At 63.9% G+C, this 57,671-nt stretch carries 49 protein-coding genes and 1 pseudogene (1 of these 50 running past the window's edge); 23 read left to right on the top strand and 27 right to left on the bottom strand.

Going from position 1 to position 57,671, the window contains the following annotated elements:
• The 3 genes from AB0P11_RS05240 to AB0P11_RS05230 form a co-directional block, all read left to right on the top strand.
• Window positions 1-1,880: the 3' portion of an ABC transporter ATP-binding protein gene (locus tag AB0P11_RS05240; RefSeq protein ID WP_187249765.1), read on the top strand. Its footprint begins 52 nt before the window's first position; the window shows 1,880 of its 1,932 coding nt (coding positions 53-1,932); its start codon lies beyond the left edge, outside the window; the stop codon is at window positions 1,878-1,880.
• A gap of 117 nt (window positions 1,881-1,997) precedes the next feature.
• Window positions 1,998-3,710, top strand: coding sequence for an ABC transporter family substrate-binding protein (locus tag AB0P11_RS05235; RefSeq protein WP_053096539.1), 1,713 nt, complete (start codon window positions 1,998-2,000; stop codon window positions 3,708-3,710).
• An 83-nt stretch (window positions 3,711-3,793) separates the two neighbouring features.
• A complete protein-coding gene (locus AB0P11_RS05230; RefSeq protein WP_072591399.1) occupies window positions 3,794-4,561 on the top strand; it encodes an alpha/beta hydrolase in 768 nt (255 codons plus the stop codon).
• Here the strand turns inward: AB0P11_RS05230 and AB0P11_RS05225 are convergent.
• On the bottom strand, window positions 4,512-5,777 hold the full coding sequence (locus AB0P11_RS05225) for an MFS transporter (RefSeq protein WP_363520348.1): 1,266 nt from the start codon (window positions 5,775-5,777) through the stop codon (window positions 4,512-4,514). The genes AB0P11_RS05230 and AB0P11_RS05225 overlap by 50 nt on opposite strands.
• 236 nt (window positions 5,778-6,013) lie before the next feature.
• Between AB0P11_RS05225 and rpsT the strand changes: the two genes are divergently transcribed.
• Window positions 6,014-6,274 (top strand): 30S ribosomal protein S20, encoded by a 261-nt coding sequence (gene rpsT, locus AB0P11_RS05220; protein WP_053096545.1) that lies wholly within the window; start codon window positions 6,014-6,016, stop codon window positions 6,272-6,274.
• Window positions 6,275-6,401: 127 nt separating this feature from the next.
• On the opposite strand, the gene holA is transcribed toward rpsT, so the two are convergent.
• Entirely contained in the window at window positions 6,402-7,439 is a 1,038-nt protein-coding gene (holA, locus tag AB0P11_RS05215) for a DNA polymerase III subunit delta (RefSeq protein WP_053096547.1), read from the bottom strand.
• A 40-nt stretch (window positions 7,440-7,479) separates the two neighbouring features.
• Window positions 7,480-9,771, bottom strand: a complete 2,292-nt coding sequence (locus tag AB0P11_RS05210; RefSeq protein WP_363520344.1) for a ComEC/Rec2 family competence protein — start codon at window positions 9,769-9,771, stop codon at window positions 7,480-7,482.
• A gap of 332 nt (window positions 9,772-10,103) precedes the next feature.
• On the opposite strand from AB0P11_RS05210, the gene AB0P11_RS05205 reads away from it, so the two are divergent.
• Both AB0P11_RS05205 and AB0P11_RS05200 read left to right on the top strand, forming a co-directional pair.
• Window positions 10,104-10,898: an SDR family oxidoreductase gene (locus AB0P11_RS05205; RefSeq protein ID WP_363520341.1), complete on the top strand. Its 795-nt coding sequence runs from the start codon at window positions 10,104-10,106 to the stop codon at window positions 10,896-10,898.
• A gap of 171 nt (window positions 10,899-11,069) precedes the next feature.
• Window positions 11,070-11,807, top strand: coding sequence for an NAD(P)H-binding protein (locus tag AB0P11_RS05200; RefSeq protein WP_363520337.1), 738 nt, complete (start codon window positions 11,070-11,072; stop codon window positions 11,805-11,807).
• 94 nt (window positions 11,808-11,901) lie between these two features.
• Here the strand turns inward: AB0P11_RS05200 and AB0P11_RS05195 are convergent, their stop codons facing one another.
• From AB0P11_RS05195 to AB0P11_RS05130, 14 genes are all read right to left on the bottom strand, one after another.
• The gene (locus AB0P11_RS05195; protein WP_285363239.1) at window positions 11,902-12,270 is read right to left on the bottom strand and encodes a DoxX family protein; all 369 of its coding nucleotides are present in this window, start codon (window positions 12,268-12,270) and stop codon (window positions 11,902-11,904) included.
• A 149-nt stretch (window positions 12,271-12,419) separates the two neighbouring features.
• Complete coding sequence (locus AB0P11_RS05190; RefSeq protein ID WP_363520334.1) at window positions 12,420-13,175, bottom strand: SDR family oxidoreductase; 756 nt, start codon at window positions 13,173-13,175, stop codon at window positions 12,420-12,422.
• Window positions 13,176-13,289: 114 nt separating this feature from the next.
• Complete coding sequence (locus tag AB0P11_RS05185) at window positions 13,290-14,567, bottom strand: FAD-dependent monooxygenase (protein WP_363520332.1); 1,278 nt, start codon at window positions 14,565-14,567, stop codon at window positions 13,290-13,292.
• Window positions 14,568-14,595: 28 nt separating this feature from the next.
• A complete protein-coding gene (locus tag AB0P11_RS05180) occupies window positions 14,596-15,288 on the bottom strand; it encodes a helix-turn-helix domain-containing protein (RefSeq protein WP_363520330.1) in 693 nt (230 codons plus the stop codon).
• A gap of 119 nt (window positions 15,289-15,407) precedes the next feature.
• The gene (locus AB0P11_RS05175) at window positions 15,408-15,971 is read right to left on the bottom strand and encodes a helix-turn-helix domain-containing protein (protein WP_285363242.1); all 564 of its coding nucleotides are present in this window, start codon (window positions 15,969-15,971) and stop codon (window positions 15,408-15,410) included.
• Between the two features lie 59 nt (window positions 15,972-16,030).
• Window positions 16,031-17,041, bottom strand: coding sequence for an NAD-dependent epimerase/dehydratase family protein (locus tag AB0P11_RS05170; protein WP_363520327.1), 1,011 nt, complete (start codon window positions 17,039-17,041; stop codon window positions 16,031-16,033).
• Between the two features lie 90 nt (window positions 17,042-17,131).
• On the bottom strand, window positions 17,132-17,866 hold the full coding sequence (locus AB0P11_RS05165; RefSeq protein ID WP_285363244.1) for an NAD(P)H-binding protein: 735 nt from the start codon (window positions 17,864-17,866) through the stop codon (window positions 17,132-17,134).
• A 70-nt stretch (window positions 17,867-17,936) separates the two neighbouring features.
• Window positions 17,937-18,863, bottom strand: coding sequence for an RNA polymerase sigma factor SigJ (gene sigJ, locus AB0P11_RS05160; RefSeq protein ID WP_320488602.1), 927 nt, complete (start codon window positions 18,861-18,863; stop codon window positions 17,937-17,939).
• A gap of 23 nt (window positions 18,864-18,886) precedes the next feature.
• Entirely contained in the window at window positions 18,887-20,209 is a 1,323-nt protein-coding gene (locus tag AB0P11_RS05155) for an FAD-dependent oxidoreductase (protein WP_363520323.1), read from the bottom strand.
• Between the two features lie 63 nt (window positions 20,210-20,272).
• Window positions 20,273-21,856 (bottom strand): SLC13 family permease, encoded by a 1,584-nt coding sequence (locus tag AB0P11_RS05150; RefSeq protein WP_363520320.1) that lies wholly within the window; start codon window positions 21,854-21,856, stop codon window positions 20,273-20,275.
• 67 nt (window positions 21,857-21,923) lie between these two features.
• Window positions 21,924-22,682 (bottom strand): SDR family oxidoreductase, encoded by a 759-nt coding sequence (locus AB0P11_RS05145; RefSeq protein WP_363520318.1) that lies wholly within the window; start codon window positions 22,680-22,682, stop codon window positions 21,924-21,926.
• Window positions 22,683-22,685: 3 nt separating this feature from the next.
• Window positions 22,686-23,123 carry a hypothetical protein gene (locus AB0P11_RS05140; RefSeq protein WP_285363249.1) on the bottom strand — a complete coding sequence of 146 codons (438 nt, stop codon included), beginning with the start codon at window positions 23,121-23,123 and terminating at the stop codon, window positions 22,686-22,688.
• A 3-nt stretch (window positions 23,124-23,126) separates the two neighbouring features.
• The gene (locus tag AB0P11_RS05135; protein WP_363520314.1) at window positions 23,127-23,864 is read right to left on the bottom strand and encodes an SDR family oxidoreductase; all 738 of its coding nucleotides are present in this window, start codon (window positions 23,862-23,864) and stop codon (window positions 23,127-23,129) included.
• The gene (locus AB0P11_RS05130) at window positions 23,861-24,829 is read right to left on the bottom strand and encodes an alpha/beta hydrolase (RefSeq protein WP_363520311.1); all 969 of its coding nucleotides are present in this window, start codon (window positions 24,827-24,829) and stop codon (window positions 23,861-23,863) included. Before AB0P11_RS05130 ends, AB0P11_RS05135 begins: the two co-directional genes overlap by 4 nt.
• 169 nt (window positions 24,830-24,998) lie before the next feature.
• Here AB0P11_RS05130 and AB0P11_RS05125 point away from each other — a divergent pair, with 169 nt between their 5' ends.
• The 6 genes from AB0P11_RS05125 to AB0P11_RS05100 all read left to right on the top strand — a co-directional run bounded on the left by AB0P11_RS05125 (window position 24,999) and on the right by AB0P11_RS05100 (window position 32,308).
• Entirely contained in the window at window positions 24,999-26,414 is a 1,416-nt protein-coding gene (locus AB0P11_RS05125) for an MFS transporter (RefSeq protein ID WP_363520308.1), read from the top strand.
• 108 nt (window positions 26,415-26,522) lie between these two features.
• The gene (locus tag AB0P11_RS05120; RefSeq protein ID WP_363520305.1) at window positions 26,523-27,482 is read left to right on the top strand and encodes an alpha/beta hydrolase; all 960 of its coding nucleotides are present in this window, start codon (window positions 26,523-26,525) and stop codon (window positions 27,480-27,482) included.
• Between the two features lie 3 nt (window positions 27,483-27,485).
• A complete protein-coding gene (locus tag AB0P11_RS05115) occupies window positions 27,486-28,202 on the top strand; it encodes an alpha/beta hydrolase (protein ID WP_320488615.1) in 717 nt (238 codons plus the stop codon).
• A 107-nt stretch (window positions 28,203-28,309) separates the two neighbouring features.
• Window positions 28,310-28,750: a MerR family transcriptional regulator gene (locus AB0P11_RS05110; protein WP_363520302.1), complete on the top strand. Its 441-nt coding sequence runs from the start codon at window positions 28,310-28,312 to the stop codon at window positions 28,748-28,750.
• The gene (locus tag AB0P11_RS05105; protein ID WP_363520299.1) at window positions 28,747-29,727 is read left to right on the top strand and encodes an aldo/keto reductase; all 981 of its coding nucleotides are present in this window, start codon (window positions 28,747-28,749) and stop codon (window positions 29,725-29,727) included. The genes AB0P11_RS05110 and AB0P11_RS05105 overlap by 4 nt, the downstream gene beginning before the upstream one ends.
• Before the next feature lie 10 nt (window positions 29,728-29,737).
• On the top strand, window positions 29,738-32,308 hold the full coding sequence (locus tag AB0P11_RS05100; RefSeq protein ID WP_363520296.1) for a helix-turn-helix transcriptional regulator: 2,571 nt from the start codon (window positions 29,738-29,740) through the stop codon (window positions 32,306-32,308).
• Here the strand turns inward: AB0P11_RS05100 and AB0P11_RS05095 are convergent.
• Window positions 32,255-35,098 (bottom strand): AAA family ATPase, encoded by a 2,844-nt coding sequence (locus AB0P11_RS05095; RefSeq protein WP_363520293.1) that lies wholly within the window; start codon window positions 35,096-35,098, stop codon window positions 32,255-32,257. The genes AB0P11_RS05100 and AB0P11_RS05095 overlap by 54 nt on opposite strands.
• A 93-nt stretch (window positions 35,099-35,191) precedes the next feature.
• On the opposite strand from AB0P11_RS05095, the pseudogene AB0P11_RS05090 reads away from it, so the two are divergent.
• Window positions 35,192-37,120 (top strand): annotated as a pseudogene (locus AB0P11_RS05090) (LuxR C-terminal-related transcriptional regulator); the annotation flags it as partial.
• A 53-nt stretch (window positions 37,121-37,173) separates the two neighbouring features.
• On the opposite strand, the gene AB0P11_RS05085 reads toward AB0P11_RS05090, so the two are convergent.
• The 6 genes from AB0P11_RS05085 to AB0P11_RS05060 form a co-directional block, all read right to left on the bottom strand.
• Window positions 37,174-38,148 carry a DUF5996 family protein gene (locus AB0P11_RS05085; RefSeq protein ID WP_363520291.1) on the bottom strand — a complete coding sequence of 325 codons (975 nt, stop codon included), beginning with the start codon at window positions 38,146-38,148 and terminating at the stop codon, window positions 37,174-37,176.
• Window positions 38,149-38,182: 34 nt separating this feature from the next.
• Window positions 38,183-38,704: a universal stress protein gene (locus AB0P11_RS05080; protein WP_363520288.1), complete on the bottom strand. Its 522-nt coding sequence runs from the start codon at window positions 38,702-38,704 to the stop codon at window positions 38,183-38,185.
• A 25-nt stretch (window positions 38,705-38,729) separates the two neighbouring features.
• A complete protein-coding gene (locus tag AB0P11_RS05075; protein ID WP_363520285.1) occupies window positions 38,730-39,536 on the bottom strand; it encodes an SDR family oxidoreductase in 807 nt (268 codons plus the stop codon).
• Window positions 39,537-39,622: 86 nt separating this feature from the next.
• Complete coding sequence (locus tag AB0P11_RS05070; protein WP_363520282.1) at window positions 39,623-39,973, bottom strand: UBP-type zinc finger domain-containing protein; 351 nt, start codon at window positions 39,971-39,973, stop codon at window positions 39,623-39,625.
• A 153-nt stretch (window positions 39,974-40,126) separates the two neighbouring features.
• Complete coding sequence (locus AB0P11_RS05065) at window positions 40,127-42,133, bottom strand: carbohydrate-binding protein (RefSeq protein ID WP_363520279.1); 2,007 nt, start codon at window positions 42,131-42,133, stop codon at window positions 40,127-40,129.
• A gap of 841 nt (window positions 42,134-42,974) precedes the next feature.
• The gene (locus tag AB0P11_RS05060; RefSeq protein ID WP_363520276.1) at window positions 42,975-43,295 is read right to left on the bottom strand and encodes an L-rhamnose mutarotase; all 321 of its coding nucleotides are present in this window, start codon (window positions 43,293-43,295) and stop codon (window positions 42,975-42,977) included.
• Between the two features lie 63 nt (window positions 43,296-43,358).
• On the opposite strand from AB0P11_RS05060, the gene AB0P11_RS05055 reads away from it, so the two are divergent.
• The 7 genes from AB0P11_RS05055 to AB0P11_RS05025 all read left to right on the top strand — a co-directional run bounded on the left by AB0P11_RS05055 (window position 43,359) and on the right by AB0P11_RS05025 (window position 50,773).
• Window positions 43,359-44,006 (top strand): GntR family transcriptional regulator, encoded by a 648-nt coding sequence (locus AB0P11_RS05055; RefSeq protein WP_363520273.1) that lies wholly within the window; start codon window positions 43,359-43,361, stop codon window positions 44,004-44,006.
• Window positions 44,007-44,144: 138 nt separating this feature from the next.
• Window positions 44,145-45,332 carry an extracellular solute-binding protein gene (locus AB0P11_RS05050; RefSeq protein ID WP_363520270.1) on the top strand — a complete coding sequence of 396 codons (1,188 nt, stop codon included), beginning with the start codon at window positions 44,145-44,147 and terminating at the stop codon, window positions 45,330-45,332.
• Window positions 45,283-46,269: a sugar ABC transporter permease gene (locus tag AB0P11_RS05045; RefSeq protein ID WP_363520267.1), complete on the top strand. Its 987-nt coding sequence runs from the start codon at window positions 45,283-45,285 to the stop codon at window positions 46,267-46,269. Before AB0P11_RS05050 ends, AB0P11_RS05045 begins: the two co-directional genes overlap by 50 nt.
• Complete coding sequence (locus AB0P11_RS05040; RefSeq protein WP_363520264.1) at window positions 46,266-47,096, top strand: carbohydrate ABC transporter permease; 831 nt, start codon at window positions 46,266-46,268, stop codon at window positions 47,094-47,096. The genes AB0P11_RS05045 and AB0P11_RS05040 overlap by 4 nt, the downstream gene beginning before the upstream one ends.
• Window positions 47,093-49,015: a hypothetical protein gene (locus tag AB0P11_RS05035; protein WP_363520261.1), complete on the top strand. Its 1,923-nt coding sequence runs from the start codon at window positions 47,093-47,095 to the stop codon at window positions 49,013-49,015. The genes AB0P11_RS05040 and AB0P11_RS05035 overlap by 4 nt, the downstream gene beginning before the upstream one ends.
• Window positions 49,015-49,797 carry a ribonuclease activity regulator RraA gene (locus tag AB0P11_RS05030; protein WP_363520258.1) on the top strand — a complete coding sequence of 261 codons (783 nt, stop codon included), beginning with the start codon at window positions 49,015-49,017 and terminating at the stop codon, window positions 49,795-49,797. Before AB0P11_RS05035 ends, AB0P11_RS05030 begins: the two co-directional genes overlap by 1 nt.
• Before the next feature lie 40 nt (window positions 49,798-49,837).
• A complete protein-coding gene (locus tag AB0P11_RS05025) occupies window positions 49,838-50,773 on the top strand; it encodes an aldo/keto reductase (RefSeq protein ID WP_363520255.1) in 936 nt (311 codons plus the stop codon).
• Window positions 50,774-50,806: 33 nt separating this feature from the next.
• On the opposite strand, the gene AB0P11_RS05020 is transcribed toward AB0P11_RS05025, so the two are convergent.
• A complete protein-coding gene (locus AB0P11_RS05020) occupies window positions 50,807-53,524 on the bottom strand; it encodes an HAD-IC family P-type ATPase (protein ID WP_363520252.1) in 2,718 nt (905 codons plus the stop codon).
• Window positions 53,525-53,655: 131 nt separating this feature from the next.
• Window positions 53,656-54,054, bottom strand: coding sequence for a nuclear transport factor 2 family protein (locus AB0P11_RS05015; protein WP_320488644.1), 399 nt, complete (start codon window positions 54,052-54,054; stop codon window positions 53,656-53,658).
• A gap of 276 nt (window positions 54,055-54,330) precedes the next feature.
• Here AB0P11_RS05015 and AB0P11_RS05010 point away from each other — a divergent pair, with 276 nt between their 5' ends.
• From AB0P11_RS05010 to AB0P11_RS05000, 3 genes are all read left to right on the top strand, one after another.
• A complete protein-coding gene (locus tag AB0P11_RS05010) occupies window positions 54,331-54,903 on the top strand; it encodes an NAD(P)-binding domain-containing protein (protein WP_363520248.1) in 573 nt (190 codons plus the stop codon).
• Between the two features lie 80 nt (window positions 54,904-54,983).
• Window positions 54,984-55,463, top strand: coding sequence for a GNAT family N-acetyltransferase (locus tag AB0P11_RS05005; RefSeq protein ID WP_363520245.1), 480 nt, complete (start codon window positions 54,984-54,986; stop codon window positions 55,461-55,463).
• Complete coding sequence (locus tag AB0P11_RS05000; RefSeq protein ID WP_363520242.1) at window positions 55,460-56,464, top strand: glyceraldehyde 3-phosphate dehydrogenase NAD-binding domain-containing protein; 1,005 nt, start codon at window positions 55,460-55,462, stop codon at window positions 56,462-56,464. The genes AB0P11_RS05005 and AB0P11_RS05000 overlap by 4 nt, the downstream gene beginning before the upstream one ends.
• Before the next feature lie 401 nt (window positions 56,465-56,865).
• Here the strand turns inward: AB0P11_RS05000 and AB0P11_RS04995 are convergent, their stop codons facing one another.
• Complete coding sequence (locus tag AB0P11_RS04995; protein ID WP_363520239.1) at window positions 56,866-57,552, bottom strand: retron system putative HNH endonuclease; 687 nt, start codon at window positions 57,550-57,552, stop codon at window positions 56,866-56,868.
• Between the last annotated feature and the right edge of the window lie 119 nt (window positions 57,553-57,671).

Below are 57,671 nucleotides of genomic sequence, written 5' to 3'. Positions count from 1 at the left end.
CCGGTCGAGTCGATGCCGTGCGCGGCGTCTCGTTCGACCTCGAAGAGGGTCGCACCCTCGGCATCGTCGGCGAATCCGGTTCGGGCAAGTCCGTCACCTCGCTCGCGATCATGGGCCTGCTCGACGACAACGCCAAGGTCACCGGGTCGATCATCTATGACGGCCAGGAACTGCTCGGCAAGTCCGACAAGCAGCTCTCGGTGATCCGCGGCAACGGGATGGCCATGGTCTTCCAGGACCCGCTGACCTCGCTCACGCCCGTGTTCACGATCGGCGACCAGCTGATCGAGGCTCTCACGGTGCATCGTCGGCTGTCGAAGAAGGACGCCTGGGATCGCTCCGTCGAGCTGCTGAAGCTCGTCGGGATCCCCGAGGCGGAGCGCCGCATGAAGGCCTTCCCGCACGAGTTCTCCGGCGGCATGCGTCAGCGTGTCGTGATCGCGATCGCGATGGCCAACAATCCCAAGCTCATCATCGCGGACGAGCCGACGACCGCGCTGGACGTCACCATCCAGGCGCAGATCCTCGAGCTCATGGAGAAGGCGCAGCAGGAGACCGGCGCCGCGATGATCATCATCACGCACGACATGGGGGTGGTCGCCAAGACCGCCGACGACGTGCTGGTGATGTATGCCGGCAAGCCCGTCGAGCAGGCCCCGGTGCGCGAGCTGTTCTACCGCACCCGGATGCCGTACTCGATCGGCCTTCTGGGTGCCATCCCGCGGGTGGACAAGACCGAGAAGGTGCCGCTGATCCCGATCAAGGGCAACCCCCCACTCCTGATCAATCTGCCGGATGCGTGCCCGTTCGCGGCGCGATGCCCCATCGCGATCGACGCGTGCCTGCAGCGCGAGCCCGATCTGCTCCCCATCTCCACCGAGGGTCACTCCGACCACTCCGTCGCCTGCATCCGCGCGAACGACATCGACGACGACGGACGCATCGGCGGGCTCCCCGTCTTCCCCGTCCCGGAGATCCCCGAGAGCGGGCTGGCGAAGGTGCCCCGCGAGGATCGTCCCATCACCCTCGAGGCGGTCAACCTCAACAAGACCTTCCCCCTCATGAAGGGTGCGCTCTTCAAGCGCAAGGTCGGCGAGGTGCATGCCGTCAAGGGGATCAGCTTCGACATCCGCCAGGGCGAGACCCTCGCGATCGTCGGCGAGTCGGGCAGCGGGAAGACGACGACGCTCCTCCAGATCATGGATCTCGTCGCCCAGGAGGACGGCGACATCCGCATCGGCGGCACGAGCGTCGCTGACATCAAGAACCGAGCGGAGGAGCGAAAGCTCCGTCGTGATCTTCAGATCGTCTTCCAGGACCCGATGGGGGCGCTCGACCCTCGCATGACGGTCTGGGACATCATCGCCGAGCCGATGCTCGCGATCGGCATGAGCAAGGACGACGTGTTCGATCGCGTCGAGGAGCTCATGGGTCTCGTGGGTCTCGACCCGGCGCACAGCGACCGCTTCCCCCAGGCGTTCTCGGGTGGTCAGCGTCAGCGCATCGGCATCGCACGAGCGCTGTCGACCAACCCGAAGATCGTGGTGCTCGACGAGCCCGTCTCGGCTCTCGACGTCTCGATCCAGGCCGGCGTGATCAACCTGCTCGACGAGCTGAAGGCCAAGCTCGGGCTGTCCTACCTGTTCGTGGCGCACGACCTCGCCGTCGTACGCCACATCGCCGACCGGGTCGCGGTGATGTACAAGGGCTCGTTCGTCGAGCACGGAGACGTCGATCAGGTGTTCGACGATCCGCAGCACCCCTACACGAAGGCGCTGCTCTCGGCGATCCCGATCCCCGACCCCGACATCGAGCGCACGCGCGAGCGGATCATCCTTCCCGTCGAGGGTTTCGACGCAGAGGCCATCGCCGTCAGCTGACCTGTGTACCGATGTGCACAGTCCGATAACGGTTCCGTGTCACTGGGGTTTCGCCCGAGAGTTGCGGGGTTAGTCTGCCCCTATCCCAAGTAAGGCCGACAGGCACTAAGGAGTACCATGAAACGGCATCAGAAGCTGATGGGCATCGCTGCTCTCGGCGCCGCCTTCGCCCTCGTCATGAGCGGGTGCGCACCGGCAGGCAACGGCGGCGGCAACAGCGGTGAAGGCGAAGCTCAGACGGTCGAGGGCGCGGACTACAACCCGCAGCCCCGCGAGAACCTCGCAGAGGGCGGCGAACTCCGCATCCCCGTCTCGAACATCGCCGAGCAGCTGAACTACTTCCACAGCGACGGTGACGCCCGCGTCACCCAGATTGGAACGTGGTTCCGCCCCCAGATCCTGCTGATGGATCCTGACGGCACCGTCAAGAAGAACGACGCATACCTCGACGACTACTCCTTCGGTGTCGAAGACGGCAAGACCGTCCTGCACTTCAAGGTCAACGAGAAGGCTGTCTGGAACGACGGCACGCCCATCGACGTCACCGCGTTCAAGGCCACCTGGGAAGCCCAGAGCGGCGAGAACGAGGAGTACCAGCCCAACGCGACCGACGGCTGGAAAGAGATCGAGTCCGTCGAGGCCGGCGAGAACGACCGCGACGTCATCGTGACCTTCAAGGGCGAGTTCGCCTGGCCCGAGATGGTCTACTCGCAGCTGCTGCACCCGGCCGTCAACACGCCTGAGCTGTTCAACACGGCGTTCCTCGGCGACTGGCACCCGGAATGGGCCGCAGGCCCCTACACGGTCGACAACTTCGACAAGACCGGCGGCGTCGTCACGCTCGTCCCGAATGAGAAGTGGTGGGGCAACGCCCCGCTGCTCGACAAGGTCTCCTTCATCCAGATGGAGCCGACCGCGGCGGTCAACGCACTGCGCAACGGCGAGGTCGACATGGCCGAGACCGGCAGCGCCGAGCTGCTCGCACAGGTCGAGGGTCTCGAAGGCGTCAAGACCTACAAGGGTCAGGCGACCGCGAACGCGATCTTCACGCTGAACTCGACCAACCCGGTGCTGTCCGACCTCGAGGTCCGCAAGGCCGTGTTCGAGGCGATCAGCATCGAGCAGGTCAAGGACATCGTCTTCAACGGTCTGAACTACACCGAGGAGCCCGCAGGGTCCCTGACCCTCTTCTCGTTCCAGCCTGACTATGTCAACGCGCTGGAGGAGGCCGGCCGCAAGGACGGCGACACCGAGGGTGCCAACAAGCTCCTCGATGAGGCCGGCTGGGTCGCCGGTGCCGACGGCATCCGCGAGAAGGACGGCCAGCGCCTGTCGCTCGTCTTCCCCGTGCACTCCGACACCGAGACCGCTCGCGCACGTTCGCTCGCCGTTCAGGCGCAGCTGAAGGAGGTCGGCGTCGAGGTGACGATCGACACCCGCCCGTCCGCTGACTTCGCCGAGGACTACACCACGCAGAACGGTGACATCTTCTTCCTCAACTTCACGTCGTCCGACCCGTTCGGTGCCGCCTGGTTCTGCCAGCTGTACTGCTCGGACAGCGGCCTGAACCTGTCGGGCACCGGCACCGAGGAGATCGACACGATGATCCACGAGGAGCTCGAGACGATCTCCGACCCGGTCGAGCAGACCAAGAAGGCCATGGAGATGGAGTCCGAGATCTTCGCGAAGACCTGGGGCATCATCCCGGTCCTCAACGGCCCGGAGATCTGGACCGTCAAGGAAGGCCTCGCCAACCTCACGCCCGAGCCCTACGTGGGTCTCGACCTCTTCGGCATCACGCCGGTGGAGAACGTGGGATACGAGAAGTAATCCATTCGGAGCCTGACTCGTCAGAGCTTCGCAGCGGGGTCGGTGGTCCATCCACCGGCCCCGCTTTTCTCTATGCTGAACGCGTGAGCGTCCAGATCGTCTTCGTGCACGGCATCCGTACGTCCGCGACGATGTGGCGGTCGCAACTCGCCTTCCTCGAGGAGCAGGGCATCGGGGCCGTCGCTGTCGACCTTCCCGGGCATGGCACCCGGATGGAGGAGGACTTCACCCTGCACGAGGCGCTCCACACCATCGACGTCGCGGTGCGCGACGCAGCGACGCGAGGTCCCGTGCTGCTCGTCGGGCACTCGATGGGCGGCCTGCTGACACTCGCCTACGTCGGCGGAGCGGAGGCACCGAGGGTCGCGGGGCTCGTCGCCGCGTCGTGCACGTCGCTCCCCCGAGGCGCCGGTCTCGCGGCGTATCGCGCGATCGCGCGGGCCGTCGATCGGCTGCCCGATCGCGGGATGTGGATCACGAAGCGCATCCTCGAAGCGACGATCCCCGAAGAGACGCGCTCCGATTTCGCCGCCGGCGGCTATGCGCTGGACACCCAGGACACGGCACTGCGAAATCTCGCCACGCTCGATCTCGCGACAGCGGTCGCCCGCATCCGCGTGCCGCTGTGGTTCGTGAACGGACAGTGGGATCAGCTGCGAGTCAACGAGGCCCTCTTCCGACGGCTCGCGCCTCACGCAGAGCTCATCGTCGTGCCGCGCACCACGCACCTCGTCACGGCGATGCGTCCGCAGATCTTCAACGCCGTCCTGCGGTTGGCCGTCGCGACCATCGAATCCGAGGCTACGGGTGAGGCCGCGGCTCCCGCGCCGGCTGCCTCGCCAGAGCCGTGAGCGCACCGCCCACGAGCGACAGCACGGCGGCTGCTGCGAACACCAGCCAGAATCCCCCGACGAGCGCGACGAGCCCCGCCCCGAGCACCGGGCCGATCAGCTGGCCGAGTGCCGCCGTGACGTAGACGATGCCGAGGTCACGGGCGTGGTCCCTCTCGCCGGGCAGCAGGTCGGCGGCGAAGGCGAGCCCGACGGTCGAGAACGCGCCGTAGCCGAGCCCCATGAGCGCGGCGGCGACCATCGTCGCCTCGAAGGTCGGCACGACGGCGATCACGACGCCGGAGGTCGCCTGCACCAGGGTCGCCAGGATCGTGAGGGAACGCCGGTTGCCCGTGCGATCGGAGAACACACCGGTGAACACCGATGCGAGCACCACGAACAGCGTGTAGACCACGATCAGGAGCAGCAGGTTGTCCTGCGCCACCGTCGTCTCCTGGTGCAGACCATGGAGCAGGAAGAAGAGGAACAGTGCGGTGCCGAGCGCGTTGCCGATGTTGGTCACGAGCCGGCCCGACAGCATCCAGGCGAAATCCCGATCGCGCAGCGATGCCAGCAGATGACGATCACGCGTCACCGGAGTCGCGTCGACGGCCGCGGGCGGATCGGGCAGAAGCAGCGCTGCACCGATTCCCACCGTCGCGATGATCCCGGCGAGCAGCAGGTACCCCTCACGGATGCCGAGCCCGAGGAGCACCACGAGCCCGACGCCGAGCACGATGCCCACCGCCTGACTGGAGCCCACGGCGGCGGATGCGGCGCCACGCTGCGTCGGAGGAAGCTGGTCCGCTATCAGTGCGGTGAAGGCGGCCGACGACACCGCGACGCCGATCGACACCCCGACCCAGGCTCCTCCCACGGCCCAGGGCCCCTCACTGAAACCGGTCACCACGAGGAACAGCGCGGTGACGAGCACGCCACCGATCGCCCATGGTCGCCGACGCCGCCGTCCGACGGCCGCGCGATCCGACAGCGCCCCAGCCAACGGGCCCGCGACGATCCCTGCGAGACCGCCGATGCCGAGCACCAGCCCGGACGAGATGACGCCGGGTATCCAGTCCTTCTCAGACGTGTTCAACTGCAAGGGGAGGAGCAACTGGACCGGAGTGAGCTGCACCGTCCAGATCGCCAGCCAGGCGAGCGTGAAGACGGTCATCCATGGCGGTCCGACTCTCCGCAGAGCGGACACCGGCGATCCGGATGGGAGGGCGGGGCTCATGTCGCTCCTTGACGTCGGGGTCGCGACGCGAGTGTCGGGATACTGATGATTGTGCACCCACACGCACCGACACCGCATCAGTGACGAGGACACCTCGCTCGTTTAGGGTGAACCGCCCGGATGCTGGTAGAGTTGGTTCTTGGCTTGCGTGTGGGTTCTTCCCTCACGACCGCCGAGTGGAAGCCCTCTTCTTCTGCCGGCATTTCCTAACAACTCCGTACAGAAAGCGTCCACACGTGGCAAACATCAAGTCGCAGATCAAGCGCAACAAGACCAACGACAAGGCTCACGAGCGCAACAAGGCCGTGAAGAGCGAGCTGAAGACGCACATCCGCGCGACCCGCGCCGCTGTCGTCTCCGGTGACAAGGCTGCAGCCGAGGCTGCTCTGAAGGCTGCCTCCCGCAAGCTCGACAAGGCCGTCAGCAAGGGTGTCATCCACCAGAACCAGGCTGCGAACCGCAAGTCCTCCATCGCCAAGCAGGTCTCCGCTCTCTGAGCCGATTCCACGCCTGACGGTGTGACAAGAGCCCGTCCCGTTCGCGGGGCGGGCTCTTTCGCGTGCTCGGAACCGTGTGTGCCAGCGATCTCGACGGACGAGGCAGCTGCCGCGCGTCAGACCGCGCTCACTCGCCGAACGGCTGGCGGGTGGCGATGACGGTGAGCATCCGCTCGAGAGCGAAGATCGGGTCGCGGGCGGCACCCTTGACTTCGGCATCGGCGCGCGCCGTCGCCTGGATGGCCATTCCCAGCGAACGCTCGTTCCATCCGGCGAGGTCGCGTCGCGCACGGTCGACCTGCCAGTCCTTCATTCCCAGTCGCTGCGCGAGCTGACGGCTCGGCTCGCGGTTTCCGGCGACGCGCGCCATGGTGCGCAGCTTCATCGCGAACGCCGCGACCATCGGCACGGGGTCGGCGCCGGAGGCGAGGGCATGGCGCAGGGCCACGAGAGCCTCGCCATAGCGTCCGGCGATCGCCGTGTCAGCGACGACGAAGGCAGAGACTTCGACCCGCCCGCCGTAGTACTTGGTGACGACTTCTTCGGTGACATCGCCCTCGACGTCGCCGATCAGCTGCTGGCATGCCGCCGCGAGTTCGGTGAGATCATCGGCGAAGGCCGAGACCAGAGCGCGCAACGCAGGCGGGGCGATCCGCTTCTTCGCCGCAGAGAACTCGCCGGCAGCGAAGTCGACGCGGTCGCCGTCGCGCTTGATCGCAGGGCACGGGATCTCGATGCCGTCGCCCGTCCCGGCGCGCACCGCATCGAGCAGCTTCTTGCCGCGGACGCTGGCCCCGGTGTGGCGCAGGATCACTGTCGCACCCTCCTGCGGGTGGTCGAGGTAGGACACAGCCTCCTGCAAGAAGGCATCCGAGCACTTCTCCACCCCCGACACGCGCACCAGCCGGGGTTCCCCGAACAACGACGGCGAGGTCAGCGCGAGGAGAGTCCCGGGCGCGTAGTCATCAGCGCGGACATCGGTCACCTCGAGCGCGGGGTCTTCGGTGCGGAGGTAGTCGCGGACTCCGGCGATCGCGCGCTCTGCGCAGACCTCCTCCGGGCCGAACACGAGCACCACCGGCGCCGGACGCGGATCGCGCCACGACACCTGCGGGACCTTGGCTGCCTTGGTCCCACCGCGGGAAGGAGTACGAGAAGCAGCCATGCCTCCAGACTACCGGGGGCCACAGACGTCGACCCCGTCGTCAGGGTGGCTGCTTCTCGGCCCACAGCTGAAGCTCCTCTCCCGCGAGGCCCACGAGGAGACGGCCCTGCTGGTCGGTCCGCAGCACTCGCGCACCGGCAGCTTCGAGCGATGCCAGAGTCTCCGCTCGCGGATGCCCGTAGTCGTTGTCAACGCCTGCGCTGAACAGCGCGACACTCGGGTGCAGGTCCTGATAGAGCGGGAAGTCCTGGTCGGCGCTGCCGTGATGGGCGACTTTGACCACCGCGTAGCCGCCTCGGAGATGCGCGGTGCGTTCCAGCATCCGCTGCGCCTCCCCCGACAGGTCGCCCAGGAAGAGCGAGCGGGGTACGCCGCCGCCACCTATCTCCAGAACCACGCTCTGGTCGTTGCCCGGCGGGAACGCCTCCGACCCACGCTGCGGCCACAGCACCTGCCAGGACGCCGCGCCCAGGTCACCCCGCATGCCCGCTGCCGCCTGACCGACCGTCGCACCGCCGTCGCCGAGGTGCTGCAGCATCCGCTCGTCACCGCTCTCCCCCGGTGGCCCGTGCAGCACCGCCTCGACTCTCCCCTGAACAGCCTCGACCCCGCCGACGTGATCCAGATCGAAGTGCGTGAGCACGAGCAGATCCACGCGTTCGACACCGAGTTCGCGCAGACACGAGGCGAGCAGCTCTGGTTCCGGCCCGGTATCGATCAGTGCGATCGCCCCCTCGGAGCGCACGACGAGTGCGTCTCCCTGGCCCACATCACAGGCGGCGACCGACCATTCGTCCGGAGTGGTCGCGGTCGCCAGCGGACCGTTGAGCACCACATGCGCACCGCCCAGGGCGAGCGCGACTGCCAGCACGGCCGCTGCGACACCCCTGACGACCGGCACCGCGCGGTACCCATCGGCGAGAATCACCCCGATCGCCGCGCTCACGACGCCGACCAGCACGGCGCTGGCGATGCCGGGCACCATGGCGATCTGAGCGAACGGCAGCCTGGCCGTGATGCTGGCCGTTTGCGCGATCCACGCGGCGGGCAACCATGCCGACGCCGCCAGAAGGTCGGCGAGAACGCCCACCGGAGCGGCGAGGCACGCGAGGAGGCCGATGACAGTGGCGATCGGCGCCGCGGGCGCAGCCAGCAGGTTCGCCACGAGCCCCACGAGAGACTGCTGCTCTGCGAAGAGGGCGATGACGGGGCCGCACACGAGCTGTGCGGACGTCGGCACGGCGATCGCGAGAGCGAGAGGTTGCGGCATGAATCGCGCGAGTCCGCGGGTGAGCGACGGCGAGAGCAGGATCAGTGCACCCGATGCGGAGACCGAGAGCGCGAATCCCGCAGTCGAGGCCAGCCACGGGTCGGCGATCAGGATGCCGCTCGCGCTGAGCGCCAGCATCCCCGCACCCGCGCTCGGCCGCCCGAGAAGCAGTGACAGCATCGCGACACCCGCCATGACCGCCGCCCTGACCACGCTGGGTTCCGGCGTCACGAGGACGACGAAGCCCGCGAGACCGAGAGCGGCCGCGACGACTCGAGTCCCCCGTCCGGCGCCGCACAGCGCAGCCAACCAGAACACCGCCCCGACGACGATGGCGCAGTTCGCCCCGGAGACCGCCGTCAGGTGGCTGAGACCGCTGGTGCGCATGTCATCGTTCAGCTCGGTCGACACCGCGCGGGTGTCGCCGACTGCGAGTCCGGGAAGCAGACCCGCTCCGGGCTCGGGAAGTCGCTGCGCCCGGTCGATGAAAGCGCTGCGCAATCCGGCCGCGACCGCGAAGACCCCGGATGCCGGCTCCTCGACCGACGCCTCGCTCGCGAACACGACGAGCGCTGCCCTCTCCCCCGGATCCGTCGCCGCCGCCTCGCCCTTCACCCGGACTGTGGCGCCGAGATCGAACCCGCCGGCCGGGTCGATGCCGATCCGCACCGGAGCCGATGCCGCCCGCACCGACCCCGGCGACCCGATGCCCGTGAGCTGCACCTCCATCCACAGGCGCCCATCCCGACCGACCGACGCCGAGGTGCTGACCTCCCCCGTCACCTCGACCACACGACCGTCCCACGACGCGGCGCCCTCGCGCGCCGGTGTCGCGACCATGACTGTGATCGACACCGCCGCCGCAGCTGCGAGCACGACGAGCCCCACGCCCGCCGCCGATGCTCGAACGGCACGGCGCCGCAGCATCGCACCCAGCACCACGCATGCCCCGACGACCCCGACGAGCACGCACCACCCCGCCGAGGGGGGTACGAACACGCCGAGCAGCGCGACCACCCATACCGCCCCGGCGATGGGGAGAAGACGCAGATCGCGCCTCACCCGCGTGCCCTGTCACGACTGCCTGTCAGCATCTTCTCGCTCAGATCCTTGGTCTCGGCTGGCTCGGACATCGAAACACCATACGAGTGCGCCATCAGTACGCTTTGCCGCCGTCCCAACGACCGTGGAGAACGCCGGAAAGCTGCTCCATGTGCAGACCGGTCGAGGTGCAATCAGTTCCGGGCCACCTCGTCCCTAACCGGAAGAGCAGAACCGGCACGGCACACGCACAACGACCTTCGGCGTAACGTTGCTCATCAATCGTCTCCGATATGCGTGAGCGCTACTCCAGTTGTCGGACGAGACAGCACAATGGCGGAAGGGACCCTGAAATGCGCATCGACCTCGAAGGCAAGGCCGCCCTGGTCACCGGCTCTACCCAGGGTATTGGGCGAGCGATAGCAGCGACGTTGGCGGACACCGGAGCTCGTGTCGCCATCAACGGGCGCTCACCTGAAACCGTTGCGTCCGTCGTCGCTGATCTCGAAAGCGAGGATCCGAGTCGTGTCCTGATCCCGGCCCCCGGTGACGTCACGGACCCGAATGGTGCAGATGCAGTGCTCGCTGCCGTCGGCAGCGTCGACATCCTCGTCAACAACCTCGGCATCTTCGGCTCGACGCCCGCCCTCGACATCACTGACGACGAGTGGCGGCGCTACTTCGACGTGAACGTACTCGCAGCCGTTCGGCTGATCCGCTCGTCGCTTCCCGGGATGAAGGAGCGCGGCTGGGGCCGGGTACTGAACATCGCCAGCGACTCGGCGGTCGTCATACCGGCGGAGATGATCCACTACGGGATGTCGAAGACGGCGCTGCTCGCCGTATCCCGCGGATTCGCGAAGGACGCTGCGGGTACCGGCGTCACGGTCAACTCTGTGCTCGCCGGCCCGACCCACACCGGCGGCGTCGAGGACTTCGTCTACGAGCTGGTCGACAGGGATCTGCCGTGGGACGACGCACAGCGCGAGTTCATGAAGCTGCACCGTCCGCAGTCGCTGCTGCAGCGACTCATCGAGCCCGAGGAGATCGCGAACATGGTCGCGTACCTCGCATCCCCTCTCGCGTCTGCAACGACCGGTGCCGCGGTACGCGTCGACGGCGGCTATATCGACTCGATCATTCCCTAGGGCCTGCCGGACACGACGAGTCGACACGTCAGAACGCGTGAACTCGCGCTCACAGTCGACACTGACCTGGGCAGCACTGACCAGCTGAGCGAGGCGTCCTCACATTATCCCGATCTGAATCGTCACTCCTTTGTGGGCGGAACCACCGCTTCACGGAAGGAGTATTGAGTCGTGAAGGTGCTAATCGCGGGCGGACGAGGACGAGTCGGCTCGAAGGTCGCAGACCTGTTGGAGCAGAACGACGTGGAGGTGGTCTCCGGCGGGCTCGACGACGGCGTGGACTACATCCAGGGCACAGGGGTCGCGGAAGTGCTCGAAGGCGTTGACACCATCATCAACGTCCTGAATACCGGGCGTTTCGACAAAGAAGGTGCTGTTGACTTCTTCGAGGGGACGACCCGCGCGCTGAGCGCGGCGGGTGAGCGAGCTGGCGTCAAGCATCACATACTTCTCTCCATCGTCGGTGTCGGAGAAGGCGACGCGTCGGAGATCGGCTACTACCTCGGCAAGGTGGCGCAGGAGCGCGCGCTCAAGGAGGGAACGCTCCCCTACACGATCGTGCGTTCTACCCAGTTCCAGAGCTACGTACCGGTCCTCGCCGACCAGCACACGGTGGAGGGCAAAGTGATGGTGCCTCGCGATCTGATTCAGCCGGTGGAACTCGATGAACTTGTAGCCCTGCTGGGCGAGATCGCTCTGGCTGCAGCACCGCTGGGCGAAGTGGAGATCGCGGGGCCGGAGCGTTTCCACATGGACGACCTGCTGCGTGGAACCCTCGCCGCATCCGGTGACACACGCGAGGTGATCACGGTCGAAAGCGACGGGCCGATCGATGCCATGGTCCCTCGCGGCGAGTATCGAATGGGGAGCGTGCTCTACCCGGTTCGCGAGATCCCGACCGCGGACTGATCTCGCGAGTTCCTCGGTACATCGAGTGCCCGTCTACCGCGAAAGCACGGTAGACGGGCCTCGAGATCGCGTGCTCTGTTCTCTGCTGCCTTCCTTAATCGCGTATCACCACGAAGCCAAGGAGGGCGCTGAGCAGACAGAACACAGCCAGCACGAGCGGGAACGTCGCGCGTTCTTTACGGCGCAGGTGAGTCCCGATCGCGCCGAGCAGCAAGAACATGAGCGCGAGCGCCGAGATCGGAGCGAGAACTCGCGCGATTCCAGTGACCAACGGGGCAACCAATCCGATCGCCCCACAGATCTCCGCGAACCCGATTGCCTTCTCGGATCCGCGCGGAAAACTGTCTACCCAACCCATACCGGCCGCGCGAAGATCGTCCCTTGACCGACTTAGCTTGAATGAACCAGTCTTGGCGAACACTATCGCCAGCACGCCGTTCAATATCCAGAGCAGTATCACCATGAGTCACAACCTCCGACGCCAGTATCCCGATCGGAACTCGTGCAGCGAGAGAGTCAATCGACTCACAGAGCACGTGAAATCGCTGCCTGCGCTGCGCGCCGACCGATGGGAGTACGGCCTAAGTCGGCCGCGTCGAGAGGAGTAGCGATTTACCTGACTCTCGTGGCGGATCCCAGCCAGTCGTCGAAGGTGGTTGCGCTGATGCGCGACACGCTTTCGTCACCATGCAGCGCCCCCGATGCGAGACCAGCGCCGTACGAGCCCGGGAAGCGAATGTCCAGTGCTCGACGAGAGATGCCGTCGTGGGCATACATACGACGTACCATGCCAACGAGCGTCTCGTTCTGAGGCCCGATCAGGTCTTGCGCGCGCCCTGCAGGCGTCGACTCGGCGACCTCGATGAGATGGGCGCCCACCTCGAACGCGGCCACGGGACGCGAAAGAGTTCTCGGAACGAGGGTGACGGGTCCTACTGTCGTCTGAGAGGCAATCTGCTGGGCGAACTCGTGAAATTGCGCCGCGCGAGCAATGGTGTGCGGCACATCGGACGCAAGGATGAGGCGCTCTTGAGCCAGTTTTCCCGCATAGTACGAGGTGTCGATCGAATCGATGCCCACAATCGACAGCGCCACGTGATGTGAGACGCTGGCCCGTGCTTCTGCGGCCAGAAGGTTTCGCGTAACGGTGCTGAAGAAGTTCACGGCCTTCTTGGTGGAAAGCGTGGTCGTGTTGAGGACATCGACAACGACATCCACTCCGACGAGCGCTTCATCTAGGCCGGCGCCGTCGATGACATCAACACCGTTCTTGCGCGAGAGAACAACGACCTCGTGGCCGCGCTGCTGCGCCGAGCTCACGGCGTGACGCCCGACCGTGCCGGTTCCACCTGCGATTGCGATCTTCATGGATTTCCCTTCGTGGTGAGGCGATCGAGGTGCGCCTCGAAGTATTGACGACGCAGACACCACAGGTGTGAGGTGTGCTCGCCCTCACCGGCCACAGGAGGCCGATGTGCGCGATCAGGCGACAAGCATGTGCTCTCCGTTGTTGGATGAGGGCGCCGGAGGGAGGACGACATCAGTGGTACGCGAGTCGGCTTCGCTGTGCAGCAGTCGATCAAGGACGAGGTGCCCGTAGCGTCGACGTGACAACCACGCAATCACGTGCCGAAGGGCGATCTGGCGACGGTTTCTCGGGACGAAGAGATCCTGCTGGGTGACGCCGATCTGCTGATAGTTCTCGATCGTCGGGCGCATCGTTTCTTCCCAGTGAGAGAGGGCTTGGTCGACATCCTCCGGGTGCCGCTCTAGAGCAGATCCCAGGACGTCGGCCCCGATCAGTCCCGCGGACACTCCCATCCCCGCAAACAGAGTCACGCACCACGCGGCATCGCCGACCAGAACCACTCTTCCGCGGTGCCAGCTCGGCATATGTACTTGCTCGACCGTGTCCCACAGAGGTGAAGGCGCGTGTTCCGCTGCTTCGAGCACATCGCTGAGAGTCTCGCCGAGTGGGCTGTCGCTAAACACCTCGCGTAGCCGTTCAGCAGGCATCTTGGCGCGTTCTCCCACGGGGTCGTCCGTGCGATAGCTCAGCATCATGGTCGGGTCGTGGTCGGCGAACCCGAACCCCCACAGGGCACGGTCCGGTTCCACGAGGGTGAGGCTCTGACCCGTCCGCATCCCGCGAGGTTGACCCTCGTACTGGAAGGCGTAGATCATGTACCCGAAGGATTGCAGGAAATCCTCGTCGGGCCCGAACGCCAGCCGTCGCACGGACGACCTCACGCCGTCAGCTCCGACCACCAGGTCGAACCTCTCCGTTCGCTCCGTGCCGAACGCGAGGTCACGGAGAGTGACGTCGACCCCATCTCCATCGGCGTCCACAGACACCGGAACGGTCGAGTACCGGATCTCGACGTCGTCAGGAAGCGCTTCGAAAGCCGCGTCTTCGACATCGCTGCGCAACAGCATCCAAGGCGAACCGGGGAGGTCCTTGAGTCCGAGCGCCCGCTGGGATCGCAGTTTCCGATCCGTGAGAAAAGTGCGTCCCTGCGGATTGCGGTCATGGAGGAACGGAAGGATGCCGAGTCGTTCGGCGGCGTACCGCCCCGCTTCGAAGAGACAGATGAAGTACCCGCCTCGCCTACGATCCGCGGAGCGTTCGATGAGGACTGGCTCCCAACCGGCGGCGGCCAGGCGCCCCGCGGTAGCAAGTCCAGTCACCCCCATTCCCACCACGAGAGCGCGACGTTGGGGAAGTCGGCTGGATTGTGAGTAACTGACTGTTTTGGTCATATGGTCAGTTTACTCTCCTTTTTGCCTCCTAGGCGATCTTGCTGAGTACGAGATCCGTACCTTCTTCGAGGTAGCGGATGATCGTTTCACTAGCCGCTGTCACCTCACCCGGAGCCGCACGCTTCTCCCCCAGAACCGCCGCCATACTTCTTCCGAAGATCTCCGGTGTATCAACCTGTGGGTCACCATCGGCCTCAAGTTCGTGACTGAAGAGAAATCCTCGGAACACGGCCAGCACAGCGTAGGCCTGGTCTTCCAATGTCCAGTCGTCGCTCGCGAGAGAGCCTGCGCGCCATGATGGCAGGACGGCCATCATCAACTTCTCCGGGCCGAGCGCATCCGTGATGGCTTTTGACCGTGGGTCGGCAGCCAGAACCCCGAGAAGGTCTTCGTCTTCCAACAGGACGGCACGAACGAAAGGCCGTCCCGGCGCAGTTCTCAGCAACTCCGGGAAGAGACGAGACGGGCGCGCGAGATCAGGATCGGCGCTGAACTTCCGAGTGAACTCCTCAGCTAAAGCCAAGAAGTCGCGAGCGATCAATCCGAAGATCAGGTCCGTCCGACTCGCCCAGTAGAGGTAGACCGTACCCTTGCCGACTTTCGCGCGCTGAGCGACTTCTGCGATCGTTACGGCACGTTCTCCTCGACGGAGCAGGAGATCGCTGGCGGCCGCAAGGATGCGCGCCGCAGTGTCGGAGCTGTGCTCGGGTAGGCCTGGCATCAATGCATTCCTTTTCACTCGCTTTGACGGCGCTCGCGCCGCTGTAAGTCCATCCTGATCGCAACGAGCCATGTCCGGAGTGAGCCACTCGCCGATGCGGGCCCACCCGTCGGCCGCACTTACGCGCGCGACTTAGTCCAGACCGACTCTGCCAAGAAGTCCAGCATCCTTGCTCGCTGGGTCACCAGATCCGGGGAGTCAGTGGTCAGGATGATGCCCCCTGTCGACAACAGCAACTCCTCGGCCGTGAGCCTCGGTGTCGCATCGTCTCGCGCGTCAAGGATCATCGCCACAGCCGCGATGTTCTGCTCGCGGCTGTGTGCGTGGGTGCCACTTGCGAAGGCGCTGGATCCTCCGGACGCGATCAGGTTGCTCTTCACTCCGAGGTACGCGGCAAACAGGTCCATCCAGCGTCTCAGGGCTTGCCGCGGTTCCATCTGCAGGAGTAATTGAGGGACGGCATCGGTCAGTGATCGGATCTCGTCCGCGTAAGCGGCATCGATGAGATCCTCTCGCGTCGGGAAATGACGGTAGACCGTGCCGACCCCCACGCCAGCTTCCTTAGCAATATCTGTGAAGCTGGCGTCGCCGCCACGCTGCGCGAACACTCGGAGCGCGGCCTCGAGCACACGGGCTCGGTTTGCACGCGCGTCCGCCCGAAGTGGTCGGCTGGTCGAGCTCATGCGTCCGCTTTCGTCTGGGCAAAGGGTGTAGCCCGTTTATAGCACCGCTCGCCCGCGACTCACTGATCGAGGAGACCGAGTCCCGTCAGTGAATCCGCTGTCGCGACGATGGTATCTCGCACCGGACGCGGCACCCATCCGAGAACCTGCTTCGCCTTGGCGTTGCTGATCAACGGAATCGTTGCGGCATCCGATCCGTCGCTGCTCATGCTGTCTTCCACATCGGGGACGCGAGATGCGCGCTCACCGAGCGACTCCTTGAGCATCATTGCGACGTCCAAGAAGCTCACGGACGGTCCATCGGCGACAGCGAGGAATCGCTCGCCGGCGGCAGCGGGGTGGGTCAACGCGGCCAGATGCAGCGCAGCTGTGTCACGCACATCCACCACACCGAAGTGCTGCCTCGGCACGCTCTTCATGGCGCCATCGAGCATCGCCTTGACGAACCCCACGGACGTCGAGAGCTTCGGCCCGAGCGCAGGCCCGAAGATTCCGACCGGATTGATCACGACGAGATCGAACCCGGGGTTCGTCGTAGCGAAGTCCCATGCCGCGCGTTCCGCAACAACCTTCGATTTGATGTAGGGCTGGAGATCCCCCTCGGGATCAGTCCAATCAGCTTCCGTGTAAGACGCAGACTCCTTCGGTGAGTATCCGACCGCAGCGAACGACGAAGTCATAACCGTCCGCTCTACACCGGCGTCTCGCGCAGCTCGAAGGACACGAATCGCTCCGTCTCGTGCTGGAGCAATGACTTCATCCTCATGAGCGGGCGCGGATGCAGGGAAGGGTGACGCGGCGTGCAGCACGAATCTGGCCCTTTCCATTGCGCCGGCCCACCCCGCGTCTGCATCAAGCTCCGCGAGGACGATCTCCAAGTTCTCGAGCGAGGCCTGTCCTGCGCGTGTCAGATCCTCACGTAGTTCATCGCCGCGCCGATCCTCACGAACCGTTGCGCGCACTCGGTATCCAGCTTCTAGCGCTTGGGCCACAAGGTGGCTTCCCAAATACCCATTCGCACCCGTGATCACAACGATGTCGCGCGGGGACTGGTGGTCGTTGTCGTACATGCTGCTTCTTCCTGTCAGTGGCCGCGTCATGCGGACATGAACTGGAAACGCCAGTTATCCGGAATCTATTCCGGATAACTGGCGTTCGCCTCACAGCGATGTCGAGGACGGGTAGCGGGTCTTGCCGCTGCGATGGTCTCCGAGCGGCACGAGGGAGTCAAGAGCGTCAGCGCCGAGAGCCGTACCCTCTACCGTCACGACCGGACGTTCATCGTTTGCCAGCGAAAGCGACGAGCGCAGGAGCTCGTCGAGAGTGAAAACTTCTGGCCCGGCCAGATCGACGGTGCCATTGAGCGGTGCGCCCTGAGCGATCTCAGCCAGCAGCTCGACCACGTCGTCCACATCAACCGGCTGAAGCTTCATCCGCGGCGCGTTGACCGCTCCGTCGACGGTGAGCCAGTCGGCGATCGTCGGCACGAAGTCATGAAATTGAGTTGCGCGGACGATCGTGAACGGGATGTCGCCGTCGCGGACAGCGTCTTCCTGAGAGACCTTGCCCGCGTAGTATCCGTTCGCGAGCGCGCGGTCGGCGCCCACCACGGAGAGCAGCACGTGGTGGCGTACGCCGGTAGAGTGCTCGGCGGCGAGGACGCGTTCTGTGGTTCCACGGAAGAAAGCAGTCGCTGCCGCGGCATCCATCTCCATCGTGTTGAGGACGTCGACGACGGCGTCAACGTTCTCCATCGCCTCTCCCAGGCCTCGACCGGTGAGAGCGTCGACACCGTTCCCGCGCGAGGCGGCCGTGACTTCGTGTCCGAGTTCGCGGAGGCGCGCAGTGAGGCGTGTGCCGACATGTCCGTTGCCGCCGATGATCAGGATCTTCATTGGATGTTCCCTTCCCGTCCGACACCTGTCGGCTCATCATCATGACGATCCGGGGCGCGGTTTTGTGAGGTCAGTGCCTCGCTCGCCACGCGCTGAGCTTCGCGGGATTGACCTGGAGCCATACGTCGGTAACCAAGCCGCCTCTGACCTTGATGTTCATCACGCCTCTGGGGTGCCCTTGATCTCTCATCACGAGAGCGATGCCGTCACCGGTCCTCTGCTGATCCATGACGAGCGACGGCCGCTTCTGCAGCATCCCAATCATGAAGCGGGCCACGTTCGACACTCCGAGAACCGGACGGCGGGCAGAGTTCACAATCCCTCCGCCATCTGCCCGGAGGGTGACAGACGGGTCCAGCATCGCCATCAATGGCACCAGGTCCCCGTCCGCGCATGCTGCCGCGAAAGCCACGATGACCTCGTCGTGCTCGCGTGTGCGACCGGGAACGACATCGTGCTCGCGTGCACGTCGACGTGCTGAAGCGGCTAGTTGCCGGACGGCCGGAGTGCTGCGTCCGACGATGGTGGCGATCTCATCAAACGGCACGGCGAAGACGTCGTGCAGCACGAAGGCGACCCTCTCCGCGGGAGTCATACTCTCCATGACGATCAACAGCGCCGTGCTGACTTCTTCATCGAGAGACACCTTGTCCAGCGGATCCGCGTTCGCGCTCGATGCCGCAAGCGCGTGGCCCGAGAACAAGTCGGAGGGAACAGGCTCCGGCAGCCATTCGCCGATGTACTTCTCCCGCCGAACGCGTGCGGAACCGAGGACGTCGAGACAGACTCGGCTCATGACCCGTGTCAGCCATCCTTGCTTGTTGGCGACCGCGGCTCGTTCCGCATCAGTCATCCGGTACCAGCGGATGTACGTCTCCTGCACGGCATCTTCTGCCTCGGCGATCGTTCCGAGCATGCGGTAGCCGATCGCTACGAGTCGTCGTCGCTCCGCGAAGACATCGAGCAGACTCTCGTCCTGCCCATCTGGCTCGGACATGCGATGAGGATCCCCACTGGCCGTCACTCGTCCACCTTCCCACCGGTGAGGAAGGCGCGGCGAGGGTCTTTCACAGACGCGAGGGAGGTGATGTCGCGACCCGCGAAGACGGCACTGATCCAGATGAGAAGCACGCGGAACTTCCGCTCCCACGTCGGAACCGCCAACACGTGATAACCGCGGTGCATCACCCATGCCGGAAATCCGGTGATGACGATCTTCTTGTACTGGAAGATTCCCCGCCCCAGCCCGAGGGTGGCGACGACGCCAAGGTTGTGGTGGACGTAGTCAGTCGGCTCTTGCCCTCGGAGCGTCGCGATGAGGTTCTTGGCGAGACGTTTGCCCTGGCGCACAGCGTGCTGAGCGTTCGGGACAGCAAGCGCTCCTGCCCTCGGCGCCACCAGGTCGGGCACAGCCGCATCATCGCCGGCTGCCCACGCGTCCGTGACAACGACACCGTCGGCGTCCTCGACGCGGAGGTCGGCTCGAACGCGTACGAGACCGCGCTCGTTGAGAGGCAGATCGGTGTGAGTCGCGACAACCGGGTTCGCTGCATTGCCTGCGACCCAGACGATGAGTCCGCTGTCGTATTCCTCGCCGGTGGAGAGCACGACGTGCCCACCCACAGCAGACTGCAGTTGAGCGTTCAAGTGGATCCGGCCACCGCGCTTCTCCAGGTGACGCACTACCCAACGCCCCGGGCCTGCGGTCACCTCAGGGAGAATCCGGCCCTGTGCTTCGACGAGATGGAAGGCGATATCGGTGGGGGCGAGCTCAGGGTAAGACTTCAGGAGAGCCATAGCCAAAGACAACGTCTCCCCGAAGCCCTCGACGCCGGAGAAGCCGCCGCCAACGAACGTGACGGTGAGGAGTTTGCTGCGTTCTGGTCCCGCCGGCAAAACAGACGCTCGATCGAAGGCCGTCATGATGTGGTCACGGATTGCGACCGCCTCCTCGATCTGCTTCAACCCAATCGCCTCCTCGAGAAGACCTGGGATGGGGAAAGTACGAGTGACGGCACCGGCGGTTACCGCGATGATGTCGTAGCTGATCGGAAACGGTCCGCCGTCTTTGGGAGTGACGGTCACGGTGCGAGACGCATGATCGATTCGCGTGACGGCTCCGGCGATGAGTCGCGTGCGTCGAAGGTGCCGTCGCAGTGGAACTGCGACATGACGCGCTTCCACTGAGCCCGCGGCCACTTCGGGAAGAAAGGGCTGATACGTCATGTACGGCCGAGGGTCGATGACTGTGACGCGTGCTTCGCTCGAGCGGAGCTTCTTCTCCAACTTCCAGGCGGTGTAAAAACCCGCATACCCGCCGCCGACGATCACGATGTCCTTCACGGTGCTACCTTCTCTCTCTCAAATATGTGACGACGCAGCCGCCGCAGATGTGAGCACGGTGCGTCAGAACGGCCAGACGAGCGGAACGTAGAGGACGGCGACAGCGACGTACAGGACCGTCAGCGGCAGCCCTGCCCTCCAGTAGTCGCCGAAGCGGTATCCGCCCGGCTGCATGACCATGAGATTCACGGGCGTAGAAACCGGGGTCAAGAAAGCCGCCGCGCCGCTGACAGTCAACGCCATCATGAACGGAAGGATGCTCAGTTCAAGTGTGGCGGCGACAGCGACGGCCACAGGCGCGACGACAAGTACCGTCGCGACGTTCGACATGAACATCCCCAACAGAACCGTCACGATGCAGATCGCCAGCAATGCGAGCTGTGGGGCGGCGGTCCCGACCAGCGCGAGAAGACCGGTCGCGACGACATCGGCCGCCCCGGTGGCGATGAACGCGGTTGACAAGGGAATCATGCAGGCGATGAGGACGACCGACTCCCATGACACCGAGCGAAACGCCTGAAGCGGTGTGAGGACTCGAGTGATGATTAGCGCGCCGACGGCGAGTAGTCCGACCATCACGGCCGGAATGAGTCCGGTTGCAAGAAGCACGATCATCGTCACCAGAATGGTCAGCACACGACGAGCGCCATGTCCGAGAGGGACACCACGCTGAAGCGATCGCGGGGACGTCACGGCGATGACATCTGACGATGCCGCGTAGCGGTGCAATGACTCCCAAGGCCCATGGACAAGCACCGAATCACCAGCACGGAGGACGACACCGTCAGTATCAGGATCCGATGCTCTGCCGTCGCCCAACCTGCTGTGGTCCAAGACCACCAAGTTCTCATCCCGGGTGCGCATACCCGGGCTCACACGGCGTCCGATGAGTGTTGATCGAGGTGCGATCAGGATCTCGATGACACCCTCATCCGGACCGAAATGATGGCCAGGTCTCACCTCCACGTCATACGTTGCGCCCCATGCTCTAGCGCTCTCCTCGGGATCGCTCGCCTGTTCGTCGAGACGTTCTGCCACTCGATGCGGCAGCAGGGTCCCTCCCAGCGCAGCCGTGAAGCCGATCGTCAAAACGACGAGCGGAACACCCACCAGCGCGAACTCGAAGAAGCCGAACTCGCGTCCACCGGACTGTGCCGCGATGTCGGATACGACGACGTTTACGGGAGTGCCGGTGAGTGTGAGGAGGGAGCCGGCGCTCGCGGCGAATGCAAGTGGAATCAGCATCCTCGAGGGCACGATGCCCGCTCGAACCGCGACGACAACCACGATCGGGAGCAGCGCGGCGACGGCGCCGTTGATACTGATCAAAGCAGCCAAGCATGCGGCTGCGAAACCGATCACGAGTGTGAGACGACCACGACGTCTCCCCGCCCGCCTCAGAATCTGCTTACCAAGCCATGCCGTCACACCGGTGGCAACGAGTGCTTCGCCGACGATGAAAAGGGCAGCGATGAAGATGACGAGTGGATCTCCGAAACCAGCGAACGACTCTTCCAGCGTCAACAGCCCGGTTGCCCACAGCGCGATCGGCACGGCGGCTGCAACGAGGACCGGCGGCAGGCGATTCGTGACGAAAGCGGCCACCACCGCGAGAAGTAGACCGAAAGCGATAACCACCTGATCCATCGGTCGCACCTCTGCTTTCCTCGTTCACAGCCCGTTCGATCGCCCCATTGCCGTGCGGCTCAGCTCTTCAATGGCTCCGGGTGTGGTCTGGGGTGGTGAGCCACTTATTGAACGTCAGCGCGGACTGTTCCCTATCAGCGGATCCGCGCAAGGAACCAGAGGCAAGCCCGCGCGCATAGCGACCGGGGAGTCTCAGTTCGATGGCTTTTCTTGAAGCGCCGTCGAACTCGATCATTCGCCGCACCATACTGATGAGCGTGTCGTCCTTCGGGCCGACAAGATCGGGAAGGCTCTCGCGCGGCCCCGCCTCGGCGGAATTCACGAGTCTGCGAGCGACGTCTCGAGCAGCGACCGGCCGAGTAAGAGTCCTCGGGACTAAGGCAAGACCGGCGAATGATGTCTGCCGGACGACTTGCTCGGCGAACTCATGGAACTGCGCAGTCCGCACGATCGTGTGAGGAGTCCGAGCTGCACGCACGGCATGCTCCTGTGCCAGCTTGCCCGCATAGTACGACGAGTTGATCGCATCGATACCAGCCACGGAGAGCAGTACGTGGTGTCCCACGCCCGCTTCCGTCTCGGCCGTTTCGAGGTTTCCTGTGACGGCAACGAAGAACTGTGTCGCCGTTACAGCGGAAAGCGTCGTGATGTTGGATACGTCGATGACGCAGTCCACTCCTTCGAGGGCTTTCGTCAGCCCCGCGCCCGTCAAGAAGTCCATTCCTCGGCTGCGCGCGAGAACCACGACTTCGTGCCCCCGCTCCGCAGCGATTCGCGACACGTGACTCCCGACTGTGCCTGTTCCTCCGGCTATGGCGATCCTCATCGCTCAGCCACCGGTTTTCGACCGTCGCGCCCGGGGCGGGATGAACAGTCCGACGCCGAGCACCACCGCAACGATGAGAACGATGACCTGGCTGGTCGCGTCTGAGGCTGACATGTGGCCGAGGTGGGTGACGTGGTACGAGAAGTGCAGAACGCCGAAGACGGTCCACGCGATACCCAATACTCGGTAGACAGCCTGCTCGCGCCAGAAGAATCCCGCCACGCTGGCTGCTCCGAGAGCGAGGTACATCGCCCCGTGGTCCCTCACCAAGTGCTCGTTGTACGGGCCGTCTTGCGAGATCCACTCCCCGAGAACGGAAGGGAAATGGTCGTAGAACGACTGCGGGAACGCGAAGGACCAGACTCCCACAACCACGGCGATGATGACGGTTGCGATCAGGGCGGAGTACTGAAGCGCGCCCACTTTCGAAGTCCCGTTCATCGGTCAGCTCTGTCCGCGCAGGTTGAACGAGATCTCACCGATCCGCGCGTCGCCGACCGGCACCAACCCGTCCTCCGGGAGGAAGACGCCGGAGTACAACGCCTCCGGATCCTCAACCACCGTGCGCTCGTCGTCTGCGCGACGAAGCGCCTCTTCGATGAACTCGGACATCCGTGCCCGTTCCGGCCCCGCCACCTCGACGACGGTGGTGCCGGGATCGTGAACCGCGACGTCTGCGACTGTTCGTGCGACGTCGATTGCTGCTGTGGGCTGGAGAAGGATCGGGGGCACTCTCACAACACCGTCGACGGTGCTCATGTCTGCGATCCCCGGGAGGAACTCCTGGAACTGAGTGGCACGGACGATCGTGTATGGGACTCCGCCTTCAGCCACCGTGCGCTCCTGAGCGACCTTGCCGGCCAGGTACGAGGTCGCATTCATGCGATCGACACCGACGATGGAGAGCACGACGTGGCGACCGACGCCAGCCATGATCTCTCCCTGAAGAATGTTGCGGCTGGTCGTCGTGAAGAACGAGACGATCTCTTCTTCGTCGAAGATCATGGCGTTTGTCACATCGACGGCGACATCTGCGCCCGCGAGCGCTGCTGCGATGCCCGTGCCCTTCAGAGCGTCCACCTCTGGAACGGCCGCGACGACAACCTCGTGACCTTCCTCACGGAGCAAATCCACCACTTGCGATCCGATGCGGCCCGTGCCTCCGAAAACGACGATCTTCATTTCATGCTCCTTGCTCTGTGATTGCTCTGCGACAGCCATGGGGTTCCCTGGCCGAGTCCGGAAGGGTCGGCGACATCGCGGATGGCTTCCGCGAAGGTGCGCGGGGATTCTGCCGGGAGGTTATGGCCTGCCCGCGGGACCTGGCGATGCACGCGGGGCCCGGAGAACAGGTGAGCGGTGGAACTTCCGTCGGTCGCGGGGAAATTCCCGTCTGCCTGCCCGTCGAGGGTGACGGTGGGTACCGTGATCACCGGTCGTTTGCTGAGTTCCGATTCGATCGCCTCGTATTGAGGATCTCCGGGGACGAGCCCCAACCGATGCCGGTACGAATGGATGACGACGTCGACGTATGCGGCGTTCTCGAACGACTCTGCGACGAGGTCGAGGTGGTCTCGGGTGAAATGCCATTCCGGGGAGTTCCGCTTCCAGATCACCTCGGCGATCGCCTTGCGATTCTCTGATAGTCCGGCGCGTCCACGATCTGTGCTGAAGTACCAGAAGTACCACAGCCCCGCCTCGAGGTCCGGACGTATCGGCAACTGAGAGGTCGCGATGTCCTGGATGAGGTACCCGTTGACCGACACGAGGCCGCGCACTCTGTCCGGCCAAAGTGCCGAGACGACGCAGGCCGCGCGTGCGCCCCAGTCGTACCCGGCGAGGATCGGCTTGTCGAGCCCCAGGGCGTCCATGAACGCGAGCAGGTCGGCGCCGAGCGCAGCCTGTTGGCCTGAACGAGGGCCGTCCGGTCTCAGGAACGTCGTCGGGCCGTGTCCGCGCAGGTACGGTACGAGGACCCTGAAGCCGGCTTCGACGAGCAGGGGGACGACGTCGTCGTAACTATGGATGTCGTAGGGGAAACCGTGGAGGAGAACAACCGGCTCCGCGTCATGCCGGCCCTCATCGACGTATGCGATGGAAAGCTCTCCCGCATGGATGCGGTTTGTCGCATTCAGCGGCGTGTTCACAAGGACGACCTCGTGCGCATGAGTGCGTTCATCGCCAGGCTCTTGATCTTCATGATTCGATCCACTTTGCAAGTGTGTTGGTCCGCTCCGATCCAGGGTTAGGTCATTCGACTCAGCCGAGTAGCTGACACGCACCGCGCACGGGCGGCGTCGGGCTACCGTGATCGCCATGACCGCCACCTCCGCTGACTCAACCCCACTCTCCCCAGGGCCGCTGACCTCTACTCAGCGGCTTGTTCTCTGGGTTGCAGTACTCGGTTCGTTCGTGGCCTTCCTGGATGGCACGATCGTGAATGTCGCGCTCCCATCAATCAGCGAAGAGCTCGGCGGCGGCCTGCGTACGCAGCAGTGGGTTGTGGACGCCTACCTGATCACTCTGGGCGCGCTCATACTCGTTGCTGGCTCGATCAGTGATGTCTTCGGCCGAGTTCTTGTTCTTCGCATTGGCCTTCTCGGTTTCGGGATCGCGTCGCTTGGGATCGCGCTTGCGCCGACCGCGGAGTTCCTCATCGTCGCGCGCGCTGTTCAGGGCGCAGCCGGGGCATTTCTCGTTCCGAGTTCTCTGGCGCTCATAACGTCGAACTTCTCCGGGGCGGTCCGAGGGAGGGCTATCGGAATCTGGACTGCGATGACCACTGCCGCCATGATCGTCGGCCCTGTCATCGGAGGTGTCTTCGTGGATCTACTCTCGTGGCGTTGGGCGTTCGTGGTCAACGTTGTTCCCATAGCTGCGACGCTTGCTTTGCTCGCGCGCGGTCGCCTGAGAGACTCCCCGCAACGAGGATCCGGAATCGACTGGATCGGCGCCGCCCTTTGCACTCTAGGCCTCGGCGCATTGGTGTTCGCGCTCATCGAGCAACCTACGCTCGGTTGGGACGCCCCCGCCATCTGGATACCACTTACGTGCGGTGCGATCTTGTTCATCGCTTTCATCTTCCGCCAGGCTCACACGCCGCAACCGATCCTTCCGTTGGATATGTTCCGAAAGCGGAACTTCACGGCCGGTAACCTGACAACGGCGTTCGTCTACGCGGGGATCTCACTCAATGGATTCGTAGTCGTTGTTTACCTGCAGCAGAACGCAGGCTTTCCGGCCACTTTGGCCGGGCTTGCCAGCTTGCCGATGACTCTACTTCTCGTCTTCCTCAGCTCACGCATCGGCGTCCTCAGCGGGCGCTGGGGTCCACGAATCTTCATGACCGTCGGGCCGGCCTTCATGGGGTTCGGCGCCTTGCTTCTGCTCACCGTGGGTGCGGAGTTCTCGTACTGGTGGCAGATGCTGCCCAGCATGATCCTGACCGGATTGGGACTCGCCCTCACCGTCACGCCACTTACGTCTGCAGTCCTGGGTGCAGCCCGATCGGACCGATCCGGCATCGCATCAGCGGTCAACAACGCCGTCTCCCGCGTGGCGGGACTGATTGTCGTTGCGCTGCTCGCCCTTGTCGTCGGCGGAACGTTGGACCTCGACGGTTTTCATCGCGCTGCGATCGTCACCGCTGCACTGATGTTCGCCGGCGCAGTGACCTCGTACCTAGGAATCCGCTCCGTACCGAGGAAGCGCAGTGGCTGGATGGAACTCTGAGCAGACTCGCCTGAGTCATTCGACTCTCTCCTCCAAGACCCCGCGAGGAGCACGATCGGCTCACGCCCTCGTTTCAGAGAGTGATATTCCGACTGAAGGAGTTCTGTCATGAAACCTCATGTCCTTGAGAGTGAAGCGCAAGCCTTTGCCGACGCGACATCGAAACCTCCGTTCCTGTACGAGCTCGGTCCGGAGGGGGCACGCAAAGTTCTCGACGACGTGCAGTCGGCGCCGATCGACAAGCACGAGATCGACGAGGAATGGGTCACCGTTCTCGCGAAGGTCGGTGACGTGCGGGTCCGCCTCGTCCGCCCGAAAGGCGCGACCGGCGAACTCCCCGTCGTGCTTTACATCCATGGTGGCGGGTGGATCCTGGGCAACGCTGGAACGCACGACCGGCTCGTACGTGAGCTCGCGGTCGGGGCCCATGCTGCCGTCGCGTTCGTGGAATACGACCGCTCGCCGGAAGCTCGTTACCCCGTCGCCATCGAGCAGGCGTACGCGACGGCCCGGTGGCTCACTGCCGAGGGTCATGCGCACGGAATCGACTCCTCGCGGATGGCGATCGCGGGAGACTCCGTTGGCGGATGCATGGTGGCCGCAGTGACCATCCTCGCCAAACAGCGCGGCGAGATCTCTTTCGTGCACCAGTCGCTGTACTACCCCGTGACGGATGCCGGACAGGACACCGCCAGCTACGCCGAGTTCGCCGACGGGCCCTTCCTCACCGCCAAATCGATGGCGTGGTTCTGGGACGCGTACGCTCCGGATCTCGAGGTTCGCAACGAGGTGACCGCGTCGCCCCTGCGGGCGAGCATCGAGCAACTGAACGGTCTGCCGGAAGCGCTGGTCATCGTCGATGAGAACGACGTGTTGCGGGACGAAGGTGAGGCGTACTCCCGCCGGCTCATCGAGGCAGGCGTCCGCACGACGTCGATTCGATTCAACGGCATCATCCACGACTTCATGATGCTCAACCCGCTGCGCACAAGCGCAGCGTCTACCGCGGCCGTGGGCGTCGCCGTCCACGTACTCCGCAAAGCACTCGGCACCAACCGGAAGGACTAAACCATGTCTCAGGAAGCAACTGTCGTACTCATCCACGGCGCCTTCGCCGAATCCGCCAGCTGGAACGACGTCATCTCGCTCCTCGCTGCTGAAGGAGTCCACGCGATCGCCGCTGCGAATCCGCTTCGCTCGGTCACCTCCGACGGCGAGTACGTGGCGGATGTCATCCGCTCGATCGATGGCCCGGTGGTGCTCGTCGGGCACTCCTACGGCGGAGTCGTCGCCACGGAGGCGTCGTCGCTCGTAGACAACGTGCGCGCGCTCGTCTACGTCGCAGCCTTCGCTCCTGACACCGGCGAATCCGCGGCCGATCTCGCTGGCAAGTTCCCCGGGAGCACCCTGGGAGAATCATTGCAGCCGAACGTCCTGACGTCAGGGCAGGTGGACCTCACGATCCGCGAGGACGTCTTCCACGCACAGTTCTGTGCTGACGTGGACGATGCCACCGCGCGACTCATGGCCCAGACTCAGAGGCCGATCACCGAAACAGCGCTCAACGAACCGCTGCCCGCAGCGCAGCCCGGGTGGAAGTCCGTGCCGTCGTGGTTCATCTACGCCGGCGCTGATCGAAACATCCCCGCTGAAGCGATCGCCTTCCTCGCCGAGCGTGCGGGGGCGCGCGAGGCGACGGTGATCGATGGCGCGTCGCATGCACTCGCCGTGTCTCAGCCGGCGGCTGTGGCGAAGACGATCCTCTCGGCCTTCCACGCCACACGGTGATCTGGGGCGTGCGCCGCGCGTTATTTGTGTGCGGCGCACGCTTCACCCGACATTCGATGCGTCTCACGACTTGACCTCTACCGCACTATAGGTTTCAGGATAGGAACATGCACGCGATCACCTTGCCGACGATCGACGTCGACATCCCAGATGCCGGCTTGACGATCGGCCAGGTTGCGCGGGTGACGGGACTCAGCGTTCAAGCGCTTCGTTTTTACGAGCGCGAAGGGTTGATGCTTGACCCGACTCGCAGAGACCCCTCCGGCCATCGACGCTACGGCCGACACGACATGGAGTGGATCAATGGTCTTCTCATGCTCCGAGAGACAGGCATGTCGATCGGAGATATGCGGGTGCTTGCCGATCTCTCCCGTCGCGAAGGGTCGGAGGCGGAGAGGCTGAGGGTGCTCGAGGAGCATCGCCAGTCCGTCCTTGACGTGCTGACCCGAACCCACCGTCACCTCGCAGCGCTGCAGACGAAGATCGACGCCTACCGCGACGTGGTCGAACACCGGGCCACATCGCAGAATGAAAAGAGGATCAAATGAGGGAGTTCAATCTCGGCGACGGGCTGAGCGTATCGACGATCGGCCTGGGCGCCATGGGAATGAGCGCCTACTACGGCGCCACGGACGAAACCGAGGCGATTGCCACCTTGCACCGCGCCGTCGATCTCGGCGTCACTCTGATCGATACTGCCGAAGCCTATGGCCCCTTTGAAAACGAGAAGCTGATCGGTCGGGCGCTCGGCAACCGCCGCGACGAGATCATCATCGCAACAAAGGCATCAGCAGAGACGGACGACGATGGCACGATCCACGGTCGCAACGGCACCCCGGAATACATCCGTCGCGCGTGCGAACGCTCGCTACGTCACCTGGGGATGGACGTCATCGATCTGTACTATCTCCACCGCGTCGACCCAGCGGTGCCAATCGAAGAGAGCGTCGGGGGTCTTGCTGAGTTGGTGGAAGAGGGGAAAGTTCGCCACATTGGGCTTTCCGAAGCATCAGCGCCCACTCTTCGACGCGCTCAGGCAGTGCATCCGATTGCTGCCGTGCAGTCCGAGTTCTCGCTATTCGCGCGCGACATGCTCGTGAACGATGAGAAGGCCGTCGCCGACGAACTGGGTATCGGCGTCGTGGCTTTCTCTCCGCTCGGTCGAGGAGTTCTCACTGACGGAGTCAAGTCCTTGGACGACCTTGATCCGAGTGACGCGCGGCGTGGCCTTCCTCGCTTCCAACCGGATGCGTTCGAAGCGAACAGGCGCCTTGTCGACAAGGTCGAGTCAATTGCGCAGGGGTACGGCGCATCCGTCGCCCAGATCGCTCTCGCATGGGTGATCTCCGAGGGCGTTGTGCCGATTCCTGGTACGCGCCACCGCCGCCGACTCGAGGAGAACGTCAAGGCGGCATCCATTGTTCTGAGCGACGCTGATCGCCGGCAGCTTCGTGAGGCATTGCCGACTGCGGAGATCGTAGGGTCCCGCGACGGGATCGATGCGCCGGTCGGGACGGACCGCTGACAAACGCATGATGGCACCCGAGGATGGGCTCGCTCGCTGGACGAGCGATGTTCTGAGCGCGCTCATCTCGGGAGCAGGCGGGGTCTTCACCGCTCCCCCGGGCCTGACAGATACCGGGGTGCTCGTTGACGCCGCGATTGGTTCGGGTGCGAATGTTGTTCGTGCGGACGACGATTCAGACTGCCATCTCATAGCGGGCGGCAGTCTTCTTCTCGCTATCAACCGGTTCCTGCCGACCCCGCTTGCCGCTGTTCCGCTTTGGCGTCTCTTGGACCATAACCAGCGTCTTTTGTCGAGGATGATCGTGGAGGCGCTCGATGATCTCGCCAGAGATCAGCCAGTGCTGATCGTCTCGCCCCCCTCGAACGAGGACCCTGTCATCGCCGAGGTGTACCGATCGCTCTCGCGACGGCAGGGCCCCAGGCACGCGGTCTGGGCAGTGATGGAGACAACGCGACTTTCGCCGACGGATGCGGCTGCGTCCGGAGCGAATGGCCGCGAGCCAGTTGCCGGGACTCACGAGCTGCCCGCCCACTCTCACGCGCTAGTTGCCCTCGCCGCCGTCGCACCGGTTGCGCTCTCGGTGGAGGTCCTCAGTGTGTTGATGGCTACCAGCGAAACCGAGGTTCGCATCAATGTTCGCGCCGCGGTCGAACGCGGGCTGTTGTGGAACAGAGGAGAGCTGGTCCTACCTGCCAGCCGACTCACATCAGAGGAAGCCGAGCAGAGCCTTTCTCCTGCCGTCCGCATCGGTCTGCGTCGAGAGATTGTCGGGGCGTTGCGAGATCGAGGTGTACCCGCAGCGCTCCTTCTCGGAGAAGCCCTTGAAGAGGGGACCAATCTCTCTCTGAGCCGCAACAGAAGCATCGACACCGGGCTACGCGAGATGGCGGTCGATGCCATGCACGAACTGAAAGACGTGAGTCCGCGTGAGGCGATTCAGTTCGGGGAGCACGCGATGTCCCTGTTCCCCGACGACGACGATCCCCGCATGAGACCGGTAGCCGATTCCCTACTGATGCTGCTTTGGCAGACCTCGCAGACACAAAAGGCCGTGGAGGTTGTGGCGCGCGTATTCATCGGTCGAACCAATGACGAACTCGATGCACACGGCATGGTGTGGCTCGCGAGGATCGAGCCACTCGCCAAGGACGCCCTTCGTCTGGCCGAAGAAGGCCTCACACTCGCGGCCGCGGACTCTGCGACGCACATCAGGCTGCGCGCGCTTCGGATGTTCTACCTCGCCCGTCTGGGATTCGACGAGATAGTCTCCGCTGAGGCTCCCGAAGCGCTTGTGGCAGCGGCCTTCTTGGAGGACTCCGAGTCTCTGGGCCTTCTCCACCTCGCGCTATCGTCCGCCCGGATGCAGGCCTCGCACTTCGATGAGGCCAGGGCCCTGGCTGGGGTTGCTGTCGCTCGGCTACGGTCCGCAGACATACCGCTCGGCTACTGGGGGATTCCGGCTCTGTGGCAGGGGCACGTGCAACATCTTCTTGGTGATTCGGCGGGAGCGCTCGCCCTCTACGACGACGTCGCTGCCCGTGCGAACACCGAAGGCAAGACGGTCGTACTCCGCCCGCTCGCAGCTCTTCGGGCATCCGTCGAGATGTCGCTCGGTCGGTTGGATCACGCAACTTCCTTTCCTCTTCACCCTCAGGACTCTGACGCGCCTCGCATCGAGGACAGAATGCAGTCTGTCGCCATCCGGACCAAGCTGCATGCCGCACTATTCCGAGGAGATCGCGAAATGCTCGCAGAGGTCGACGAGCTCCTCGCCCCGCCTGCAGCGGGGAACGACGACGCCGCGGTTCGGCGCGCCACGTGGCGACTTCTCCTAGCAGAGGAGCTCGAACAGGAGCACGCGATCACGATCGCCGCGTCGGAGTTGAGGGCCGCCCTTGAGCACGGACACGAGGTGCTGCCCTGGACTGATCCCGAGGACGACGTGTTCCTGATGCAGACCTGCGTGAACCTGAAGTACTCAGATCTGGCTGAGCGATGCCTTCGTTCAGCGAAAGAGCGTAAACGGCAAAACCCGCAAGCAGCGATCGCCCGGGCGATCGCTGCGCACGTGGAGGGGCTTATGTTCAGTCGGCCCGATCAGCTGAGGACAGCGGCTGCGTTGTGGCAACGCCTCACGCGCCCGTTGCTGGAAGCGGATGCGCTCGCTTCCGCCGGCGAGCTCTCTGAGAGGCTTGCCGCACGATCGGGCGTACCTGATCTGGAGTCAGCGCACCGGTTGTACTACCGCGCCGGCGCGACCCGACGTGCGGCACGAATGAGACGACAGCTGCGCGCGAGCGGGCGCACGATCCGGCAGTCTCCGACCGGAGAGACACACGGCAGCCGCGGTCTGACCTGGATGGAGGAGGAGATCGTTGAACGCGCCGTCCTTGGGCCCTCCATGACGCGGATCGCTGCAGACCTTTTGCTCTCGCGCCACACAGTCGTGGCGCATCTGCGAAGCGTCTACATCAAGCTTGGGATCAGTTCGCGCGACGAGTTACGTCAATGGCATGAGGCGGCGTCACCGCGGGGCGACGCCATGGGCCCTGACGACCTCGATCATTTGCTGTCGTGATCTCACATCGAGCTTGGCGTAGATGCGACGGAGGTGCGCGGTCACCGTATTCCTGGAGAGGTAAAGGTACGCCGCGATCTCAGCCGCGGTTTCGTTTCTTACCGCGCGATCTACGATTCGCTGCTCTGCGGCCGTCAGACCGAGGGCATTCCGTGTACTGACACGGACCGGGGGGCGCTCCCCCAAATCTCTCAGTCGCCCTTCGACGCGAGCCAGCGATCGGGTGGCGTCACAAGACGACAACAGCGTGTGAGCGCGCCGGAGCGCGTCGGCCGAGGCTACGGAGTCGCCGACGCTCTGTGCAACAGCGAGGTCCTCCCATGCCGCAGCCTCCGCCAGCGGGCGACTGATCTCGTTGTACACCCTGGCAGCAGACTCAAGTCGTCGCGGGTCTCCATCAATCAGACCTACGACGTGGTCCAACACCCCGTGCGCGATCGGAGCCTCGGTGATGCGCGCGCGCTCGCGCGCCATGCTCTCGACCTTGCGCGCCCGCTCCGGCATCCCGTTCTCGAGTACCAGCCGCGTGAAGTACACGTCGTCGAGGACGTCTGACGCGCCGCCCACTGGCGGCCCGAGGATACGCGACCTGTAATGGTCTCCGCGCGTCCGCATCTCGATCGTCGTCCGATCCCCTGCGATATCAGCGAGGAGCATCTCAGTCCACTCACCGCCGAGGCGCTGACTGGCTACCTTGTCCTCAGCGAACCGCGCGGCCGCTGGACCAAGTCTGTCCCTCACATCTGGGGTGTCGCGATGCACAGCGATCTGCGCAAGTATCGATACGGCCCCCACATCTACCGTCCACTCGGCACCGATGTCTTCACCCAGCTCGCGCACCGCCTCAGCTTGAATCTCTGCCTCATCGAGTCGGCCCAGGTCGAGAAGGATGTTCGCCCGCACCAGTTGCAGATGCAGGAGTGCCAGCGCCTGCCGTCGCTCGTCCGCTGCTCGGATCTCTCGATCGATCGAAAGCAGTGCATCTAGCGGACGTCCCACACATCTCAACAACGAGACCCTGATGAGACTTGCGAACCATGACTCTGATCCGCCCGTGCGCTGGCCTCGTTCTTCAGCTCTGCTGATCGCCTCACGCGCGAACGCCCACTCGTGTCGGTGGAACGCCGCGATCGCTTCCACATGCTCGAACGTCGAGAGCGCAACATCGTCTTTGGCTGCCAGCACGGTTTCGCGAACCGCCGGTAGCACCAGTTCCAGCGCATCGTAGAGATAGTCACTGGTATACGGTCGGGTGCTGAGTGCGGCCAGGCGCGCCTTCAAAACTGGAGACTTGACCGGCAACCGCAGGGCGACATCGAGGTTCTCGCGGGTTGCGCGCGGTTCATCCAGCGTTGTCAGCTGAGCAAGAGCGAGACGGGCCGCTACCTCTTCGTCAGGGTCCATATTCGCGGCGATCCCTCGACGAGCGAGCTCACGGGCCTCGGCCATTCGCCCAGCGTGCAGCATCACGGGGATCGCGTCGGCCATCGCCGCCCGCAGTCCAGCTCCCGATACATCGAGCAGCTGCAGACGCCGTTCGATGAGATCTGCAGCCAGAGATGCATCTTCATCGAGGACGATGGTCAGCGCGTCCTCTACGATCGCAAGCGCGTCGACGCGCGACGGCGCTCCTTCCTCCTCGAACTCGGTGTGCTCGACAGCGCGAAGCGCACGTTGACCCAGGGTGGTGGGGCGACCGCCGTCGTCCCTACTCAGGGCATACGCTGCACGACGCAGAAGGTTGCGCTTCCCCTCGTCCAGCTGCGCCTCCGCAGCACTCCTCACAATCTCATGCTCGAACTCGAGAGCTCCACCAGAATCATGCAGAATTCCCGATCGAAGGAGCTCTTCTACTGGCTCGAGGATCTGCCCCGCCCGCAGACCGGTAAGTGCGAGCACCTCAGTCAAAGTGAACTGCAGCCCGAGGACCGACGCAGACAGGGCGAGCTGACGAGCAGGCAAGCTAAGCAGCCCGAAACGTCGCTCGACGGGGTCCGCGAAATCCTCGTGCTCCCCCGCATAGTCGACCGCGAGAGAAACGACCCCCTCACTAAGCTGCGTTACGCCGGCGTCGCGTAGCTCGCGCGCATAGCTCGTCACGCGCAAAGGAAGCCCGTCGGCATGCGCTAGCAGCGTCCTGATCTCTGTGTTGGGCGCACCTCCGAGAATGTCTGCTGCCACCTCGGACACTGCATGCTCGTCCAGCCGCGGAAGCACTATGGCATCCTCGAGAGCTGCGCTATCGCCACGGCTGTGAGTTGAGCGTTGCTCGAAATCTTTGGTGCGCTGAGCGATTACCCAAGCGACCGGAGAGCGTCCCAGTCGCAACGGCAGCGCACGGGCCGCAAGGCGTGTGAGCTCGTCAGCGAATTGCAGATCATCGATTACGACCAGAACCGGTTGCGCAAGTCTCTCAATCGCGGCCTCGAGTTCCTGAACCCACCAGTACCGAAGCTCGACGGACGAATCCATCTGTGTGGCGGTAGCCGTATCGATGGCCGCCACGTTCGGCGCCGAAAGCGCCTCGGCGAGCGTTGCTGCCACGCCCGCCGATGGGATTCCTCCGGCCCGCACGAGTGCCACAGGTATGGACGCCGCGCGCGCCGCGTCGCAGACAAAGTCGAGCAGCGTCGATTTACCAGCCCCGGGCTCGCCGAGCACGAGCACGTGCGCGGATTTTCCCTCGCGGAGCGCGCTCACGGCGTGCCGCAGCCGCGCGAGTTCTGTATCCCTGCCGCGGATGCTTGTAGCCACACCATCCGAGCCAACTACGGCTTCGTCGTCGCTCATTTTTCTCTCCGTTGCTCGCTGGTGCCGCACGCATGTTAACGCGCCCGGAATACGTGTGATGTGCGGAACATCAATCTTTTCTATTTTGCTTGTATGAGCGACATACTTTCCATCGGCAGCCGTTTCCCGAAGCTGTCACCGCTCGCCGTGCGTCTTATGCTCGACCTCTACGGCTCCGAGCACCCCCTTCCGGCATCTCCGCCGGACGAGCTCATCTCCACGGCCTGGACCGGTAAGATCCCGCAGCCCTCGTCTCTCGACCTTGATCAGCAGGCGGTCCGCGCTTTCCGCGATGCGAGCCCGGAAGCGCGATCCCTCATCTTGCGTGTTGCGACGACGTCGGCTCCACGACCATCTGTGGAGACCGCGCAAGAGCAGGAAGCTGTCCAGATCGGCTTCATCCTGCGTCGGGAGGATGGCGCGCTCCATACCGCGGATTCATCGCGCCGCGTGGTCGCACTCGCCACCGCGAACCCGACGGAAGTCAGCGACGCTCTGCTCGAGGGCGCGAGTATCGCTGCCCTCGACCCTGGCGCGCACCTCGAACGAGCGGGAGCCCCGTCATGGGCGGTGGCTTGGCTGCTAGACGCGGCCGAACAGCGATCGGAACCTATCGAGATAGCGCTGCTGGTCGCTCGAGCCGCCAACGTCGCCGCCTTCGAAGGCGACCTTGGCCTCGCCCGCCGGCTGATCGCACGGGGTGCGGCTCTAGGCGAGGGCGACGGCCTGTTGACCTGGACCGCGCCCGCCCGTGCACTCATCCAGCTTCTTCATGAGGACGACATGCAAGCGGCGCATCGCACCCTTCATGCGACGCTGGGCAAAGTGACCGACCCAGACATCCGCAACCAATGCTTGACGGTTCTCGCGCTGCGCTGCATGGTGGACCCTCAGGAGTCTGGGTGGGGCGAGTACATCGAGACGGTCGCATCCGAGGTCAACGAAGTACATCCGACCTTGAACCGCATCGCAGCCACGATGTCAGCGGTCAACGCCCCCGATGTCACTCGCATCTCTGACGCACAGCCAGACAGAAGACGGAGTTGGGTGGAGGTGGTTGAAAGCATCGCGGACGTCCTTGACGCATTCAAGACGATGAGGTTGGCCGGGCATGCGACCTCAGAACGGGTCGGCAGGACCTCACCCAACGCGCTTGCGGGGTTGATCCGGACCACCTTCTTCTCGCACGTGCAGATCCAGTCGCAGTTCTGGACGGCGGCAGAAGAGACGGCTGCTGACGCGCTCACTCTTGCTCGTCGAATCGAAAGCAATCTCCTGGCTCTAAACGCGGAGACCATGCTGGCCGTTGTCGAAGCCTTCCGTGGTGAACGCGATCGAGCGGGTGAGCGTGTGGAACGCGTGCTCTCCGATCCAGGAATACGCCGTGCGCACCGCCTTCGCGCCGTAACTGAATCGGTGATCATTCTGCTCGAAGGGTCACGAGGGAACTACGACGTTGCCCTGGCTCTATTGCTGACGCGTCGACCAGACCACCTCAGTCTCACTGTCGGCCCCTACGGTCCGATCGAGGTCTTCGACTTTGTTGACTTCGCCACGAAGATCGACATGATCTCGGAAGCGAAGAAGCGCCTGGAAGAGTCGACGGTTTTGATGCAGACCTTCCGCTCGACTCGTGCGGACTTCGTCCTCCAGGCCTGCGAGGCGATCCTCGACAACGACTACGCCTTGGAACGCATGGAGGGGCTTCTTCTTGAGGCCGAAGGTCTGCCGTTTGTGTACGAGGCCGCTCGTCTACGGCTCGTCTACGCAGAACGCCTTCGCCGCGTGCGACGCATCACTGAGGCGCGGCATCAGCTGCTACGAGTGAGGATGGACTTCCAGAACATCGGAGCGGTGGCCTGGGTCGACCGTGTCCAGCGCGAACTGCGCACCACCACAAGGGAACCACTCGACGACGTGGTGTCCGTTCTCACGGAGCAGGAAGCGCGCGTCGCCGAGTTGGCGGCCGCCGGCTTCTCGAACAAGGAGATTGGTCGGCGATTGTTCCTGTCGCCGCGAACCGTAGCGGGGCACCTGTATCGGCTGTTCCCGAAACTGGGCGTGACGACGAGAGCTCAGCTGCGGGACGCCCTGAGCGGCGCCGCAGTCGAAGCGCCCGAGATGCGCAGTAACGGATCAGTCACCCCATCGGGGCAGGACAGCCGATCGATGTCCCAGTTGGCAAGCATCGCACCGGCGCGGTAAGCGACCTCCCAGAACTCCAACGCGGCCGTTCGGACGTCGCCAGTGCGCTGCACCGCGGAGAGCGGGAACACCGCAAGGTGCTCGCCGCCTCGAGGCCGCCAGTTCGCGCCCTCGGGCAGCGCTTGGTCAGACAGTCCGTTTGGCTCCGGCGATGTGTACGCGTAGAACGTCGGCTCTGGTGTCTCTGCGTCACCGAACCACAAGCCCGAACTCATGACCTCGCGCGAATAGGCCTCTCGTGTGACGGGGTCGACGCCGCCGCCGTGCTCCACGATGGCGTCCGAGAACCGTGTCGCTGCGATGTCGAAGGTATGCCAGAAGTGGTGGACCGGACTCGTCTTTCCGGAGTATCGGCCGCAGAACTCCTCCAACAGGATGTTCACGTCGGCGAGCACCCGCCAGTAAGTTGCGGCAGCTGAAGGATCGTAGGAGCGATGTTCGTCGTCGACTCGAAACTGACGGTCGCTATCCGGGAGATCGAACGGGCGGGACAGCAATATGGGGAACGGGTCCGCACCCACCGCAAGCATCGCGTGGACGAGCGCATCGTGAAACTCTGCCACGCTCAGTCCCTGGAGAGAAAAGGAACTTCGAGACCCGTGATTCGTGGCCACGATCAAGCGGTGATCGATGAAGTCGAAGTCGATCGCAAACACCGGGTCTCGGCCCATCGGGCGAGTAGTGATACCCGAAGCCGTCACATGGAACGGTACATTCCACCAGTGATTTCTCCTCGGGCTGACGGCGAGGCGCAGCTTCCCTACGATCTGCAGGTACCTGTGGATCGTCTCTTTCGTGGGTTGCCATTCCGCATACGGGAGGACCACCTCATTCAGGGTCTCCATCACAGGCCCTTTCGGCGCCGCACGCTGGCATTTCTCATCCGTCGCCCTCGCTACGCCAGGGGTGGATGACCCCTGTCGGAATCACCACGACCGGGCGAGACTGATGGCGAGTGAGGCGCAACGCCACGGAGCCGTCCAAGAATTCACGAACGGCGTCTCCGATGTCGCCGCGCCGAGTACCAACAACGAACATCGACGCGTGGTAGCGCTCAGCAAGATGATGCAAAGCCATCGCCGGATCACCGGCCACCTGGACCACGGTCCACTCGACACTTGTCTGCTCGAGAACTGACTTCGCCTCTCTGCGAACGATCTCAAGATCCGCTTCGCCGCGCCGAAGCGCCTCGAGTACAGGACGGACGTAGCCATCAGGATCGGGCAGGTCGATTTCGATGGTGGTATCGACATGCACGACCAGCAGTGGAACACCCATCGCCTGAGCGAGAGCGCTTGCGTGATGGAGTACCGCGGGGTCGCCTCCGGGGATCGCGCCGGCAATCAGGACGCCCTGCTCCACGTCCTCCGGAAGAGGGGCTTCATGTTGTGTGGACATCATTCTTCCGATCTCTGGGGGTTCGATCTCACGGGAAGGGCCAGCTCACATGCAACAGGTCTGGTTGAGCCGCGCGCGCAGTTTCGAGCCACTCCGAGATCGTCACGTCGGACAGCTGAGCGGACGGCCCCGGAGGGAATAGATCGTCCGTCGGAAGTTCTCCGAAGTACGTCGCGGAGGCGTCGGCGACGACCTGCCTATCGTCGAGAACCGAGGCGAGATCGAAGCGGATGAAGTCTTTCAGCCGGCCGCGTTGCGGACCTGCGACTTCGAGTACCCCGTTGCGAGGTTCAGACAACGCGACCGTTGAGATCACCTTCGCGGCTTCCTCGACCGCCACTGGTTGGACCAGCGCGTCGGGGACAGTCACCCGCCCTTGACGCGTCGCGAACGCTGCGATGCTGCGGAGATACTCGAAGAACTGTGTGGAGTGGATGATCGTGTAGGGCACCCCAGATTCTGCGACGATTCGCTCTTGGAGAGCCTTTGCTCGGAAATAGCCGCCCTCGGAATTCGCCAGTTTCTCGACCCCGACGATGGAGAGCACGATGTGATGCGAGACTCCCGCTGCGCGTCCGTCGTTCACCAGGTTCAAGCTCGACACCTCGAAAAATTCGAGAGCTGCCGCTTCATCGGTGTAGGAGGAGTTGGTGACATCGATGACGACCTCCGCTCCATCAAGCGCTTCCTCAAGACCCGCGCGCGTGAATGAGTTCACCCCAGTGGCCCGAGACGCTACGACGAGGTCTACGGGCTGCTCGGAGAGGGTCCTCACCACTGCAGACCCCGCCAGTCCGGTGCCGCCGACAACGACGATTTTCTTCTTGTGCTCCATGATCCGACTATCCCGCAGCCGCTGGTTGTCGGCGTAGGTCAATCGACTCGATTCGGTGCTCTCACCCGCTCACCGTCAATGACGATTTACGCGCCCTGGGCCCTCAGGATCTGCCTCCAGTCAGCGGGCACTCGACCGGCCGGCCCCGGGGCGGGCTGGCCATCGGGATGACTTTGGGGCGGAGCAAGGACCGGTCCGTCGACGTACTGCTCACTGTCGTAATTCCAGAACCACTCCTCCCCCGGCTCGAAGCTCTGGATCAGTGGGTGGCCCGTGGTCGCAGCATGAGCTGTCGCATGGCGATTCGGGGAGTTATCGCAGCATCCCACGTGGCCGCATGCCGCGCAGCGGCGGAGGTGCACCCACCACGAGCCCACATTGTCGCAGTCCACGCACCCCGTGCCGCTTGGGACCGCCTTCGGGTCGATATCTCTCATCCGGAAACCGTAGCCATGTCGGGTGCGGTCGGCGATAAGTCATTCGACTCGAGAACGGCTCACAATCAGCTTCTAGCCAGTCGATGGCCCCGATGAGCCCGGCGTCGACGGTAGTCCCCGACACCCCTGGGTCCTGCCGTCGCATCAGCTCGACTAGCGCAACGCGATCCAATCGAGTGAACCCAGCTTTCGCCCGCCCGATGGAATGAGGTAGACGTCGTGAACTCCGGAGGTCGCTGTGACCGCGACCTCCTGCGTCTCGAACCGGACCGTGGATCCGGTGGACGTTGCGTTCAGGGTGCCAATCTTCGTCCCCAGAGGCGAGTCGAGACTGATCGCGTACTTCACCCCCGCGGCATCTGTTGCGAGGGACGCAGCGAACTCCGTGCGGCCAGCTCCGAAATCGACGTCGCGGAACAGCAGCACGTTCGCGCGGTCGATCCTCGTGACCACGACGCCGCTTCCCCCGCTTTCCGTCGAAGTCCCTATCCTGAGGGCCGCGCTCTCCGCCTCGAGCTGCGTACCTGTGTTGAGGAATGAGAAGGCATCGACATCGCCGATCCCCGCCCAGCCGATCGAGCGAATGTAGACATCATGCACTCCAGAGGTCGGAACGATACTCGTGTACTGCTCCGAGAATCGGTCGAATCCACCGGTCGAATCGACGCGGAAGTTCGCGATCACAGGACCGTCCGCTGCGTCGATACGGACCTCGAAGGTCTGGTTCTCGTATGGGTCGTCGGTCGCGACGTTGAGGCGCATGAGGTCGCGCCCGGCGCCAAAGTCGATTCCGCTGTAGGACACCCAGTCGCCCCCGTCGAAGCTACCGACGACCGTGCCGCTCGCACCGGCCCTGGTCGACGTGCCTGATGACGCTGTGTAGGACTCAGCCTCGACCGTGCCGCCTACGAGCGTCGCCCCGGACCGCCAGGTTGGCGCTCCGAACTGGTACGCGCCCACTGTCGGCCCGGCGTCTGTGGATCCGTCCGAGTAGGGAGGGCGCGGGGTTGCGCCGTTGCGTGCGGAGGATCCTTCACCCACGGTGAAGTCATGCGTCGCCGGGTTCGTGAAATCGGCCTCCTGATTGGGCAGGTTGGTTGTCAGGGTCACACCCGCTGCACTGTCGACGTCACCGAGGTTGTTCGTGACCTCGATGCCCTCGTACGTGCCGCCGAAGAGACTCAGCGCCTTGCGGTCGGTGCCGCTGGTGTTGTTGATGACCTTCGTGCCTGAGGCGTGACCGCCGTTCGGATTGATCAACACGACCCCGTAGGTGGTTCGGTTCCACGTCACGTTGTCGGCAACCACTCCGTTGATGGTCTCCAGATCGAGGTAGACCCCTGGGGCGGGAGCAACAGTCGACACAGGCGCCGCATCGCGCATGGTGTTGTGGTCGATGAGAGTGTCGCCGAGGTCCACCCGGCAGCACACGTAAACCGCGCCCACGTCGTGCACGAGCTTTCCGTAGTGGCTCATGTCGTTGTACGCGATGCGGTGGCCAGAGGCGTCGTAGCCCGCAACCTTGTTGTCGATGTTGATGCTGCTGCGCCCCGTGCCGGCGATGGTGTTATGCATCACCGTGTTATCGGTACCCAACACGTTGACGCCGCCCGCGTAGCTGCCCATGTAGTCGGTATCGGTGATGACGTTGTTCAGGACGCTGTTGCGCTCCCCCGTCACGACGACGCCGTTACCGGCGCTGTACGCGATCGAAGAGTTGCGCAGGACGTTGTCCGAGCCGTGAAGCTGGATGCCGCTGGTCGTCTCTCCGGCGGTCAAGACATCGCAGGGGTCCGAGGGGGTGACCGTGTTGGGGTCGATCACGAGGTCGGCGTACTCAGAGACATACCGCGCGGAGAGTCCGTCGAGTACGACGTGGGACGTCGTTGACGAAGTGAGAATACTCGTGCCTTTCAGGCTGAGCCCGATGACGTTTACGTGGGAGCGTGCAGAGAGGTCGAATCCGAACTCACGTTGCTTCGCCTCAATCTTGACGGAGGCGGGGTCGCCACCGGGAACTCGCACGTAAAGAGCATCTGCCTGATCGTCGTAGTGCCATTCCCGGTCACGCCCGATGAGGGAGAGCTTGCCCGAAAGTGCGTAGTAGTTCGTCGTGTTCGGGCTCAGGCCTACGCAGGCTGGCAGAGTGTTGACGGTCACGGAGCCCGGCGATGACGATGTCACTCGTCCCGTCTCGCTCACGAACCAGTTGTGCGACAGCAGCCGTGCACCGACCCAGTAGCCCTCGGGCTGCGACAGAGCATCATCGCCAAGCTGCGTCTGCGTACCCCAGTCGGCGTGTGCTTTCGCCGCGTGCGCCGGGTCATCGCCGGCGTGCGGCCAGGCAGCCTCCGGTGCCATAGCGTCATCGATGAAGATCTGCTGACCTGGAAGACCCGCGGGCAAGTCCACGTCCACGCGGAACACGGTGCCCCCTTCAACGGAGCTCGCGAACTCCGAGCCCTCGAGACTCGGATCGGCCACGACAAGATCCGCGAGGTCCGATGCGGTCACCGGCTCCCATCCGTCGAGCTGTTCAGAGCCGTCGATCACGACACGGGCACCCTCCGCAGCTTGGAAGGTGATCGGCAACATCGCGGTGCCGCTTCGCTGCGGTGTCACCGTCTCTCGATAAGTGCCCTCGCGGATCACACAGGTGTCACCCGCACGGGCGACATCGGCGCAGTGCTGGATCGTGCGAAACGGGGACGACGAGGAGCCGTCCCCTGCATCATCCCCCGATGTCGATACGTGGAGCGAGCTCCCGAGTACGCCGGCACTCGCTGCGGGAGCGATGACTCCGCCCAAGAGAGCGCCGGCTGCGACAGCACCCGCGGCTGCGAAGGCAACCATCCGTCGGATCTTCATTGATCTTTCCAATCGATAGTCGATTACGGCTGATCGAGATCAAACCACGTCGAGGCATCGTCGTCAATGCTCCAAGCCTTCACCGCACAGGGAGGCGCTCTGCATGTGCCAGTACGTGTCGGGCGCTACAGGCTCACCCGAGGAGGGAATCCCACACCGGTGGCAGCGTCGACGAGCTGCCGTCGGCGTCGTCGACCAAGGCTGCGATAGCCGCATCCCATGCAGGGTCCACGGGCTCGCGGGATTCCATCCGCTCGACCATCCGATCGCGGCCGTCGCGGGTTTCGATCACGTGGAACAGAGTCTCGCCGTCCACCCAGATCCGCCACCGAACCAGCCCGCACGCGCTCAAGGCAGCGTGAAGTTCCTCAGGGATCCGAGAGTGCACGCGCAGGTACTCCGCAGCCGCCCCCGCGCGCAGTCGTGTCCGATAGCCCTCGACCACCGTGCCCATGCCGTACCTCCTGATCGACTATCGCTAGTGTTGCAGGACCGCGCACGATGAGAGGGAGCAACAATGCCCGAAACGATGATCAGCAGAGGACTGTTGTCCGACCAGGTATACGAGATCATCCTCGCCTCGATCCTCGATGGCAGCCGCGCACCCGGAACCCGGGTCGTGGAGTCGGAAATCGCCCGGCAGCTCAGCATCAGCCAGGCTCCCGTCCGCGAAGCTGTAAAGCGCCTGGTCCATGCTGGCCTCGTTGAATCCGTGCCGCGCCACGGGAGCTTTGTGACCGAGATCTCCCCTCACGAGTTCGAGATAGCGCGGACTATGCGTGCATCCATCGAGCGGGAGGCGGCAAGGATCGCCACCGAGGTGGCCACGGACACCGAACTCGAGCAGTTGCGCGGAGTGGTCTCTCGGATGCAGCAGGCTATCGACGCCGACGACCGTGCAGCCTTCCGCGCGCTCGACGTCGAGTTTCACCGCAGCGTGATCGCGTCAACGGGCCGAGCTGTACTCGCCCGCCTCTGGGACACGCTCGAGCCGATGCTTGTGAGTCAGCGTGCGATCGGCGACCCCGGATATCTCGGCGACCGCAGTCGCGTGGTGTCCTGGCACAGCGACCTGATCCAGACGCTGGTCGACGGAGATCCAGACGCGGCGGCGGCAGCCTTCGCGGAGCACGCATCCGGTGCACTAGACCATCCGAGCGCGTAGTTGCCATCGCTTGTAGTTTCGCGCTACATTGCAATCGCCTATCGATAGGCGATTGCATCTGATCAAGGAGGATTCATGCGACACAACACCCGGAGTGTCGTCGCGCTGATCGCCACCTCGGCTCTCGGAGCCGGGCTCTTGGCGGGCTGCTCGACGAGTGGCGGTGGCGGCGACAGCGGTGAGACCGAACTGCGAATTCTGGCGAACATCACGCCCGTTCTGACCAAGGAGTACTACGAGAAACTTGTCCAGCCCTGGGTCGACGAGCACGAGGGAGTGACCGTCACGATCGAGGTCCCCAGCGGCGAGAACGTTCAGTCCACGCTGCAGCAGGAGTTGGCGTCCGGTGATATCCCCGACATCGTCGCGAGCAACCTCGACCCGGTGGTCGCACCTCAACTGCTGGCTTTCCCCGAGGAGTCATGGGTGCTCGACACCCCGCTCGCGCAGGAGAACGCGATTGACGGCAAGATCTGGCAGGTCGCTACAGGCGCGCAGATCCAGTCACTCGTCTTCTACAACAAGGACCTGTTCGCCGCCGCGGGAGTCACCGAAGCCCCGACCAGCGTCGATGATTTCACGGCGGCGCTGAAGGCTGTCAAGGCCGCGGGCGGTGTCACACCGCTGGGCACCGCTGGCGAGTGGGTCACCGGCGCACAGTTTGCGATGATGTCGAACCCGGCATTGCTCGAATCGGGTGACTTCTACACTGAGGTGACCGACGGTGACGCGTCCTTCGCGGACAGCGCCTACGCTGACTTCCTGGAGGCATACTCCGGTTGGATCGCTGACGGCGTGGTCGATCCCGCAGCCCTCGGTCTGAAGTACCAGGACTCGATCGATGCTTTCACGAGCGGAACCTCGGCATCAATCGTCATGGGCAACTGGCTTGTCCCTTCGATCGACGAGGCTGGCGTCGACTTCGAGGTCGGCGTGTTTGCCGCCCCGTCGCTCACGGGAGACACAGCGCCCCAGATGAGCGGGCCCGCGCAGCCGTACTCGATCCTTGAGGGGTCCGAGAACAAGGAACTCGCACTTTCGCTCGTTGAGTATCTGGTCACTGACGAAAAGGCCGTGACAACCTCCCTCGAGTCGGAGGGCAACTTCCGTCAGGGGTACGCCTACGAAGGCAGTCCGCTGAACCAGGAGGTCGGAGCGATCCTCGATGCTGCACCTGGCCTTGTGATCGGCACCTCTGGTCCCGGCATTCCCGGGGGTTTCGGGGACGAGCTGAACAAGCAGGTTCAGGCGCTTTATGTGGGCACGACCCCTGCCGATGCCGCTGCCGCCCTTGACGCGTGGTGGGGCCTCAATGCCACGCAATGACGTATTGACCGGGGTCGACGAGGGGACTTCCTCGTCGGCCTCGGCCGCGCGGAGGCGGCGCCGTGGACGGATGGAGTTCTTGACGGACGCGGTGATGATTGGACCGGCGCTTGCGCTGGTCGCCCTCTTCGTGCTCATTCCTATCGCCATCGCCGCCTACCTGAGTTTCACCGACTGGGACGGATTCACGATCCCGCCGTCCTGGATCGGTACTCGCAACTATGAACGGCTCCTGCAGGACCCTGAGGTCTTCCGCGCGGCGACGTACACCGGCGTGATCGCCGTCGTCGGCACTCTCGCGTGCAATGCACTTGGCCTCGGCATCGCGTTGCTCCTCAATCGCAACTCGCGGGTGAACACAGTGATGCGGGTTCTCGTCTTCTCGCCGTATGTGATCGGCCCCATCATCCTGGGCTTTCTCTGGGCATCGATCCTTGGCACCAACGGTGCCGTCAATTCCCTGTTGACGTCCCTCGGCGTCGACCGGGTGCCATTTCTCGCGGATCCGACGTGGGCAATGGTCACGACAGTCCTCGTCATCATCTGGGCGAGCTTTGGTCTCAACGTCATCCTCTACCTTGCGGGTCTTCAGACCCTCGATGCGTCGCTACTCGAAGCCGCGACGATCGACGGCGCCGGCCCCTGGGCAACGTTCTGGCGGGTCAAGCTCCCGGTGCTCGCCCCCACCGTGACCCTCAACATCGTGCTGGCAGCCATCGGTCTGCTCCGCGTTTACGAGATCGTGCTCGCGCTCACGGCCGGCGGGCCCGCGGGCACGACCCAGACCGTGGTCTTCACGATTCTCACCACGTCGTTCAGTCGCTCCCAGCTCGGATACGGTGCAGCCCAGTCCGTCGTCCTCATGATCGTCATCATCGTTGTCACCGTGGCGCTCACGCAGCTACGCCGACGGAGCGAGGAAGCGGTGTCCGCATGATGGCCCGTCGCATTGCCTGGCTCGCCGCCATCCTCGCCCTCGTCGCCCTCATGGGCGCCCCGCTCTATCTGCTCATCACGAACGCATTCAAGACAGAGGACGACATCCTCGGTGCACCCTTCGCACCGCCAGCCCAGGGCTTCACGATAGACAACTTGCTTGCCGCAGCAACGTCGACAGACTTCAACGTGATCGCCGCATACGGCACGACCGCGTTCCTCGTTGTGATCGTGAATGTCCTCTCCATTCTCGTCACCGGGCCGGCTGCCTACGCGATCGCACGGGGCACCCGGCGCATCCACCGCACCGTCATGCTCGTGATGCTCGCCGGTCTCTTCATTCCGAGCCAGACCATCGTGATCCCGGTTATCTATGTCCTCAAGACCGTGGGGCTCATGGGCACCATGCCCGGGCTCATCCTTTACCAGACTGCACTCACGATCCCGACGACACTGTTCTTGTTCACGGCATACGTGCAGAGCATCCCGCGCGAGCTCGACGAGGCCGCGCGCATCGACGGAGCATCGAGAATTGGGACATTCTGGCGGGTGATTTTCCCCTTGATGGCGCCCGCGATCGCCACCGCAGTGGTGCTGAATGCGGTGGGTGTCTGGGCAGACTTCGTCAATCCACGGATCATCCTTGGCCCGGGATCCGGACTGTACACGGTGACGACCGGCGTCTTCGCCGCGATCAGCAAATACTCCACCGACTACACGCTCGTGTACTCCAACATGCTCCTCGCCGTCGTGCCGGTGATTGTGTTCTACGTACTCCTGCAAAAGCGCATCATCGGCGGCCTCACTTCAGGGGCGGTGAAGGGATGACGCGCATCACGGCATCCGTCCCGCTTCGCGGCATACCGCGATGGGCCCTCCTTGAGCGCGAGCTCCTACGCCTCCTCGATCTGGGTTGGCGTCGGTTCGAGGAGCGCTTCTGCGAGCCCGACGGCAGCCTCCGCTACAACGGGAGCATGTACGGCCGCGATGGCGTAGATGACTTCTACGAGCCGTTCTTCAACTGGCCGGCGCTGTACCGACTTGGCGGAGCAGATGATCTCCTTGACGCAGCCAAGCGACACTGGGAGGGGATCACGTCCCAGATGACCGCGTTCGGCTTTGTCCGAGACGAATACGAGGTCGGCTATGACTGGTTCCATCAGGGCGAGTCACTGTCCCTGTTCCTCGGCATCTGCGCCGCCGACCCGGCTGACCTGCTGTTCCGCGAGCGAGCGAGAAGATTTGCCGGGTACTACCTCCCCGACTCCCCCACCGGAAACTACGATTCCGCCTCACGGATGATCGTGGCTCCCCACACCGGAGCCGGCGGCCCACGCTGGGGCGTAGGCGAAGACTGGGCGGAGTACAGCGCGGACCAGCCGGGGATGGAGATCTACGGACTGCCCCTGCTGGACGTCGAGGGTGTTGGCTCTTGGGACGATCTCCGTGCGCCGGGCGCCGCCGCACGGATGGGCGCCTCCATGCAAGAGCGAATGGGGCGCGGTGACACCGCCGTCAACCTCACCGCGACGACGCTCGCTACCAACGCCTGGCTCTACGACCATGACGACCGGTACCGCGATTGGGCGCTGGACTACATCGACGCATGGCGCGAACGAGCCGCGGCGAACGACGGCGTCCTCCCCGACAACGTGGGGCCCAGCGGTCAGGTCGGAGAGCTCCACGAAGGAGCCTGGTACGGCGGGCACTACGGCTGGTCATGGCCCCACGGTCTTCACACCATCGCCAGTGCCGCCACGGTCGCGGCACTCAACAGCGTCGTGCTGTCTGGAGAAACGGGGCGACTAGACCTTGCCCAAGGGCTGCTGGACACAGTGCTGGCTCACGCCGTGACATGGGATCGAATTGCCACGCGGGGTAGCCTCGGTCCCGGCTGGGCTGAACGTCTGGGTGCCGACGACGACACCACCGAACTCCTCGTCCCCTACCGCTATGGACCGCACGGCTGGTTCGACCACCACCCCGTGCCGATCGAAACGGCGATGTGGCTTGACTGGATCGGTCACGCGGCCGAGGCCCGCGATCTGCTCGATCGCATCCGCACGTCCTCCAGCACCGACTGGCGCGAGGTGCGGTGGTTCCACGACAAGGAGGAGCAGGGGCACGAGGCGCCCTGGCTCGAGTTCCTCGACGGCCGCAACGAGGACTACCCCGAGAAGGCGCTGGACATGGCGATCGGTCAGGTCCTGCGCCGGCTCGCGCTGATCGATCGAGCCGACGAAACGCCGGCCGACGGTGACATCCATTTCTGGCAAAGGCTCAACCCAGTCGTAACTGAGGTCCTCACCCAACTCGTGACCGGAGCACCGCCAGCTGTCTACTACGGCGGGCTTTCCTTCGCTCGAGTGATCATTGCAGACGCGCAGCGCGGGCGACCGGGACTCCCGGAGGATATTGCGGCCCTCGTCCGACGCGCTGGCGAAGATTCGGTCTCGCTCGAGCTTGTCAATGTCGGCGACTACGACCGCGAGGTCGAGGTGACCGCCGGGTCGTTCGGCGAAGACCGCATCGCCTCAGTCGCGTTCGATCGGGGAGGGAACTACCCCGGCGATCCGCACGACTACGCAATTCCACACCCTTCCATCTCTTACGACGTTCGCCAGATAGATGGCCCTCGCCTGACCGTCTCGCTGCCCCCTCGTACGCGTATCACCCTCGAACTCGCGATCGCACGCCGCGTGTATCGCGCCACCCACCAGCTCATCCGCTCGACACAGGAGAACTAATGAACACCGCAACCGAGAACCTCTCGAATGTCTGGCCGCTGCCTGTCCGCGGCGATGCTTTCGACCGCGCGGACGCCGACATCATCGACCGTATGAACATCATCAGCGCGGCGACAGCCTGCGCGAAGCTCAACGGCATGGGCATCACCCGAACGGCCGTGCAGGGACCGATGCCGTTTGAACGCGGGAGCCGTGTCGTCGGCTCTGCGCTCACCTTGCAGTTCATGCCCCAGCGCGAGGACATCGCGAGCGGTGTCGATCAGGAATACATCGAACGCCACACCGCACTGTGGGAAGTTCTCGAAACCGTGCAGGAGGGCGACGTGCTGGTTGTCCAGGCATACGGCAGTGCGTTCACTGGCTGCTTCGGTGACATGCTCGTCCGATACTTCAAGCGTCGCGGAGGAGCGGGGATCGTCGTCGACGGCCGAATCCGAGACGCAGCGCGCGTCCGCGAGCTGGGCGTACCCATCTGGTGCACGGGAACGACCCCACACTATGCGTCGCAGACAGACCTGTTCCCATGGGCATACGACGTTCCTGTCGCAGTGGGTGGGGTACTCGCTCTCCCCGGCGACGTCGTGGTCGCCGACGACGACGGCGCTGTGATCGTGCCACAGGGAAAAGCCCTCGAACTGGTGAAGTCAGCCGAGGATCACGAGAACTGGGAGGTCTTCAGCCGGATGCGTCTCGAACAGGGCGCCCGGCTCTCGGACTACTACCCGTTGTCTGCCAACAGCCGCGCGGAGTACGAGGCTTGGCGAGACAGCCGCACTGCATGAGCGGGTTCGTATTGACGACCCGCCTGAGCGGCGAGAACCAATGAAGTCGAGAGCGATCGGCGTTACCGGCGTCGAGGTCACTGAGATGGGGCTCGGGACAGCCCAATTCGGAGACCTCTACGACTCGTTCGACCAGGACGAGGCGGACGCCATCGTGCAGAGTGCTCTGAGCAACGGTATCCGCCATTTCGACACCGCCCCCCACTACGGACTCGGGCTGTCGGAATGCCGGCTCGGTCAAGCGCTGGTGGGAGTGGACAGGGCAGACATCGTTGTGAGCACCAAAGTCGGCCGCATCATCGAAGGCGTCGGAGCCGCAGCCTATCGCCGGTGGGACTTCACTTCCGACGGAGTGTCACGATCGCTCGATTCCTCGCGAGAACGCCTCCGAATGGATGACATCGACATCGCCTTCATCCATGACCCGGACGAACACGTCGATCAAGCAATCTCAGAGGCAGCACCGGCTCTCGAGCGAAAGCGCGCTTCTGGAGAGGTGGGCGCCATCGGGGTGGGGACCAAGGATGTCGCCACACTTCTGCGGTTCGTGCGCGAGAGCGACATCGACGTCGTCATGGTGGCGGGCCGACTGACGCTGTTGGATCGAACCGCACTCGACGAGCTGATTCCTGAATGCCTGGCCCGCGGAGTCGCCGTCATGTCGGCGGGCGTCTTCAACAGCGGCATTCTTGCCTCACCCACCCCCGACCGATCGTCGCATTTCGAGTACGCGGAGCCCTCTCATGAAGTCGTGACGCGAGCTCGCAAGCTGGCATCGATCGCTGCTCGCCACGGATTTACGCTCCCGGAAGCAGCTGTGGCGTTCGCGCGCCGACCGGCACCTCCCGTTGTTTCCGTCGTGGTTGGCGTCGACGCAGCCGCGCAGGTTCCTCTCAATGCGGCGCTGCTCACCTGCGATGGTGACGCAGAGGGCCTTTTCGCTGAGCTCGACGACTTGTTCGCCAGCGAAGGCTGATCGTCAGGTCAGCCTGGCTGCCGCGCGTTGTCATCAACGGTATGTGCGAGGTGCCCGGCGCCTGCGGGCCGCCCGAGCGATCGCCTTCTCTACTTCCACAATCAGGAAGATCGCTACAGCGAGCGAGAGGGCGATGCCCCATTCTCGCCACGTGAGCGGTGCCGTGTGAAACCACTCCTGCATAGCTGGCACGTACGTGAAAGCGAGCTGAAGCAGGAGCAGGATACCGACAGATACCCAGACCACTGGGTTGCCGCGGAGCGCACGAAGGGAGAAGCTCGAGACGCGCAAGAATCGTGAGTTGAACAGGTACGCAACCTGTCCGAGAACGAGCACGGTCACCGCGCTGGTCTGCGCAATGGCGAACGACGACCCAGACCCCAGCTCCACGAAGAAGATGCCGATCGACGCCGCTGTGATCAGTAGCGTCACGACCGTGATCCTCGCGATAAGGATGCCGTCGATTATCGAGGATGTGACGGCTCGAGGCGGCCGGGACATCAGCCCTTGTTCGGCCGGCTCGTATGCGAGAGCCAGGGAGAGAGTAATGGCGGTCACAAGATTCACCCACAGCACCTGAGTCGGCTGAAGCGGCGGAACGAACCCGATGATGACCGCTGTCAGAACTATCAGCGCTTGGGCGAAAGTCGTCGGCAGGATGAACATCAGCGACTTCTGGATGTTGTCGAAGATGCGCCGCCCCTCGGCTACCGCCCGCTCGATCGTGGCGAAGTCGTCGTCGGCGAGGACGATGTCTGCCGCCTCTTTCGTTGCTTCGGTTCCGTTGATGCCCATCGCGATGCCAATGTCAGCACGGGTGAGAGCAGGGGCATCGTTCACACCGTCCCCCGTCATCGCAACCACCTGACGTCGCGACTGCAACGCACGAACGATTCGTATCTTGTGCTCCGGATTCGTACGAGCGAAGACATCCACGGTCGGTGCGATATCTGCAAGATCGACATCCGACATCCCCTGCAGCTCGGCGCCGGTCACCACCCGCGGAAAAGACCGCCCCGCGATACCGAGCTCCGCCGCGATCGCGGATGCAGTTGATGCGTGGTCTCCGGTGATCATCGTGACCCGAATGCCTGCCTCTCGGCAGCGACGGATCGCCTCGATCGCCTCGGCGCGTGGTGGATCCGCGATCGCGACAAGTCCCAACAGTGTGAGACTGTGCACGTCCCCAAGCTCTATGGTCGACGCTCCGTATGAGGGAGCAGCAGCAGCAGCGAGGACTCTCAACCCCTGACGACCCAACGAGTCCACCGCGTCGTCCCACTCTTCTCGTCGGAGAGGCGTCTTCCCCCCATTCGCGTCGAGTTGGTACGCGCATCGATCGAGGAGTCGATCGGGCGCCCCCTTCGCTATCAGGCGCACGCTGCCGTCCGGAGAGCGGTCGAGCACAGCCATGAGCTTGTTCTTGGAGTTGAACGGTAGCTCGGCCGTCCGTTGGTATCCCTCCCCCGTGAACTCCGCTTTGCGCGCGAGCACCACCAAGCTTCCTTCTGTGGGCGCACCGACGACTGACCAGCCATCGTCAGTCTTCTGGACGGCTGCGTCCGTGCAGCGGGAAAGAGCGATCACGAGTTCGTGCAGGTCGCGACGCTCATGGAAGGAAGCGGCCTCCCCCGAGTGCTCTGAGACCGCGTGGCCTTCGGGGCTGTACCCGACCCCTGTGATCGAGTACCGACCCACCGATGTGACGAGCGAGCGCACTGTCATCTCGTTGTACGTCAGAGTTCCGGTCTTATCCGAGCAGATCGTCGTCACCTCGCCGAGCGTCTCGACAGCCGTGAGTTTCCGCGTGATCGCGTTGCGCTGGGCCATCTGCCGCACGCCGAGAGCGAGTGTGATCGTGACGATCGCCGGCAGCCCTTCCGGGACTGCAGCTACGGCGAAAGTGATCGCAGAGTCGAGCAGCTGTTCCGGCCCGTCACCGTGCAGCAGCAAACCGACAACCGTCATCACTCCCGCCAGCACCAGGATGAACGCTGCGATCCGTTTGCCGAGGCGATCGAGCTGCCCCGTCAGAGGAGTCCCGAGGGGATCCGCTTCGTCGATGAGAGTTTGGATCCGACCGAGCTCCGTGTCGCTTCCCGTAGCCGCAACCATGCCGATTCCTGTACCGGCGCCCACAACCGTTCCAGAGAACGCCATCCCGACGCGATCACCGATCACCGCTCCGATAGGCACAGCCCCCGTCCCCTTGACCGCGAGTACCGATTCGCCGGTGAGGGGGGACTCATCGATCTCCAAGCCTTCGACGGTCAAAAGGCGCAGATCGGCGGGCACGCGATCGCCCGGGCGAAGACGCACTATGTCTCCCGGCACAAGTTCCTCGGCGACTACGTCCGACCATTCACCATCTCGCAGCACTGTCGCATGCAAGGAGAGCATCCGTCGGATACCGGCGAGTGCGCGCTCGGCCTGGCCCTCCTGAAGGAAACCGATGAGCCCCGTGGCGAGGGCGACGACGAAGATCACCCAGAAATCGATCCAATCCCGGTAGACCGCCTTCACGACAGCCGATGCGAGCAGGATGTAGATGAGAATGTTGTTGAAGTGGCCGAGGAATCGCAGGACAGGGCTTCGTCTTCTGGCCTCAGGAAGCCGGTTCGGCCCGAAGCTCCGCTGTCTCGCAATCACTTCGTCCTGGCGGAGCCCATCGCGAGAGACCTCAAGGACTCGGAGCACCTCCTCAGGAGAGCGAGCGTACGACTGATCCTGGGATTCGTGCTGGGTTGCCATCATCTCTCCTCGACCGCAGCCCACTCAGCAGTGGACACCACTCACTTTGGACGAAAAACGCGCATGCGTCTTCGGGTCACATGACTCATCGATTGCCCGTTGCGCAACGCGCGCTGTTCATGCGCGAGGGGTCATACATGCACCTGATGCCACTCGCTGATGAGCTCACCGCTGATCTGGAAGCTTGAGAAGCCCATCAGGTTCTGCACGGGAACCCCGATGAGACCTATGCGCATCGCGTGCTCGACGAGAATCACCCCCTCCCCCACCAGTAGCGACTCGACTTCGATCACGAATGTCTCGAACGCACCGCGCACCTGCTCACAGACGCGCGCGACGGCGTCGCGACCGACAGCCCCATGGCACAGGGAAGGACGGTACACCACATCGGGGTGCAGGAAGGCAGCGATCGAAGCCGTGCCTTCAGCATCGCGAGGTGCAGCGTTGAATGTCGCCAGGAAATCCCTGACGATTAGTTCACGCTCCAGTCGGCAGATCGCCCCGCCGTCTGGCTCTCTCGTCGGATCCACTTCGACCCCTTCCGTTAGGCATTCAGGCTCGCGTCCGCGGCGTGCGAAGTCAGCAGTCAGATGACTCGAAGTCGACCCAGCGCGCTACTCACTCGTCTTCACTGACCGGCGCAATCAGGGCACTCACTCACAACACCGGGCGATGACTTGAGTAGTTCTGGGTCGAATGACTCTTCGCTTCTCTCATCGACTGAAGCAGTCTGTGAGCAGCGCAGTTTGCCCAGCCCTCGCTGTCGACATGCGCGAAGCGATGATGCCTACAGAAGGAGAAAGCTCATGACATCGATCCTGATTCTTGGCAACGGAAACATGGCCAGCGCCATCAGCGAGTTTCTGGCGAGAGCGTCTGTCGAAACCAAGGCCGTCGGCCGTGGCGAGGAGTGGGATGCTTCAGGCTTCGATGCTGTCCTCCTGGCTGTTCCCTACACCGCGCACGAACACATCATCAGAGATCACAGCGAAGCTCTCGCGGGCAAGATCGTCATCGACATCAGCAACCCCGTCACCTTCGACCCGCTTGCTCGGGTACGCGCCCCGCAAGGGAGCGCGGCTACCGCTCTCGCTGAGGCGCTGCCCGACAGCCGGATCGTCAAGGCATTCAACACCAACTACGCCGGTCATCTGAAGGCCGCAGGTATCGACGACCAGCCGCTCACGGTGCTTGCTTCATCCGATGACCGCGATGCCGCGGCATTTGTCCTCGATATGGCGAGCCGTGCTGGGGCAGAGACATTTGACGTCGGCAGCCTTGACCGCGCCGAGGCACAGGAGGCGTTGTGCTACCTCCAGATGGCGATCACCTTCTCTGAAGCCAATGCCACCGAGGGCGGATTCGTCTTCATCGGGTGACCCGCTGCCTCATGACCGGCGGTCGACATCCACGATGCGCGGTCGATTGAAACCGATCCCCTGAAGAATGGACGCGAATGATGAGCACGCAACAGAACAGCGGCGAGAGCGAAGGCTCCGAATCCGCAGTCCACACAGCCGAGGACAGGTTCCTTCGGGACGGCCTGGCGGACCTTCGCAGGGACAGTCTTCGCGACGTCGATCTGCCCTCGGTGGACGCGGAGTTCGAGATGGTCGTGCACCGCGACGACGTTCGACGTCACTACGTGGCCAGCCTCGAGGAGCTCGAGGTCGCGTCGATCGATTTCAAGCAGATGGGTAACCGGGTCGTGATCCTCTCCACGACGGTTGTTCCGGAGTTCCGAGGGCGAGGCATCGCTGTGGAGCTCATCGCTCACGCCCTTGACGACGTGCGCGATCGCGGTCTGCTCGTCACCATCTACTGTCCCCTGGTTTCTGCCTACATCAACCAGAATCCGGAATATGGGGACCTGGTCGACGCGGAACATCCGGGACATACACCCAGCGACCACCTCCTCACTCGAAGGATCACATCATGAAGAACATCGCCGTCTACGGCTTCGGACGTATCGGCCGCCAGCTTGTGCGCAGCGCCGTGCAGAACGACCTCTTCTTCCCGAGCGTCGTCTGTGACATCGCTTCGGCCGATGACCTCGCCGCGCTCCTCGAGGTGGACACGAACTACGGACAGTGGCCAGGTGTCGCCTCAGACGACGACACGTCCATCTCCATCGACGGTAGACGAATCACGTACATCAACTCCCGTGAGGGCGTGCCGGACTGGAACGCGCTCGGCATCGATCTGGTCGTCGATTGCACCGGCCGCGGCGTCACCCGGGAAGCGGCTGAGCGGCATCTCGCAAACGGCGCCGAGCGCGTGCTGGTCAGCGGCCCGAGCAAGACTGCTGAGGATTGCGACGCCGTGCTGCTACCGGGCATCAACCTGGACGACTACGACAGCGGTGCGCACAAGATCATCAGCATGGCGAGTTGCACCACCAACGCACTTGCGGCCGTCGTCAAGGTTCTCCTCGAGTCCACGGGCATTCGCTTCGGTGTCTTCTCAACCGTCCATGCGTACACGAACACTCAGTCACTGACGGACCAACCGATGAAGTCCAGGAGAGACTCCTGGGCCGGCGCGGAGAACATCATCCCGTCCTCTTCCGGCGCTGCGAAAGCCCTGGGTTTCATCTGGCCGGATCTTCAGATCACCGGCAAGGCCTATCGGGTGCCCGTCCGCACCGGCAGCATCGTGGAGCTCAACGTGATTCCGGAGCACGAGATCGCGACGGAGGATCTTCGCGACGCGTTCCGCAGAGCTGCGACCGCGGGCCCACTCCGCGGCATCCTTGATGTGTTCGAAGACGAGTGGACCTCGGCCCGCATCGTCGGAGATCCGCACTCCTCGATCGTGGACATTCCGCTGACCCAGTCATTCAACGGCATGGTTTCCGTGGCGGCTTGGTATGACAACGAGGCCGGATTCTCGATGCGTCTCGCCGAGACAGCTGCTCACTTGGCGTCCACAGAAACCTGAGCGGCACGCACCTGCATCGCTGTGACTGCCTGAGTCTCGGAGGCCGTATATCGAGCTCCGCGGCACCGCTCTTTGCAGACGCTCGAACCCTCTCGATCCCGCTCGAGCACTGCTCAGACGCCAGGTACCTACTCAGCCCCATCTCACTTCAACGTCTGGCCCATTGGCCACGATAAGACCACTTATCCCGACTGTCGGCGCGAACCCGCTTCCTCGGGATGATGATGCTCGCGGCTGGCTGCAATGGGCACACTCGCGGCAACCACCCGTGCGGTGAGTGCGGACGTTAGAGCTCAGTGCAGTGGGCGAGCATGCCCACGCCACCAACATGAGTTTGCATGCTACGAGCACAAATCATCGATTGAACGCGGCCACGTCGTCACCGCGCGGATGACCCACCCTTAGTGCGGCCGAAGAAAGTGCTTGATTGTAGTTGCGTAGGCTTCGTATTGGGTGCGCAGGATCTCGCTGGCCAGGTCGTCGAAAAGCTCGTGGGGGTCAAGTTCCATCCCGAGATCGAGAAATTCAGAGATCTGCTCGAAGTATGGCTTCAGGGCACTCCGGCGCCGTGCCGCGAGGGCGTCATCGTTGAGATTGAAGACCCTGATCGTCTCCGTGGCAATGTGCATGTTGATCGAGTCGAGACCATCCTTGGGATAGACCCGTCCGTTCGATGAGAAGAACAGGAACGCCTCAGGATCACGCTCGTCCGGCTTGACTAGATCGGCCGGCGAGTACGAATCTGAGGAGCGTCGATCCTTGAAGTGTCCACAGTGGGAGACGGAACGACATGCGAGAAAGAGGTTACTCCATTCGAACGTTAATTCCGGAAAATGCGCGGGGTTCTTGCGTCGAAAGTGTTCAATATGGCCGTCGACGTAAATAGGACCTTCGCAGTACGCGCAACGGACGCCATACTCGTTCGCGCTTGAAGCGGTGCTGACGCCCGGTATGCCCTGCATCTCCACTAGGCGGGCTCTGACTTCTCTCTTACACGCTTTGCCGAATTGTTTCCACGTGTGATCGGAATAGTCATAGTCGTCCAAACAATCGGGTGCGCGGACACCCCCACGATCTAGAAGATGCACGGATCAGCCCTCTTGCCGATCTCCCGATCCGCACCGGAGCCGATGCCGCCCGCACCGACCCCGGCGACCCGATGCCCGTGAGCTGCACCTCCATCCACAGGCGCCCATCCCGACCGACC

Origin of the sequence: Microbacterium sp. NPDC079176 (assembly GCF_040686675.1) — a bacterium.
In the GTDB taxonomy this organism is placed as follows: domain Bacteria; phylum Actinomycetota; class Actinomycetes; order Actinomycetales; family Microbacteriaceae; genus Microbacterium.
Note: the sequence above shows the minus strand (reverse complement) of the source record. Positions and strands in the feature narration are given on the sequence as shown.

Coding starts and splice junctions, on each gene's coding strand:
- AB0P11_RS05235 (WP_053096539.1), top strand. CDS start 1,998: ATGAAACGGCATCAGAAGCTGATGGGCATCGCTGCTCTCGGCGCCGCC.
- AB0P11_RS05225 (WP_363520348.1), bottom strand. CDS start 5,777: ATGAGCCCCGCCCTCCCATCCGGATCGCCGGTGTCCGCTCTGCGGAGA.
- holA (WP_053096547.1), bottom strand. CDS start 7,439: ATGGCTGCTTCTCGTACTCCTTCCCGCGGTGGGACCAAGGCAGCCAAG.
- AB0P11_RS05205 (WP_363520341.1), top strand. CDS start 10,104: ATGCGCATCGACCTCGAAGGCAAGGCCGCCCTGGTCACCGGCTCTACC.
- AB0P11_RS05195 (WP_285363239.1), bottom strand. CDS start 12,270: ATGGTGATACTGCTCTGGATATTGAACGGCGTGCTGGCGATAGTGTTC.
- AB0P11_RS05190 (WP_363520334.1), bottom strand. CDS start 13,175: ATGAAGATCGCAATCGCAGGTGGAACCGGCACGGTCGGGCGTCACGCC.
- AB0P11_RS05185 (WP_363520332.1), bottom strand. CDS start 14,567: ATGACCAAAACAGTCAGTTACTCACAATCCAGCCGACTTCCCCAACGT.
- AB0P11_RS05180 (WP_363520330.1), bottom strand. CDS start 15,288: ATGCCAGGCCTACCCGAGCACAGCTCCGACACTGCGGCGCGCATCCTT.
- AB0P11_RS05175 (WP_285363242.1), bottom strand. CDS start 15,971: ATGAGCTCGACCAGCCGACCACTTCGGGCGGACGCGCGTGCAAACCGA.
- AB0P11_RS05170 (WP_363520327.1), bottom strand. CDS start 17,041: ATGTACGACAACGACCACCAGTCCCCGCGCGACATCGTTGTGATCACG.
- AB0P11_RS05165 (WP_285363244.1), bottom strand. CDS start 17,866: ATGAAGATCCTGATCATCGGCGGCAACGGACATGTCGGCACACGCCTC.
- sigJ (WP_320488602.1), bottom strand. CDS start 18,863: ATGTCCGAGCCAGATGGGCAGGACGAGAGTCTGCTCGATGTCTTCGCG.
- AB0P11_RS05150 (WP_363520320.1), bottom strand. CDS start 21,856: ATGGATCAGGTGGTTATCGCTTTCGGTCTACTTCTCGCGGTGGTGGCC.
- AB0P11_RS05145 (WP_363520318.1), bottom strand. CDS start 22,682: ATGAGGATCGCCATAGCCGGAGGAACAGGCACAGTCGGGAGTCACGTG.
- AB0P11_RS05140 (WP_285363249.1), bottom strand. CDS start 23,123: ATGAACGGGACTTCGAAAGTGGGCGCGCTTCAGTACTCCGCCCTGATC.
- AB0P11_RS05135 (WP_363520314.1), bottom strand. CDS start 23,864: ATGAAGATCGTCGTTTTCGGAGGCACGGGCCGCATCGGATCGCAAGTG.
- AB0P11_RS05125 (WP_363520308.1), top strand. CDS start 24,999: ATGACCGCCACCTCCGCTGACTCAACCCCACTCTCCCCAGGGCCGCTG.
- AB0P11_RS05120 (WP_363520305.1), top strand. CDS start 26,523: ATGAAACCTCATGTCCTTGAGAGTGAAGCGCAAGCCTTTGCCGACGCG.
- AB0P11_RS05115 (WP_320488615.1), top strand. CDS start 27,486: ATGTCTCAGGAAGCAACTGTCGTACTCATCCACGGCGCCTTCGCCGAA.
- AB0P11_RS05110 (WP_363520302.1), top strand. CDS start 28,310: ATGCACGCGATCACCTTGCCGACGATCGACGTCGACATCCCAGATGCC.
- AB0P11_RS05105 (WP_363520299.1), top strand. CDS start 28,747: ATGAGGGAGTTCAATCTCGGCGACGGGCTGAGCGTATCGACGATCGGC.
- AB0P11_RS05100 (WP_363520296.1), top strand. CDS start 29,738: ATGGCACCCGAGGATGGGCTCGCTCGCTGGACGAGCGATGTTCTGAGC.
- AB0P11_RS05095 (WP_363520293.1), bottom strand. CDS start 35,098: ATGAGCGACGACGAAGCCGTAGTTGGCTCGGATGGTGTGGCTACAAGC.
- AB0P11_RS05085 (WP_363520291.1), bottom strand. CDS start 38,148: ATGGAGACCCTGAATGAGGTGGTCCTCCCGTATGCGGAATGGCAACCC.
- AB0P11_RS05080 (WP_363520288.1), bottom strand. CDS start 38,704: ATGATGTCCACACAACATGAAGCCCCTCTTCCGGAGGACGTGGAGCAG.
- AB0P11_RS05075 (WP_363520285.1), bottom strand. CDS start 39,536: ATGGAGCACAAGAAGAAAATCGTCGTTGTCGGCGGCACCGGACTGGCG.
- AB0P11_RS05070 (WP_363520282.1), bottom strand. CDS start 39,973: ATGAGAGATATCGACCCGAAGGCGGTCCCAAGCGGCACGGGGTGCGTG.
- AB0P11_RS05060 (WP_363520276.1), bottom strand. CDS start 43,295: ATGGGCACGGTGGTCGAGGGCTATCGGACACGACTGCGCGCGGGGGCG.
- AB0P11_RS05055 (WP_363520273.1), top strand. CDS start 43,359: ATGCCCGAAACGATGATCAGCAGAGGACTGTTGTCCGACCAGGTATAC.
- AB0P11_RS05045 (WP_363520267.1), top strand. CDS start 45,283: ATGCCGCTGCCGCCCTTGACGCGTGGTGGGGCCTCAATGCCACGCAAT.
- AB0P11_RS05040 (WP_363520264.1), top strand. CDS start 46,266: ATGATGGCCCGTCGCATTGCCTGGCTCGCCGCCATCCTCGCCCTCGTC.
- AB0P11_RS05035 (WP_363520261.1), top strand. CDS start 47,093: ATGACGCGCATCACGGCATCCGTCCCGCTTCGCGGCATACCGCGATGG.
- AB0P11_RS05030 (WP_363520258.1), top strand. CDS start 49,015: ATGAACACCGCAACCGAGAACCTCTCGAATGTCTGGCCGCTGCCTGTC.
- AB0P11_RS05025 (WP_363520255.1), top strand. CDS start 49,838: ATGAAGTCGAGAGCGATCGGCGTTACCGGCGTCGAGGTCACTGAGATG.
- AB0P11_RS05020 (WP_363520252.1), bottom strand. CDS start 53,524: ATGGCAACCCAGCACGAATCCCAGGATCAGTCGTACGCTCGCTCTCCT.
- AB0P11_RS05010 (WP_363520248.1), top strand. CDS start 54,331: ATGACATCGATCCTGATTCTTGGCAACGGAAACATGGCCAGCGCCATC.
- AB0P11_RS05005 (WP_363520245.1), top strand. CDS start 54,984: ATGAGCACGCAACAGAACAGCGGCGAGAGCGAAGGCTCCGAATCCGCA.
- AB0P11_RS05000 (WP_363520242.1), top strand. CDS start 55,460: ATGAAGAACATCGCCGTCTACGGCTTCGGACGTATCGGCCGCCAGCTT.